The organism is Parasegetibacter sp. NRK P23, from assembly GCF_023721715.1.
GTDB lineage: Bacteria > Bacteroidota > Bacteroidia > Chitinophagales > Chitinophagaceae > Parasegetibacter.
The window spans coordinates 1585455-1643125 of sequence record NZ_JAMDLG010000001.1 but is presented as its reverse complement, the minus strand read 5'-3'; the positions used below and the strand labels follow the sequence as shown (position 1 = coordinate 1643125).

Here is a 57671-nt window from a genome sequence, read left to right as displayed (position 1 = left end):
AACCCATGGAATATAGAACAAGTCTGCAATTGGCCCGATCGGTAAATATTTGAACATCAATATGTGACAGAGAATTTTTGATTTATATCAAACTATTTCTTAGCGGGCTTCATGGCATTGCGGATACGGCTCAGCGTTTCCAGGGTCATACCAAGGAAGGAAGCCGTGTATTTTAACGGGATGCGGTTGATGATCTCCGGCCGGGTTTCCAGCAGGTGCAGGTACTTTTTCTTCGCATTGGGAATTCGGCAGAGGTACGCCCGTTCTTCGGCAGCCACATAACTGGCTTCCAGGAACTTCCGGCCTAATATATTCGCTTCATTGAAATTTTCGTACAGGTAATCCAGGTCCTCATATTCGAAAAGCGTAAGTTCACAATCTTCCAGCGTCTGCAGGTTCTCCAGCGACGGGGCCCGGTAACACAGTCCGCGTATGGAGGTGGAAATCTCCCCTTCCAGGTCAACCCAGGTGGTGATTTCCTTCCCTCCTTCTTTCAGGAAGGAACGGATCACTCCGCTATGAATGTAATAGATATGCCTGCAATATTCGCCCGACTTCACCAGGAACTTTCCCCTTTTGACTTTCTTCTTCACGGCACGTTGTGCCACGAAAGCTTTAGCCCCCTCTGAAAGTGGGTGTATATAATCGAGAAAATCCAGCAAAGAAGGTACTGTAGCAGGTTGAGCAGACATGATCGCTGTTTGGGTGAACTTTTATTTTTTCCACTGGAAATAAAAACAACTACCGACGGCCTCTTCAGATTCCACGCGTATCTGGCCTCCCTGTTCTTCCACCAGCAACTTCAGGATGTTCAGGCCCACACCGGTACTTTCGGCATCTGTATTTTCTGCATCGAGTATTTCGAATAACCTGAAAATGCGTTCTGTATCTTTTCTTGCGATACCGGGTCCGTTGTCGCGCACCCAGAATTCGTAAAATTCCGGCTGAATGGAATACCCGACGGTAATGCGTCCTTCGGCCTTGTTCATATATTTAATGGCATTGCTGAGCAGGTTCTGGAATACCTGCAACAACTTTGGTTTACAAGTATGCAATACCGGTAGCCTGCCGTCTATCATAACTGTGATATGGGGTGGCGGGAACAGTGACCTGATCAGTTCTTCCACCATCCCGTGCGTATCCACTTCCTCTATTTGCTGGTTGGCGATGGTTTGGCGGGAATAATCCAGGATGGCGGTGATCATTCCTGAAAGCCGGGAAATCGAGTCGATGGCGATGTCCATATTATCTGCGAGATCAGGTATAGATTGCGTAGCATCTTCGTCCCGGATGAGGTGCAGGAAACTGATGGCGCCGTTGAGTGGCGATTTCAGGTCATGGGCCACCACGTGCATAAACCTTTCCAGTTGCTGGTTCACCCTTTCCCTTTCCGCGATAGCCTCTTTGAGGCCATGCTGGTAGAAATACAATTTCTCAAACACATTCACTTTCGCCCTTGTGATGTTGATATCGAGTGGCTTTTCCAGGAAATCGACCGCGCCTTCTTCAAACCCCTTCAAGACGTTCTGCTCTCCTTTATTGATGGCGGTAACGAAAATAATGGAAATATCGCGCGTCTGCGGGTTTGCCTGCAGCAGGCGGGCCACTTCGAACCCGTCCATGCCCGGCATTTGCACATCGAGCAGGATGAGACCTATCTGTTTGTTGCGTAGTACCGTACGGAGCGCATCGTTGCCCGAAGTAACTTTGGTAAAACGCCTGTTGGGCGCTTCCAGCATATCTTCCAGGGAAATGAGGTTCTCTTCGCGGTCATCCACCAACAAAATATGGAACTCAGCAGGTTTTACGGGAATATTCTTCATCGCCTTTATTTGCAATTGTCTTTGATAAAACTGATCATCTCGGTTATCGACAGCCCTTGCGCGTTGCTGTTCATGCGGAGGGCCGCTTCGGGCATGCTCTTGTATTCGGCCAGGTCGGGCCTTTGTACCAACGCCGTTCCGCCATGTTCCAGCACGGAAGCCACGCCTGCGGCACCATCCTTATTCGCGCCGCTGAGCAGAATCACGAGTGCCCTGGATTCATATACGGGGGCGGTGGATTGAAAGCTAACGTCTATGGATGGCCGGCTGTAATTCACCAATTCTGAATAGTCGAGGGCGAAACTTTTGTCCGCCTCTACCATCAGGTGATAGTTCTGTGGCGCAAGGTACATGGTTCCGGCAGCGATGAACTCTTTGTCTTCCGGTTCTTTCAGCCTTCTTTTGTCTGAAACCAATCTCGTCATTTCGCTCTGTACGTTGCGGAGACGGTGCATCACCACGACTACGGGCGTCTGGAAAGATTCGGGCAACGCGTCGATCAGTTCCGAAATTACATGTAAACTTCCCGCTGATCCCCCTATCATGATGATATCGTATTTATCTGCCGCCATCAGTTCTTTTTCCTATAAATTTTCAGGTAAGGATTAACGGTCTCAAAATGCGGCTGCGCACCTGAAACCATCAGTGATTCTTTGATGCCCAGGGCCAGGAACCCAAGGGGCGCCAGGCTTTCATTGAAAAGTTCCAGCACCCTTTTTTGCAGGTCCCGGTTAAAATAAATGAGCACGTTCCGGCATACCACCAGGTGGAACTCATGAAAAGCCTGGTCGGATACCAGACTATGCTGAAAAAAAGAAATATTCTTCCGGAGCTCTTTATTGATCAGGATATTCTCGTAATGGGCAGTGTAATAATTGGAAAACTCAGCGGTTCCCCCGGATTGAATATAGTTCTGGGTGTATTCCTTCATGTATTTGAGCGGCACGATACCGGACTCAGCCTTTTCCAGGTTGGATGGATTGAGGTCGGTGGCATAAATCACCGATCTTTCCAGCAAGCCCGCTTCGTGCAACAGGATACACATGGAAAACACCTCTTCTCCGGTGGAGCAACCCGCGTGCCATATCTTGATGATGGGATAAGAAGCCAGCACGGGGATGATCTGCTCCCGCATGAACTTATAGAATTGCGGGTCCCTGAACATTTCGGTCACGTTCACCGTGATGTATTGTAACATCTGGTGAAAAAAATCCGCTTCGTTGATTAGTTTATACTTGAGATCATAAAAAGAATTGATGTGCCTGCTCTCCATGAATCGAAGAATTCTTCTTTTCAGGGAAGCAGGGGCATACCGGGAAAAATCGTACCCATGCCGCTGTTCGATGATATCGGTGATTTCTATATAATCCTGTGCGCTGATCTCTTCATTCATAAGTCTTACGATAACCAAACCCGCAATAAAGACAGTAGTTTGTTGTTTTCAACGGGTTTTGAGATATAATCGGAAGCACCTGCTTCAATACATTTTTCCCTATCGCCTGCCATTGCCTTGGCCGTGAGTGCGATTACGGGAAGGTTGGTATGGCGCGGATTGAGCCGGATGCGGCGCATGGCTTCATAGCCGTCCATTCCAGGCATCATAATGTCCATCAGCACCAGGTGTACGTCGGGGTTCTGCTGCAGCATTTCCAGGGCCTCGTTCCCATCTCCCGCGGAAACCACTTCTATGCCCTGCTCATCCAGCAATGCGCTAAGGGAGAATACGTTACGCATATCGTCATCGGCGAGCAATATTTTTTTACCCTTCAACACGGAGTTGTTGATGGCTGCATGTCCAACCGGGCGTGTACTTGTTTGTATTTCTTTCACCTTGAACAGGAACAGTTCCAGTTCATCCATGAGGCGGTCGCGCGATTGCGCGGATTGCCTGATGATGGCATCCGCGTATTTGCGGAGCTGCACTTCAATTGCCTGGGTAATGTCAGTGGCAAGCAGTACAATGATCGGGGCGGCCGTTGTGCCCATTTTTTCGCGTATCCTTTTCAGTTCATTCGCGGCCATTGCCATATCCCCTTCGCAGTGCACCAGCACACAATCGAATTTTTCATGCTCCAATTGGGCCAAAGCTTCGTTGGTATCCTTAACCCTGGTGAAGCTGGTCGATAATTTCCGCTCTTTGCTTAAATTTTCCAGTACGCCGTGCTTATTCCTTTCATCGGACGAAATCACCAGCACTTTTTTAAACCCTTCTTCCAACATGGAGGTAATGCCGGAGAATACCGATTCAAGGTCATGCATTTCAAGTGGTTTCTGCGAGTAACCCTGTACATTGTTCATCACCATGCCCGACACTTCGTTCGCGGAGATCACGTGGACGAGAATATCTTTCAGTTCTTCGTTGTTTTTGAGAATCTTAAGGAGGCTGTTCCCGTCGATAACGGGAAGCCCCATATCTAAAATGATGGCGGAAGGACGGTATTTCCTCGCGCAATACAAACCTTCATCCCCCGTAAGCGCCACGATGGTTTTGTATCCCTTACCCCTTGCGAAATCGCGCACGATTCCGGCGAAGGCGGCATCATCTTCCACGATCAGCACGGGACGCTCGTTTTTTTCAAGTTTATCCCGGTCGTCTTCCACGATGGATTGCTGCGGAAGATCATTTTCATCGCCGAACACAGGCATGGACAGCGGAGGAAGAAATGCATCCTCTTCCAATGCTTCTTTTTCGGCTTTTATTTCTTCCGCGCTGATATCGGGCGTAACAGGAATGGAAAAACTGAAGATACTCCCCTTTCCTTCTTCGCTGCGCAGGCTGATTTCACCGGACAACCTGGAAACCAGTTCGCGGCTGATGGAAAGTCCGAGCCCGGTTCCGCCATATTTTCTGCTGGTGGAGCCATCCACCTGGCGGAATGCTTCGAAGATCAGCTGTTGCTTATCGGCAGGAATCCCTACCCCGTTGTCGATCACCGAGAAATGCACGAACCCTTCTCTTTTTTGTTCGGCCACCAGTTTAATGGTACCGCCAGCGGGGGTGAACTTGAACGCGTTGGAGAGCAGGTTGCGGATCACCTGTTCCACCCGTTGCCTGTCGGTAACAATATGCGCGGGCGTTCCTGGTTTCAGTTCCTGCTCGAAACTGATCTTCTTTTCATCCGCCACCACCTGGAACAGTTGTTCCTGGCTGGCGAACATATCGGCGAGTGAAGTTTTTTCGAAATTGAAATCCACTTTTCCCGCTTCGATCTTGGAGAGGTCCAGGATGTCGTTGATCAGCGTGAGCAGGTCGGTACCGGATTTGTGGATGATGCCCGCGTACTCCATTTGTTTCGGCGTCAGGTTCTCCTGTTTGTTCTCCTGCAATATTTTCGCGAGGATCAGCACACTGTTCAGCGGTGTCCTCAATTCGTGGCTCATGTTGGCGAGGAACTCCGATTTGTAGCGGCTGTTCAGTTCCAGTTCCCTGGCTTTCTTAGAAAGTTCTTCCCTGGCGAATTCCAGGGCCTTATTGTTTTCCATCATCTCCGCGTTCACCTGGCGCAGTTCCTCTTCCTGCACGCGGAGTTCTTCTTCGGAAGCCTGCAATATTTCGGACTGGCGGGTAAGTTCTTCGTTCGACTGGCGCAGTTCTTCCTGCTGGGTTTCCAGCACTTCTTTCTGCAACTGCACTTCGTTGAGGAGCGTCATCACCCTGGAGCGGGCCGATGCCACGTTCATGGCGATCGCTATCGTAGAAGACACCACCTCGATCAATTGCATCTGCTGGGGGAGCATTTCACTGAAAGTAGCCAGTTCTATCACACCTTTCAGTTCATTGTCCATCCACAAGGGGACGCATACGAGTGAGTCGGGACGGGCAGCACCGAGTGAAGAAGACAATTTCCAATACCCTTCGGGAATACCTTTCAGAACAGTGGGTGTTCGTTTGGTAACGGCTGTACCAATCACACCTTCGCCTAATCTCACGGTTTGCGGGGCATTGGCAGGCAGGGCCACGCCCGCGTAACAGGACAATTCTTCCTTCTCCCCATCATAATAATATAGTGCGCCGCCAGGTACTTCCAGGTATTTCACCAGAGCGAACAGCGCCTTATCGGCCACGTCTTTCATATTGGTGATGCCCTGTAAACTCCCGTTCATTTCCGACATACCGGATAGCAGCCAGTTCTTTTCCGTGGCCATTTTATTCAGGGCCACCACTTCATTCAGTTTGCCCCGGAGCTCTTCCTGGGCGCCGAGCCTGCTGGAAAGTTCCTTAAAAGTGACGGCCATCAGCGTCAGGGCGATGGCGATAATAATGGCCGTATTCAGCAGAATAATGTTCAGCGACCTGTTGCTGGAGAATTTATTTTCTTTGTTGCGGTCGGCCAGCAGGGTTCTTTCGTCATTCATGATTTTCGCGATATCATCCCTGATCAACGACATCTTTCCCACTTCTTCTTCAGTAATCTTAGTAATACGATCCCTGGGAAGTGGTTCCTCGCCAATGCCGCGCCAGAACACCAGCAAATCATTAACATGACGTTCCAGCCGTACAGTAGTGTTGAACTGAAGGGGATTATCTTCCGTGAGTATTTTCAACTGCGCCAGCGCAGCGGGCACCTGGGGGAGCGAAAGGTAATAGGGGCCAAGAAATTTTTTATCGCCGGTGGCGCGGAATCCACGCCTTGAAGCTTCCATTTCAAAAACCAGCCGTTGAATCTGTTCGGTCTGGTTCATTACTTTATAAGTGTGTTCCACCCAGCCAGCCTGGCTCACCTGGCTGTTGATGGTAAAGTAGGAAAGGATACCTCCGGCAATCACCAATAGCAGCGCTAAAGCAAAACCGCCGTACAACCTGGATTTAATCGTCTTGAATTTTTTCATAAAAATCGGAATGGGCGCAAAAGAGAAAATAAGTGTTTCCCCCTAATTTCCCTTACACACCAACAAATATATAATTTAAGAACGCAGGCTCCGTTTATTTAGCGTACACTTTTCTATAACCTTCCCTGAAACCTTACTGGTGTTGAAAAAAATAATTCGTTAACGCGTAATTTACTGAATCACTAATAATTAACTTTGATTTGAAAGTTGATCCCTGAATCCAAATCCTGCACCGGAACGTTAATCAGAAGGTGCTGCATAAATGAATAACATGGCGAAAATTCTATTAGCGGAAGACGATGAACTGATGCAGAAAATCGTCCAGAAAGTACTCACCCGCGAAAACTACGAAGTTGATATTGTCACCAACGGCAAAGAGGCCTTTGAGAAGCTCGAAGAAAGCAATTACGGGTATGATCTCGTGATCACCGACCTGATGATGCCTTATGCCAACGGCTTTGAAATTATCAGTAAACTCAAGAACAACCCCAGCCAAAAGCCGGTTTCCGTGATCATCGTTTCCAACGCGAGCAACGAAGACATGATTATGGAAAGTTTTAAACTGGGTGCCGACGATTTCCTGAAGAAACCCATCATTCCCGCGGAACTCCTGATCCGCGTGAAAAGATTGTTGATGAAATAGACAAAGGCCACGGCCTTTTCCATTGATCCTATGTATATTATTGACCGATTTTTAGACGAATTCAGCTATGCGCCCCCTATCATCAAGATAGCGCTCGTAAGCATTATACTGGCCGTGCTCTTTACGATCACCGCCTATCTCTCCATTCTGTACGGACGGTACAAGGGTTTCGTGCGAGATAAAAAATTGTCGCGTGCCATCCCCGTTATCGACCAGCTCATCCTCGAAAACGTACTCATGAACGAGGAACTGGCTTCCGACATGCCCGTGGAGCAGATAAATATCAATACAGAAGGGTTTGCGCCCATACTCAACAGCCGCTGGGGCCGACAGGCCACCATCGACAGGATCATCAATTTCAGGAAAAACCTCCGGGGCAAAACCGGTGACCTGCTCCGGCAATTGTACCTCCAGCTTGAGCTTGAAAAAGAATCGTTCCGCAAAATGAAATCCCGGAAATGGTACCGCAAAGTGCAGGCCCTTTCCGAATTCGCCAACCTCGATATTCCCATTGCCGACGTAAGCATCCTGCCCCTTACCAACTCGCGCAACCGCGAACTAAGGGCCGCCGCGCGTCACGCTTATATCAAACTGAGTAAAAACGAACCTTTCAAATTCTTTGATGTGGTCACGGAACCCCTGTTGCAGTGGGACCAGATCGAACTTTTCCGCATCATTACCACTACGGAAAATATTTCCATCCCCAACTTCGCGAAATGGATCACCTATTCACCCAATAAAAGCATTGTATCCTTCTGTCTAAAACTGGTGGTGCATTTCAACCAGCTGGCAGCCGTTCCGGCCGTAGTCAAACTTTTAGAAACGAAGGACCATTACCTCCGCGCCAACGCCATCAATTGCCTGGGTAAACTCCGGGTGGAAGAAGTAGAAGAAAAATTGGTGAAGATATACAGCAGTCAGCCGCTGGATTGTCAGATCGAAATACTGAAGGCCCTGGGAAGGATCAATACGGGGAACTATACGGATTTCCTGAAGAACGAATTCCTCCACTCCACCGATTTCGACATCCGCAAACACGCGGCCAGATCCCTGGTGAAAAACCAGCAAAGGTCGAAAGCGCTGATTGAGGAACTGATCAACACCTCAACCCCGGAAAATAAACTGATATTGAAACACAGCCTGAACCCGCTAATCAAATACTAGATGTACGGAATCTGGGAAATACTGATGCAGGCCTATGAGCAAAGCGTATTCGTTTACGGCATGACCTTGCTGTTCACTTATGCCGTGCTGGCCATCCTCTCCATGCTGGCCGTGCGCGCCTACGCGCGCCGCAACCGTTATTACCAGGAAGATATCCTGATGGGCTCTCCCCTTGCGCCGGGCATTACCGTGCTGGCGCCCGCTTTCAACGAGGGACTCACCATTATTTATAACGTTCGCTCCCTGCTCACCCTCAACTATTCGAGGTACGAGATCATCATCATCAACGATGGGAGCACCGATGATACCCTCGCACAACTGATCTCCGAATTCGAACTGGAACCTATAGAATTCGCTTATAACGCGCGTATTCAAACCAAACCGGTCCGCAAGTTTTACAAGTCTTCCAACCCCGCTTACGCTAAGTTGATGGTAATCGACAAAGTGAACGGGAAAAGTAAGGCCGATGCCGTGAACGCCGGTATCAACGCGGCGGCTTTCGATTATTTCCTCTGCTCCGATGTGGATTGCATCCTCCACAAGGATACCATGCAGGAACTCATCAAACCCGTGATCCAGGAGAAAAAGAAACGGGTGATCGCCGTGGGCGCCACGCTCCGCCTCGCCAACTCCTGCGAATTTGATGAAGGCGTAATGGTCAGGATGCGTCCGCCAAAGAACCTGCTCGCGCGTTTCCAGGAAGTGGAGTACATCCGCTCTTTCGTACTGGGAAAAATGGGCTGGAGCGTACTGAACGCCGTGCCGAACGTGTCGGGCGGTTTGGGTATGTTCGACAAAGAAGTGGCCATCAAATGCGGGGGTTACGACCATGCTTCTTTCGGAGAAGATATGGAACTGATCACCAGGATGTGCCGGTACGCCCTCGATAACCAGATCGACTACGCCATTAAATACATTCCCAAAACCTTGTGCTGGACCGAAGGGCCCGCTTCCGTGAAGATATTCATGCGCCAGCGGACCCGCTGGGCCAGGGGACTTGCGCAACTGATGTTCGCGCACTTCAAGATGTTCCTGAATCCGCGTTACAAAAGAATGGGACTCATCGTGGTGCCTTACAACTTCTTCTTTGAACTCATCGCGCCCATCATTGAAGTAACGGGTATTATTTATTATATCGTGATGGCCGTACTGGGTTATATCAATTGGCCGTTCGCGTTGTTGCTGCTGGCTTTCGTGTATACTTATTCGGTCATGATCACCACCGTGGCCATCGTTTGGGACCAGCTCACTTTCCGTTATTACAAAACATGGAAAGAAGTAGGATTGCTTTGTCTTACGCCTTTCCTCGAATTCTTGTTATACCATCCGCTCGTTGTATTCTTTTCCCTCCGTGGCTACTACTACTTCCTGACCGGGAAGAAAAGTACCTGGGGCAACATGCAGCGGCAGGGCTTTAAACAGAAAGCAAAAACAGTAACCGCGCAGTCGGCCGCATAAAAAAAAGCAAGGTGATAGAACTGATCAGAAATTTTTATGAAGGATTTGTATTCACGTACGGCATCACGATGTTGCTGCTGTACGGGTTGCTGGCGTACATTTCCTTCCGTGGCATCCGTAAGTTCCAGCGCCGGAACCGGAACGTGGATTACGATCAGATCATACAGTCGCCGTTAACGCCGGGTATCTCCATTATCGCACCCGCCTTTAACGAGGCGGTGACCATAATTTACAACGTGCGTTCCCTCCTCACCCTCAACTATCCCAAATTTGAAGTAATCATCATCAACGACGGCAGTACCGATGATACCTTGCAGAAACTGATTGATGAATACGAACTGGTGGAAGTGGATTTCGCTTACAACGAGCGCATCGTTTCCAAACCCGTTAAACGCATCTTCAAATCGACCAATACTGCCTACGATAAACTGATGGTGATTGATAAGGTGAACGGAAAAAGTAAGGCCGATGCCTCCAATGCGGGCATTAACGCCGCTTCGTATGATTATTTCCTTTGTACCGACGTGGACTGTATCATTGAAAAAGATACGCTGACGCGAATGATCAAGCCGTTCATGGACGAGGAAGCCAAGAAGATCAAGGAAGTGGGAGAACCCTGTCCCGAATGCGGTTACGTGCATGTGGAAGAAGACAGTACCCGCGTGATCGCCACCGGAGCAACCCTCCGCCTTACCAACTCCTGCGAGATTGATGAAGGGGTGATGCTGCGTGTGCGCCCGCCGAAAAGCCTGATCCCCCGCTTCCAGGAAATGGAATACATCCGCGCCTACGTGCTTGGAAAAATGGGTTGGAGTGAAATCAACTGTGTCCCCAACGTTTCCGGCGGACTTGGGCTTTTCGACAAAGAGATCGCCATTAAAGCAGGTGGTTACGACGGTAAATCCTTCGCCGAAGACATGGACATCGTCACCCGCATGTGCGCCTACATGCTGGACAATAACATGAAATACGCCGTGCGGTACATCCCCACCACCCAGTGCTGGACCGAAGGACCGCCCAACCTCAAGATATTCAGCCGGCAGCGGACCCGCTGGGGCCGCGGACTCGCAGAGATCGTGACCATGCACAAAAAGATCATCTTCAATCCCCGTTACAAACAATTGGGCATGGTGGTATTGCCGTACAGCCTGCTGTTCGAGTTCCTCGCCCCCATCATTGAATTCACCGGGATACTGTTTTACCTCTACCTCATCATCACCAACCAGATCCATTGGGCGAACGCTTTGGTATTGCTGAGTTTCGTTTATTTCTATTCCGTGATGATCACCACGTTCGCCATATTGTGGGACCACATCACCTACCGCTACTATAAAACCTGGAAAGAAGTGATCGGACTGGCTTTGATGGCCTTCCTCGAACCCATCATCTACCACCCGCTCATCGTGTTCTATGCACTCAGGGGATATTATTATTTCATGATCGGAAAGAAACATTCCTGGGGAAACATGCAGCGGCAGGGTTTCGGACAAAAGAAGAAAACAGTCGCCACCACCTGATCCACAATTCAATTCTAAAAAATATTCATGCTACGCGGTCTCAGAAATATATGTCTTTTGCTCCTGCTGCTCGGCGGCGGTAATACCTATGCGCAGATCTTCAAACCCAAAGACAAGGCTGAAGACCTGTACAACGAGGCTTTGCGCGAACAACAGAAAAAGAACTATGCCCGTGCGGCTGAACTGGGCAAACAGGCCTTCTCCCACCGTTCCAACGATGCGGATATCGCTTTTCTTACGGCCCGCATGTACCTGCTTTCCGGCAATGGCCTTGAGGGCAGGAAATACATCAAAGCAACACTGGAAGCGGCTCCTAAATACCGTGAAGCCTATTTTACCGCCATCAACCTGGAAATGCAGGCCAAACAATATTATGAGGCGCTTTGCTTCGCGGAAGACGGGCTCAACCAGTTCCCCACCGACCGCGAACTGATCGTTAAAAAACTGACCATCCTCCAATTGATGGACCGCATGAGCGCCGCGGGAAACTACATCGGGGAAATGGTGGAAAAACTCCCGTACGATACCGCGTTAAAACGGTACTACATCGACCACTACCTCTACGCCGGTAATTATTACAAGAAAAAAGACATCCCTTCTCTCGCGGCTGAAAGTTACCGGAAAGTACTGACCACTTACCCCGGGAACGAAGAAGCGCGCGAAGCTTTGCTGGCGCTCAACATCAGTACCGGCGGTTATTATTATGCCCTTGATCAACTCAATGCTGAGCTGCAAAAGAACCAACGTTCTTATGATCTGCTGATGAAGAAGCTGGGTATCCTCCAGGAAATGCATAACTACGCCGAAGCCATTCATACCGTAAACACCATCCTCAAATACTATCCGAACGATGCGAAGGCACGCAAACTGAACACGGAACTGCGTATGGAAGCGGGTGGCTATTATGCCAACACCGATCCTTATATGCTGTATGAATCGGTAATAGAAAAGAACCCGGGTAACCGTGAGGCGCTGAACAAACTCATCGGACTAAGTATGAGCCGCGGTGCCTATCGTGAGGCGCTGAACTGGATCAACAGAGGATTGCGCTCAAGCCCTAACGACAGGAAACTGCTCTCCCAAAAACTGGACGTGCTCGAATTCGACCGGAAATTCACCGAAGCGGCACTGCTGGCCGAAAAAATATACAGGCAGCAACCCACCACTTCCAACAGGGACCGCATGACCGACCTGAAAATCGCCAGCGGCAGGGAATTCCTCGTGCAGGAACAATATGACCTGGCCATGAACGAATTTGAAGCCGTACTGAAAGTAGATCCGGGAAACATTCAGGCGCTGAACAACATCATCAACCGCTACACCCTTCAACGAAAGTACCCCGCAGCTATCGCCACAATCGACAAAGCGATGGCGCGCTACCCGGATAACGAAGATTTCATTCTGAAAAAAGCAGGCATTCTCGCCGAAGCGGGCAGGTATGAAGAAGCGGCCATCATCACGATGTACCTGCATGAAAAACATCCCGGCAATGCCGTTTATACCGCCAACCTCGCGGAGTTCCGGCTGGCCGCGGGCAGGGCGTTACAACAGAATGAAGAATACGACCTGGCACGGATCCAGTTCATGGAAGCGCTTGCCGCCGACTCCGCCAACCTGGAAGCCCTCAACTACCTGATTAACCTGGAAGCCGCAGCCGGTCAATACGACAACGCACTCAAATATGTGGCACAGGCATTCCGGAACGATAAAAAAGGAGGCGCCAGCAGGGATATGATGATGAAACAGGCTTCCATCCTTCAGCAAAAAGGCGATTACGCCGAAGCCGCCCGCATCACCCGGCTCCTGATGAACGGCTATCCCTACACGAAAAAATTCAAGGACGCACATATTGAAAGCCTGATGGCCGCCGGTGTGGATTTCTCCAGGAAAAATCAACCCGACAGCGCCATTCAACGATTCGACGCCATACTAAAACTCGATCCCAAAGATTCCCTGGCGCTGCATTACGCCACCAACATCATGGCGGGTAAAAAAGCCTACGACAGCGCATTAGTGTACATCGACCAGTCTCTGAAATACTATCCCGACAACGAACAAATGCTGCGGAAAAAAGTAGAGATGCTGGAAAGCAAATCGATGTACGCCGAAGCCGCGCTTTACGCGGATACACTGCTCCGTAAATATCCCGGCTCCGCCAACCGTGATTACGCCCATTTCCTGAAGAGCAAAACACTCAGGAACCAGTTCGGCCTGTTCTACCTGAACTCTACCTACGATTATACCGACAGTAAATACAATATCGCCACCGTGGAATACCGCCGTTTCTTCAACCGGGGCTCCTTCGCGGGACGCATCAACTACGCCGGAAGGCAGCAGGGAACGGGCGTACAGGGAGAAGCTGAAATGTATTATACCCACTCAAAGCGTTTTTACTCCTACGCGTTTGCCGCCGTGGCCAACAAGATCGCCTTCCCCAAATTGCGGGCCGGCTACTCTCTTTTCGCCACGCTGCCCAAAGAAACCGAAGCCGAACTGGGCATACGCTACCTTAATGCCGACAGCTCCACCAGCATTTCAGGCGTAACCTCGCTTGCCAAACAATTCGGCGATTTCTGGGTAAACGGCAGAGCCTACTTCATCAGCGAGGAATCAGATTTCTACACGTCTCTGAACCTGACTACCCGATATTATATGAACAACAGGCAGGACTACCTGGCCCTGATCGCCGGACTAGGCACCTCTCCCGACGACCGCAGCCGTCTCATCAATTTCCCCAAACTATCGGGGCTGCTTACCCGAAGCGTAGGCGCAGGTTACCAGCGTACTTTCCAATACCGCAACACCCTGGGCATATACGGCACCTGGATCAACCAGAAAATCACCGATACGGACTTCCAGAACCAGTATGATATTTACATCACCTTCCAGCGTAAATTCTAAGACAAGATGCCGGTAAAGTTTGTTGCGCTTTTTAACCTGTTCACATTCCTGCTCCTTGCAGGAAATGTGCATTGCCAGGCCACCAAAGGCAATATTACACTGGTTGAAAACAGGATATCTGTTTTCAACATCATTCTCCCCGATGAACCTTCGAGGGCGGAGCAAAAAGCAGCGGGCATTTTCCAGGATTATGTGCGCAGGATATCCGGCGCCATTCTCCCCATTATAGCGGAATCATCTTTCCGGGAAAACGGCGCTGCCGTTTTTATCGGCAAAACCGCACATACCTTGCAATGGAACCGTCAGCCTGTTAAGGGAGAAGGTTTTGATATCCGGACCGCCGGGAACCACCTGTACATTACCGGTGGAACAGGGCAAGGCGTAGTGTACGGTGTTTACACTTTCCTCGACCGCTACCTCGGTTGCCGCAAATACGCCGCGGGGCAAGCATACACGCCGCAAAAGTCAAGCATTTCCTTCCCTTCTATTTCGATCAGGGAATCACCGTCTTTCGTTTTCCGTCAGGTATTTTATCCCGAGTCGAACGATCCGGAATACCTTAGCTGGCATAAACTCCATCAATTTGAGGACCTATGGGGGCTCTGGGGTCATTCGTTTTTCAAGATCATTCCGCCGGGCACCTACTTTAAAACACATCCTGAATACTTTGCGGAAGTCAACGGCAAAAGACAGCCCAGCCAACTCTGCCTCAGCAACACCGACGTGCTGGAGCTCACCACATCGTACATGCGTAAAGCCATCGCCGCCAATCCGGATGCGATGTACTGGTCCATCGGACAGGAAGATGGCGGCGTTTTCTGCACCTGCTCCTCCTGCCGGAAAACATTTGAGGCCGAAGGCAGCCATGCAGGAAGCCTGGTGCGGTTCATGAATAAAATCGCGGCCCGTTTCCCGGAACAATCTTTCACCACACTGGCTTATGGCCCCACTTCCAAAGCGCCTTTAAAGACCGCTCCGGCCAGTAATGTATTGACCATTCTGAGCAATATCGATGCTTACCGGGAAGAGCCGCTCGAAAAAGCGCCTTCCGCAGCAGCCTTCAGAAAGGACCTCGACAGCTGGAAAAAACTTTCCGCCAACCTGTTCATCTGGGATTACACCACCCAGTTTACAAACTACCCCGCCCCCTTCCCTGCATATACACACGGGCAGGAGAATGCCGTGTATTACCATGACAACAAAGTCAGGGGCGCCTTTATCCAGGGCTCCGGCGATGGGTTTGGCGACATGAGCGAATGGAACAGCTACCTGTATGCTTCATTGCTCTGGAATCCCCGCCTTAACAAAGATTCCCTTTTCAAAGATTTCACCGCAGGTTATTACGGCAAAGCCGCTGAACAAGTGCAGGCGTATATTGCGGCACTCGCCCGGCAGGTCGCGGAAACCAAAGCACGGCTAGACATCTATGGCAGCCCCATCGCTTCTTCCAAAGATTATCTCTCTCCTGAAAGCGTGCAGCGGCTATCCGACTTACTTTCCCAGGCCGAAAAGCAAGCCGGGGGCGATACCGCGGTTCAACGCAGGTTAATCAAACTCCGGTTGCCACTGGCATACACCATACTGGAACAAGCTAAATTCTACGGTGTGGAGCCCTTCGGTTTCCTGGAAACAGCGAATGGCCAAACCACTATCCGTAAAGACTGGCCCTCAAAGGTGAACACCTTCGTTCAGCAAGCTAAACAGGCAGGTGTTACCGAAATGGCCGAAGGCGGCAAAAACCCGGAAGAGTACCTCAAAGCCTGGGAGCAGCTTTTCGACAGAACCACCCGTTTGCTCTCCCACAACAAAGCCTTCGGTAAGCCTGTTGTGCTCACCCATCCTTTTACACCAGAATATACCCTCAAAAAAGAACGCACGTTAACCGATGCGCTTCCCGGTATGGAAGACTTCAGTTACAACTGGCTCTTTACTTATGGCAATGATATGATCGCCACGATAGACCTGGAAAAAGAGACGGTCATATCTTCGATACAAATGAATTTTCTTTCAGATGCGAGGCATTACATCTTCCTTCCCAATGCTATTGTGGTGGAAACATCTTCCAATGGCAAAGACTTTACCCAGATCGGAAAGGAAACTATTCCTGCTCCCGAAGAAAATTACGAAATCGCCATCACGCCCTTCTTTTTTCAAAGTAATACCAATGCACGATATGTCAGGGTGAAAGCCACTGCTCCTGCAGCCATCCCAGCCTGGCGCATGGCTGCATCCACACGTAAGCCGGCCTTGTGCATTGACGAGGTTTATGTGAAGTAAATAAACACTAAAACTATTCTGCTTTCACCGGTGCGAATACAAGACAAGTTGGCGCGCCCACCTCAATTTTTTTACCTGTATCCGTAAGCTTACCTGTTTTAATGTCTCTTTTGAAAACAGTAACCTGATCGCTATCCTGGTTGGCGCTTAACAGGAACTTCCCGGTTGGATCAATTTCAAAGAAGCGGGGCGTTTTCCCACCCGAGTTCACCCTTTCCACGAAATCGAGTGCACCATTCTTTTCGCTGATCCGGAATACCACGATCTCATTCAGCTCAATCCGGTTAGACGCGTAAAGGAAACGTCCATCCGGTGAAATTTTCACTTCAGCCGCACCGAATTTCCCTGAAAACCCATCCGGCAGAATCGACACTTCAAACAGCGGCGTCAACTTCTTATTCTCATAGCTGAAGGCGTTGATCTTTCCGTTCAATTCATTCAATACATACATCCATTGTTGGTTGGGATGAAACACCAGGTGCCGCGGGCCCGCGCCGGGCGTTATTTTTGTGATTACCTTATTCGTTTCATCCAATGGCTTTTTGCCGGAAGCGTGGTATGGATAAGCCACCACCTGGTCGATGCCCAGATCACAAACCAATAACATTTTTGCGTCAGGCGCAAAATCGGTGGCGTGAACATGGGGCGCTTCCTGCCTGCTTGCGTCAGGACCTTTCCCTGTATGCTGAATCACCTGCTGCGAATCTGAAAGCGAGCCATTTGCTTCAATGGCATGAACTGATAGATTTCCTCCGCTGTAATTTCCGGACACCATGAATTTTCCATCGGGCGACACGCTCACATAGCAGGAGTTCGCCCCTTTCGTGGCAACGGTATTCAAGAAGCGCAATTGGCCGGTACCTGGCTCAATCTCATAACCGGACGCGGCGCCACCTTCCGTTTCATGAATCGCGTACAAATATTTTTTATCAGGGGACAAGGCGAGGAAAGAAGGATTCTTTATGCCGCCAGTTACGGCCTTTTCAGAAAAATCACCTGTCGTTGAATTAAATGCATATGTATAGATGCCTTCGCTCTTACCTTTCGTGTAAGTGCCGATAAACAGGTTCCATTGCTCCCCATTCTTTGCTTGTGCCTGAACACTGTTTGCTGTGCCTGCCATAATGATCGTTATTAGTAAAAAAATGAACTGCTTCATGCAACGCCGGATTTTAGTCCTTAAAGTTGCGCAATTTTCCAGTTAAAAAATCATTCCGGGAAAGACTAGCTTTCGAGTACAATTTCAAAGGCGGCGTTCAGGATCAGCTTTCCATCAGTATCCTGGGCATTTTCAGCTGTTTTCAACCCCTTAATCCGGGTGGTTTTCCCCTTTGTTACCAGGTCAGAAACCTGCTTATCGGTCAGTGTTTTCCCCATAATGGAGAACGGTATTTTAAACCCGCATACACTAAAATTGGAACAGCCAAAGGCGGTGTTGCCCTTTTTCAATGGGTGAGCTTTGCATTTGGGGCAGGTTAATGGCTCGGGCGCTACTTCCTTTTTCGGTTCGCGGGGCTTCTTTTCTTTGGTGGTTTTGGGCGCAGGTTCTGCATTGCCTTCTGCAATAGCAATCACTTTGCCCGCGCTCATTTTTACTTCCCGGGTGAGGTCCACCACCATTTGTATGAGTTCCTGCTTAAAGGTATCCATGGCGTATTCCCCTTTCTCGATCAACCGGAGTTTACGTTCCCAGGTACCCGTTAGTTCCGCGCTTTTCAGCAGTTCCGACTGAATGGTATCGATCAGGTCCATACCTGTTTGTGTGGCGAAAATGTTTTTCTTTTTCTTCTCAATATACCGGCGTTTGAACAGGGTTTCAATGATATTGGCACGTGTGGAAGGCCTTCCGATTCCATTATCTTTCAGGAGTTCCCGCATCTCTTCGTCATCCACCTGTTTACCGGCTGTTTCCATGGCCCGCAGTAAAGTGGCTTCCGTGTATGGTTTCGGCGGCGTGGTTTTACCCTGGTGGATCCGCGGCTCGTGCGGTCCCTTTTCTCCTGCTACGAATACGGGCAATATCTTTTCTTCGGCTTCCCCTTCTTTTTTTTCCTGCTTATCGTTTGCGTAGAGTTCCTTCCATCCCGGCTCCAGTATTTGTTTGCCCGTGGCTTTGAACGCGACCTGTCCCACTTTTCCCATCACCGTGGTATTAGAGATCTTACATTCCGGATAGAAAGCGGCGATGAACCTGCGGGCAATTAGATCGTACACCCTTTTTTCTTCCTGGGAAAGGTTTTCAGGATATTTCCCGGTGGGGATAATGGCGTGGTGATCGGTCACTTTTTTATCGTCGAACACCGTTTTCAGCTTCGGAATCGGGTTTGCCAGCAAAGGTGCCGTGAGCGCAGCATAAGGCGTCATATCCTGCAAGATGCCTGGTATTTTAGGATGAAGGTCTTCTGAAAGATATGTGGTATCCACACGCGGATAGGTGACGATCTTCTTTTCGTACAGGTTCTGCACGTGTTTCAGCGTATCATCGGCTGTATAGGCATATTTCTTATTCGCCTCCACCTGAAGGGAGGTAAGGTCGAACAAACGCGGATTACCTTCCTTTCCTTCTTTCCGTTCGAATGAAGTGATCTCGAAAGGATGCTCTTTCAGGTAAGCGAGTCCTTTGTTCGCCTTTTCCTTATCCCGGAGCCGGTCGATGGTGGCGGTAAATTCAGTTTCACGGTAGATGGTTTTCAGTTCCCAGTATTCTTCTGAAATGAAAGCGTTGATCTCTTTCTGTCGCTGCACGATCATGGCGAGGGTTGGCGTTTGTACCCTACCGATAGACAACACCACTTTGGGCTGCGCAAATTTTTTGGTAAACAGGCGGGTGGCATTCATGCCCAACAACCAGTCTCCGATAGCACGCGCGCTGCCTGCCGCGTACAGGTTGTTGTACTGATCACTCTCTTTCAGTTTCTGAAAACCTTCCCGGATGGCATCTTCGGTAAGCGACGATATCCAGAGCCGTTTTACGGGAGCGGTGCACTTCGCTTTCAGCAATACCCAACGTTGAATGAGTTCTCCTTCCTGGCCCGCATCCCCGCAGTTAATCACTTCCTCACAGTTCTGAACGAGCGATTCTATGATCCCGAATTGTTTTTGCACACCGGGATTATCGATCAGTTTGATCCCGAATTGCTGCGGGATCATGGGCAGGTCGTCGAGGCGCCAGAATTTCCATTGTTCGAAATAATCATGCGGTTCCTTGAGGGTACAGAAATGCCCGAAGGTCCAGGTAACCTGGAAACCATTTCCTTCGTAGTATCCGTCTTTACGCTGACCGGCGCCTATAACTTCCGCTATATCCCTGGCCACGCTTGGCTTTTCCGCGATGCACACCTTCATGATCCTGGTAGAAATTGTTGCAAAGGTCGTGCAAATCCGGGGGAATAAAAAAGCCCCACTGAAAACAGCGGGGCGTAGCCGATTCATGAAAAAAGAACGGGCACTCATACTAAACCTTACCCTTAGCAGCATTTTACCATCTTACAATATGGTATTGAAAATAGCGCGATACCACTACAATGAAGTGTGGGAAACGATGAAAATCGGGAATGTATCGGCAAAGCGTAAAAGAATCAACTCACATTCTTTTAACATGTTTATGCGGTTGCCAGCCCTATTGCTCTCCGCTACTTTTGTACCAGCCAGAAAAAACAATGAAAACAATACTTTTCGCATTCGCTTTATTATGGATGAAGCAATGGAGCAACCATACAGTGCTGTTACCCCAGCTTTACGCCATGCGGGCAGCACATGTTCGCGGCAGCGCCGTGATGGGACATACGAAGGAAGGACGTCCATTGCAACTCCACTATTTCCCGGGGAAATCGGATAAAAACATATTGCTCGTGGGTGGTGTGCATGGATCAGAATTATCTTCCATAGCATTGGCAGAACTGCTGCGCGAACAAATCTCTACAGAATTTTCTTCCGAATATAATATCTGGATCATCCCCTGCCTGTTCCCCGACAATGCAGTGAAGGCGATCGCTTCGGGCTGCAAGATCGGCAACCACGAGAACATTGGCCGCTATAGCGGTAAAACATGCGCCGATCCAAACCGGCAGATGCCGCCGCCGGGAAAAGCATTTGAAACGGAAACGCCGCACGATCATGCTGGTCGCCTGATTGAACCCGAAAACCAACTTCTTTTAAAAGTGATCCAGGAACTAGCCCCGGAAAGGATCATTTCCCTTCATGCCATCCGGGATACGAAGCACGCAGGTATATTCGCCGACCCGCGCACCACCTGTACAGGCATGGCTTACGGTTATGTCCCCGACAGCACACTTGCCATTGAAACTGCCCGGCATATTCTCCGGATGGATGGCGATGCCTGGGGCAATCATCCGCTGCAACGTCCCACCACATTGTATGTAAACGATCCGCCCATCGCCGCACCCGGTTGCTTTCAGCCCCGAAAGTTCCATGGGAGTAAATTGCCCGGCAATATCGGTTATGGTGTTTCCCTAGGCACCTGGGCCACTACGGATGTTTGTGGTGAAAAGGAAGAAAAATCGAGAAAAGCGGCCATGCTGTTTACGATCGAGTTTCCGGGCAGCAAAAGGCCGGAAGATTATCATACAGGGGAAGAAAAGTCGTGGTGCAGGAAAAATTTGTACGCTTATGCGTCGGCCATCAGGCATGTTTTGTTGCAATAACAGGCGTTCTTTTCTGAAAAATCGGTTCTTGAATGATACAATTGTCCGTTTTCTTCAAAAAAACTTCAGTCACCACACAATAAATTCTAAGTAGGCGCAGGCTTGCATCTTAACTTTTTAAGTGCAATCTTCATGGATCATTTAATTCATATCCTAAAAAAACGAAGATGACCAAAGCCTACCTTACCGCAGCAGTATTCGCACTGCTATCCCTTTCTTCCTGTAAAAAAGACGGAGACGATGATAAACCCGCCAGCGAACAGATCGTTGGCAGATGGATACTGACCTCCCAGGTGTACACCCCCGCCATTTATGATTTCGATGATGATGGCGACCTGGATACGGAAGCCATCAGTAACATGGACCCCTGCGATGCCGACGACCTCTTTGTGTTCAAAGCCGGAGGAACAGGAGAACTGGATGAAGGCGCCAGCAAATGTGATCCGGGTGACGACCAGGTTTATGGCACGTTCAATTGGGAAATAAGTTCCGACAATACGATCACGATCGACTACAACGGCGATGTGGAATCCGGCAGGATAGAATCCATCAGTTCTTCAAGAATGGTGATTACCCATGAATATACTTTCAATGGTGTAAGTTTAAAAATCGTAGATACTTATCAGAAGAAATAACTCTTTTTTTTAGTGCAAACATTAAAACAATAAGGCTTTCCATCCGGAGGGCCTTATTGCATTAACCTGATTATCGGGATAATACAAAAGTTCCTTTCTTCGTCACCACGTTCCCGTTGTAATCTACCGCCTGCAACATATAAACAAATACTGCCGCTGATTGTGGTGTGCCGTTCAGTCTTCCATCCCACCCTGTTCCCACCTGGTTGGTCTGGAATACAAGTTGGCCCCAACGGTTATAAATCCTGAAATAATTCAATTGTTTTATTCCCGCCGGAATGGGCATGATCACATCGTTATGGCCATCGCCATTCGGGGTGAACGCGTTGGGCATGAAGATATCGGCGGGTGTTTTAAATACGCGTACATAAATGGAATCAGTGCCCACACAACCTTCGGGAGTGGAAGCGGACACCACATAATATATACCGGGTGCATTGCTTGCGGTTAATACAGCTATAGGATCTGCAATACCAGGATCAGTTAATCCCGTGATGGGAGTCCACCTGAAATTAGTGGCTTCAGCCACATCCGATACGGCATTCAGTTGAAGCGGCTGCCCTACAACGACAGCCGTATCGTTGCCCGCGAATACTTTAACGGGCGGTATCACCGCGATGTGAAAGGTATCTGAATAAGCATTGGGGCACCCTTCATTGTAAACAGACAACACGATTGCTGAGGAAACCAGTGGTGTGGCGCGAGTAGTTAAGCTATAGGGCAATGAAGTTATACTACCGTTGCCGGGGGAAGCCAAAACAGAAGGATTGTTCCAGGTATAACTGGTGCCGTTTGTGATGGTGGCCGAAAGTTGCACCGATGTACCATAACAGATGGAAGAAAATTCAGGGGTAATAGATGCCGCGGGATAAGTAGGCGCGAAATACTTTAGTTCAGCGACGGAGCTGATATCCTCCGGACAAACACCATTCTGCACCACGGCCCTGTAATAGATAGTTTGATGGATGGTTCCGGGTAAAAAGTTGGGTTGCTGGTAAACCGGGGTCATCCCGTTCCAGTTCAATCCATCGGAAGAGGTTTGCCAGTTCAGCACTGCACCTGAATTGCCACTTAGCACAAGTTCTATGTGTGGGCTTTCCCCTTCGCAGATATTGGTGGAGCCTGGAGAAAGCGTTCCGCCTTCACTCAATGCATCTACGGTAATTACAGCTTTAATACTGGAATCTATGCTGCACGCTGTGCCGTTTTGCACCAGCGCTTTAAAATGGGTGGTGGAAGTAAGGTTGTTCGCCTGGTAGTTCAATGTAGTTATTCCGGTCGACGACCAGTTCAATCCATCGGTAGACACCAGCCAGTCGAGCACATCACCTCTTTCTCCGGAAAGTAATAGTTCGGTACTGTTCGATCCTGTGCAAACCCGGTTGTCATCGTTCACCGCTCCTGCGATGGTAGGCAAAGTAGTGGTTACCGCCAGTGTATCTTTCAGATCGGTACAACTGTTTACCTGCCGCACAATAATTTCGCCGCCGTTGGTGCCTGGCGTAACCTGGATAATATTTGAATTGGCCCCTGAATTGATCGTCCACCCGGATGGTACGGTCCAGGTGTAGGTTGCGCCGGCCAATGCCGGGATAGAATAAGTATTGTGGCTATTGGTACACGCTTCGCTGTTGCCGCTGATTTCCAATCCCGCGCAGGTATTGCGAATGGCCACGTACGCATAGGCGAAATGCGCGCCGGGATCGCAGTTCCTGGTTTCAAAAGTAATTTTCACCTGTTGGCCGCGGTAAGGCGAAAGATCGAAGGTGACCTCTGTCCAGCTTTTTGTCCACACATCCTGTAACCAGGTTCCGTTGCCGTTGTTTTGCCCGGCGTACGAAAGGAATAATTCCGGGCTGTTGGTGAACCCATCCAGCAATGCCGCGGCGCTGTCCAATGTAGCGCCTGTGGAAGCACCTCCGCCCTGCCCGCCGCCACCGGCATTGTTGAAAGTGGGCAGGTAATATTCAGGCGAGGCGCAGGACACCAAACCGGAAGCCGTTTCCAGCATGGCGCGAAAAAGCGGTTGTTCGTTGGAGTTATGCGTGCCATTCTCCAGCACCAGGGCGTAAGCGTATGTCATGGTATAAGGAATGGAAACCGGACCGGCAGGCACATTGATGGTATAGGTAATAGAGCGCGTGAATCCACCTGGATTTCTTGAGGCGGAATTCAGGTCGTGTGAAGTGGCCGTAGAACCCAGTTTGATGGCATATCCATACGCGTATCCGTTTATAGTAGGGATGGTGGGAAAACTACCGAACCTGTCCGTTGAAGCGGTCGTGATCACTTCAATACCTGGAATAGAAATATTGTATTCGGGTATGGAAGTAAGTCCGGCATTTGTTCCGGTGTAAGAAACGGTGGCCCCGTCCACCAACCCGGTTATGGCCGACCAGTTGGAAAGATCCCGCGCGGAGAAATTGATGTTCACCGGGCAGGTTTGTAACTGTCCGTGCGCGTGGAAAACCAGGGCGCATATAAAAAACAGCGCCCCGGGCAATTTCCTTACCAGGTTAATTGGTCGCTGTATATCCTTCCGGATTGTCAGTGAACATTTTTTTGCACTCGCTTGCGCAGAAGCCATAAACTTTTCCTTTATAATGAGCCGTATCAGTGATGCCCGCGGTGACTGGCATTCCACATACAGGATCCTTTTTTTCAGAGGCAAGGGTATGCGGCAATGTTGCTGTTGCTTCAGCGCCATCATGCACGTGCGGCATACTGTCGGTACCGGTGGCATTGGCATTACCGTTGTCGTTACAGGAGGCCAGCGCAACAGCTACAGCCAGGACCAAAATAGAAAATACTTTTTTCATATTTACATATTTAGAAGTATTGGCCGCCGACAACATGCGCAACGGCCCGAATTTAGGATACAACCATGAGGAGACATAAAATTTGTGGTCACCTCTTATTTTTTTGAAATTATTCGCGCAGCAGCTCCAGGTCTGCCATCATTTTACGGGTGCTGGCGCTGTCCGTGGCATCATAAAAACCACGGATCCTTCTGTGTGGATCCAGCAAAGCCACGTATTGCGTATGGATAAAATCTTCCGCGGAGCCAGGCGCAGCAGGCACATCCTCTACCGACAACAAGTAATCATTCCTTGCCGCCCGGTATAAATCGACTTTGTTGCCCGTTAGAAATTGCCAGTTTCCGTTGTGCACGCCCATTTTAGCGGCGTAAGCCTTCAGTACCTGAACGGAGTCATCTTCAGGATCAACGGTGTGCGACAGGATCACGACGTCCTTCTCCCCTCCGATCTGCCGGTATACCCGCGACAGGTTCGCGTTCATCGCTTTACAGATGCCGGGGCAGGTAGTAAAGAAGTATTCCACTATAGTGATTTTTCCTCCCACATCTTTTTCCGTGAATGTCTTTCCATCCTGGTTCACGAATGAAAACGGACCCGCAACATGGCCGGGTTCTCCCAATACCGGGAGTTTCCTGCTGTCCTTCCACAATGATGCGCCGAGGAAGACCGCGCCCGCCACGCTCAATGTGATAAAAGAAATGATGATGATTTTTGAAATTGAAGTCATGAGCTTAATTTAAAATAAGATAGCGCAATGCAGCATGGCGCGGCTGCCCGCTTTTACAAAACCGCCCGCCATTTCCTGGTGCAAGGGCTCCTGGAAGTTGCCGCCGATGGTGAACCCATTGAATACCGCTTCAAACCCTATGGTTCCCGCAAGTAGATTTCCACCGGAAACCGGCACTTTAAATCCGTTATCATTATCCTGACGGGAAGTTTCATACAGAGCGCCCATATTCGGAGACAAAGTCCATTTACGGGCAATCCTGAATTTATGGTAAGCCTGGATATTGGCGGTTAGCCTGTTGCCGTAGCGGTATTGATCGCTGTTCACGGTATTCAGTTTATAACTCAGTTGTGCGTTCAGCCCCATATCCTGAATCCTGATATCGTACATGGCATTTGCGGTAAAGTCTGTACTTCCGGTGCCCAGTTGAAAAATATTTGCATCCTGCTGACCAGTGGTTTTTACGGGCTTTTCATATTTGCCCGTGGGCAGTTTCACACCCGCGCCCATCCACAAGGTATGTACGAGCAGTTTTGTGCCCATGGCTTTTTTCTGATCCAGCAGTTTATATAAAACCTGTGCGCCCGCGTCGCCCAAACCAGTTTTGGAAGCCCCCCCGCTCTGGTTGCGTTTTTCATTGAAACTCACCGGAAGATATCCCATCAGCCTGATCTTGGCCCCAAGGTTCCAGCCACCCCAGAGTTCCGCGGTCCGGTAATGCTCGCGGGTGGTGAGGTACGAAGTTTGTCCGCCCGCGCCCAGGTGGGTTCGTAACGCGTTGTACCTGAAACGAAGGCCCATTATTTTTTTATTGAACTCGGGCAGCATGCCGATATAATAACTGCCAGCGCCACAGCCGCAGATATCGCAGGCTGCAGCGTGCGCGGTGATTATAAAGGTAAGTGCCAGCATTATGGCCCATTGCTTTTTCATTGTTCCGCGAATCTTTTATCGGTTATAAATTGTTCATCGTTGAGGGTGGAAAGAAAAGCCACTATTTTCTGCTGCTCGGCTTTCGTGAGCTTTAACCCGGGCACGCCGTTTTTTATAAGCAACGGATCCAGGTTGGGCGTTTCCTTCACATGCTCAGCATAATGCTCTACCACGGCTTCTACCGTAAGGAAACGTCCGTCGTGCATATAAGGAGCCGTGTATTTCAGGTTGCGCAAACCGGGCACTTTGAATTTGTAGCGATCGGTTTCGTTGAGCGTAACCGCATAGCGTCCTTCATCATTCAACGGACTGGCCCCAATACCGTTGTTGCGGAAAGACTCATCGGTAAAAAGCGGCTCCTGGTGGCAGGTGCCGCAATGTTGCGCAAACAGCGCATATCCCTGCGTTTCCGCTTCCGTAAAAACAGCGCCTTCTTTCCGCATCACTTTATCGTATTTTGAATTGGCGCTCACCAGCATGGTCATGAACTGCGAGAGCGCTTTCATGGTCCTTTCAGTGTTGATTTCCGGGGAGCCGAAAGCGGCCTGAAACAGCGATGGATATTGCGGGTGCGCCCTCAATTTTGACAATACGCCCGGCATTGTTTCATCCATTTCAACCGGGTTCGTGATGGGAACGATGGGCTGCAGGTCAAGATCGAAGACACCGCCATCCCAGAAAAAACTTTTTCCCCAGGCCAGGTTCGTGATGGCGGGGGAATTCCTTGTGCCGAGTTTATCGTCGATGCCATGACTCACATCGTGCCCGTGGTGGGTGAACGCCGCAGATTGAATGTGACAGCTTCCGCAACTGATGGTATTGTCGCGGGAGAGCATCGGCTCATAAAATAACTTTCTACCCAATAAAAAACCGGCTTTTGAAACTGGATTTGTATTGAAGTGGTACACAGGATCAGGAAAATTTGCCGGCTTCGTAAAACCGGCAAATTGTTCCAGACCCGTTTTGGTACAGGCGCACAGCATCAGCAGCGCCAGTATTGTTGTCCAGGTCTTTCTCTTCATATCCCTCAGTTTTCGGTATGGTCATGGCGGAACATCCCGCTGAAATTCGCGGCTACGCCGGTACTGAAGGCATTGAACATAACCGTGGGGTTAGCCGCCAGACTGATGTTGCTTACCCCCGAGAATAGCTTTGTCACATCTACCATAAGATGGATGTTTGCGTTCCTTCCCGTTCTAACCATGGGCACACCGCCTGCTTCCAGGTTGATGCTGATGGTTTTGATGTTGTTGATGGTGGTGGAAGAATACCCGCCAAATCCGCCGATATGGTACCGGAATTTTTGCTGTGGATCGGAGGTGATGGCCGGAGAAGTTCCTTCCATTTTAAAGAAGATGTAACCACTGTTCCAGCCCCAGTACATGCCACTCCCGGCCCCGGGATCCAGTACGCCGGTTCTTTTCGAAATATCCATGGTACTGCGCAAACTGTCTACACCCAGCACAAATTGCAGGGACCGGTAATTGCCTTCGGGTACACGGATGTTCGCGGAACGCGTGGTGGCATCGGCCTCGTTAATGAGGAAATAGCTGCTATCCTGGGGAACAGTGTAGAAACTGCCATCCGTATTTTCCAACCGGATATTGCTGATAAAGTACTGAAGTGTGCTTACAGAGAATTTTTCTCCTGAAGCTGTGGTGTACTCCCCGGAATTGAGTTGAAGATTCATGGAACCGGCGATGTTGTCAAACTCTATGCTTAGGGGAGCAAGCGTATTTTTATCGAATTCCTGGTCATCTTTTTTACAACTGGCGAGCAGTAAAAGCAAACTGAAACTTAAAAGGAGTGGCGAAAAGTTCTTGTTCATGATAATGTATTGCCTGTATGGCTTTAAATGAAAACGTATTACAACGGCACACTACCGGAAGGAATAGGGTACACGCGCAGATCCCGGAAGCGATATGCTTTACAGGTGCATACCTGCGCATGACGCGCTACTTCCAGACATGTGGGTTCCCTTCCTTTGAAGGTATTGCCGTGGTTCCGTAAAATAATGTTGATCAACTTCCCTGATTGCGGGAAGCATTCAGTGGTTTACCAATGTGAATTTACCCTGTGCCGCCGTAAATAACATCGGAGCACCAGACACATTAAAAGGTAATATCAGGAAAGTATGGATGGGGGATGAAAAACAGCGCCGGTGAAGCCTTGAAGAAAACGCTTGTCCTGAAACAGCGTTCGTATTACAACTACCGGTTCAGCCATATATTGCAGTGATACCAAAGGTTGTTCCTGAAAGAAATCCGGACCGATGGATATTGTATTGGACTTGTGCTGTTCCTGTCCGGGCAGGTCAGCCGTTTTTTGCATTTGTTTTGTAAGATGGCATTTCCCGTGGCAATGCATGGCGGGCTTGTCTTTGTTTTCGCAAAGATTAGCGGCAATGTATTCCTGGTTGATACGAAATTCCAGGCAAACAACGGGCAGGGCCATCAGCTTCAGCAGGAGCAGCAGCAAGAGGTAAGCCGACGCGATATGTTTGATGGAAGATTGCATTGCGCGGCAAAGGTAGGGAAGAAATCATGAAGATCACAACACCGATTTCGGGCATCCCAATATCCCCCTCTTTCTACCGAAGGACGACATGCTTCCATTATCAGAGAACAACCTGATGTGCAGTGTGATGGAGGAATTGTAATACCAGTCTTTGTAACGGCTGCTTCCCCTCATAGTTCCTCCGGCAGGATACACAGCATTGGCGGCATCTTTCAGTTCGCCGCCTCTGAAAGCCAGTTCAACGGATTTGGGTCCGGCTTCGTTGAGCAATGTGGTGACGTCAAAATAATCTGTACTTACATCATCAAGGTAATCCGTGAACGTTTTGCGGAGCCCGAGTTCCCAGCCCAGTGAAATGCGGTCGCTCAATGCCCAGCGGATACCCGCGCCAAACGGGATATTAAATTGTGTGCGGTTGTAAGGCTGGTTGCCTTCATTGCCGGTAAGCCCCTGTCCTTCGGTACGCAGCGGCTGTAGTTCATGCTTCGCGCCAAGGGAATCGTAGGTGTATGGATTAAAATGAAACACGCCTATTCCACCAAAAACATAAGGGGCCAGGCGGTGTGCTGTTCTATCAAGTATAAATAATTCCATACCGAGGTGCCCTTCCGTGATATTGGAGGAGAAATCCAGGTTCCTGGCCCGTAGGTCGGGCTTGCGGTTGTAGCGGTCGGCGGCCCCCACTTTCAGGTAAGCGATGCCTCCCCTTACGGCGAGGTGTGGGGTGAGATCGTACAGGGCGCCCGCTCCGAGGGCGATACCGGCCTGATCGGTGGTGAACCGGTTTCCCTGGAGGTCGCCAGTGTAATTGGCGAATCCGCCGGAGAGGTTCACGGACCAGCGCTGCGCGCTTGCCAATGCAGGGGATAAAATTATTATTGCCATCAGTAACCAGTTCCGCATAGCATTGATTTTGCGTTTTTGAAACAAGAATTGAGCCAAAACGTTCTTTTCATACAGTGTTGTGGTTTCACGCACTGCTTGGTTTCACGCAAAGGGCGCTAAGGAGCAAAGACGCAAAGCGTTGATGAATTGCAACCTTTTGTTTTAGCGGAAACGGTTTTACATGCGCGGGCATTTAATCACCGTTAAGAAGAGGGCGCATTTTTCATACGCCCTCCCTGGAACAACAAGTACAAAAGAACAGCTATGACGTTGTAAAATTGAACCATCCCTTTCAAGGAAACAACGGTGAAAACACGGAAGAACGCGGGGAAAATAACGGTATAAAAAACAAAGTCGCACCCTTCCGGATGCGACCTCATATATACACAAACAAAGCCTTTTGTATTACTTTTTCAACTCATTCTCCAACAGCAGTTTTAGTTCTTTGCTTGATGGACGGGGAGCATCGATGGTGACGATATTCCCTTTTTTATCGAACACCATAAACCTCGGAATACCTTTGATGTTGTAATTCTTCGCGATATCGCTCCATCCGGCGGCGAACATTTGCACTCCTTTCAGTTCTTCTTTGGCCACAAAATCTTTCCATTTCTCGAAATCTTTCTGTTCATCCACGGAAACACTCATGAATACCACATCCTGGTGGCGCATTTCTTCTTCCATCTTTTTCAGGTGTGGGATTTCCATTTTGCAGGGGCCGCACCAGGTTGCCCACACATCCACCAGCACCACTTTCCCTTTAAAATCGGTGAGGGAAGTCATCTTTCCGTTAATGTCGGGGTACGAGAAGTTAATGGCGGGCTGACCGGGTTTGCTGTCGGCCTGCGCGAGTTTGGTTGAAATCTCGGATAGGCGGGTTTTCTGGTCTTCTGTAAGAATGTATTTTTCATACTTCTTCGCCAGATCCATGTAACCCAGGTAAGTTTTCAGGTAACGTGCGCTTTCTATGAACACTTCTCCTTTCAGTGTATCGTTCCGCATCATGGCGATGCGCTTATCGGGATCGTTCCCTTCCATGGGCAGTCCGTTTGCCATAACGGGAATACGCTGGATGGAAGCAAGCAATCTCATCCCGAACGGATAGCGCAGCAACCGGCCATCAGCCGTGTACTTTGTCACATCAAGGTTCTTGTAATATGTGATGTAATCATCCTTCGTGGGATGCACCGTATTGGGCATGAATACAAAGCTCGATGCATAAAAAAGCACATCAAGTTCCTGCCGGATGGCAAAAGCCGCATCAAACTGCTTATTGCCCGTCTTCACCGCTTTTGATTGCGCGAATTCCTTTTGAAACGCTTCAAATTTTGGAAAGAATTGTTTGTAGGTATCGCGCTTTCTGTTCAGGTAAAGCGATGGGCCTTCCACCACGTAAGCTTTGTCGTGCCAACTGGCGATGGCTTTGTTTTCAGCGGTATTTTTCCCAACCAGTGTATAGCTGGTATCGTTGATCTCAAAATTGAGCTGATCGCCCGGCTTAAAATAGAAGCTGAACTTATCGGATGGCGCCTGTTGATTGCCCAATCCGATTACATAGAACGCCTCGTTTTCCGGGTAAAAAAGGAAGCCGAACTTCCCCTGATCGTCCACTTTGGAAGAAGCGATTTCCTCGATACGCCCGTGGGTGATGGTGAAGAGTTTTACGGGCTCTTTTGATTTCCTGGAAATGGCACCGTTAACAGTGGCTGGTTTTTGCTGGGCAAAGGTTGGCAAAAGCATTCCTGTTGCCAGGAATGCCATAAATACTTTTTTCATTTTAGCTATTTAATGTAAGGTGTAAAACAATTTAGCGGGTTCTGTAGGAAAAGCTGATGATCTTGCCAAGCCCGGAAAAACGATTCAGCAATTGAAGATCGCCCTGCACCGGCATAACAGTATATTCTTCCAATACGCCGTTCTCCCCTTCAGGCTTCTGTGCATCCAGACTGGCAGCCACAAGGGTATTCCCCCTGAATTTAAGTGCGGTGAATGTGTTTGCGCCCTTATCCAGCATAAGTTTGCTCGCTTTCAGCGACATGTCATAAGAATAAAGTTTTCCGCCAACGGTATAGAAGATGTAGCCGAGGTTTGGACTTACCGCGAAGTTCTTCGCCATCGCCATGTCGGTTGCGGTCATTTCTTCATAATATACCTGCTGAATCGATGCACCAAACGTGAAACGGGCAAGCATGTATTTACCCGTAGCCTCACTGTGCAGAATCGCGAATACATTCCCATTACTGAAAGAGGAATAGGTCATGTAAACCAGGTCCATTCCGGTGTTAAAATCAAACAATGTTCCATCTGGCATTACAGAGCAGGTGGATTCCGTACCGATGTGTCTGACAAACCTTTTATTGGTGTTGTCATAGAAAACGGCATTGGAATTAACTGCAACATAAGGTGCTATTTCAAAAGTAGCAGGCTCATCCTTTATGATATTGATGGGCAGGCCAAACCTGATGTTCATTACATAATAATAGAAGTACGCATTGGTGCCGGCGATCATATAAGACCTGTAACCTCCCGCATCGGCCACTTCCGTAGCGGCAAAATCATCGGGCACGTTGGCGATCATTTCATATTTGATGTTATAGGTATTCTTGTACTGGAAAGTTTCCGGTTCAACTCTGTCTGTTGTTTCATTGGTGGAAAGGAATATGCCATATCCATCCGCAAGGGGATTCATCCTGAAACTGTTCACGGCAACCGGCTTACCTTTCAGGGTCAAAGATGAACCAACATAATTCAGTACATCATTGATAACAATGAATTCGTTGTTTACTTTCGATACCATATCCAGCCTTGCTTTCCCGTTCACTTCTGTCATGGCCAGCCAGCCTTCGTAAATAGAACTCACCACATCGATATCGAACACTTTCTGGAACTGCAAACCGGTTAGGGTATCTTTCACACGGTAATACACATTATAGGAACCGGAAGGAATAGCCACATTGATGCGCAGGCTTTTTCCTGTACCGAGGTCTTTTCTTTTATCGGCTACCAACGCGCCATTTTTCATGGCGATCCATTCATAGGTGTAGCGGGCCGAATCGGATGCGTTCGCTTCAGTAAAGGTGAGTTCGGGAATTACTTCAAAGTAACTTCCCTGCATTACGGTATATTTTTCGTTGATCCCGCCGATGGAAACTTTATTCGGCTCGGTGTAATCATAATTACCGAGGTCCTTGTAACAAGCGCTGAACGAGAATGTGATCAGCGCAAGAAACATATATTTTACAAATGTGATTTTCATTGCTTTCAATTTTGGCTTTGTTAGAAAAAAAGAACTGCACTACTGGGAACCAGGCCCCATGGTCATTGCCGTGGTTCCATCCGCTTCGTAAATCGTTTCCCCTGCCGCCTTTTTCTCATTCAGGTACCTTTGCATGAACTTGCCGTAGTAAACCAGTTCTGCGATCGTAATGGTGTTTTCCATTTTATCCAGCGGTATCACCAGCATCTCAGACATGAGGTACAGTTTCTCCTTCGAGAAAGTACCCAGGTAATGATCCAGCCAGTACCGCGGTTTTTTAAGAATATCATTTACCTGCACCTGGTATTGGACAGCGTTAAATTTAGCGGTGCCATTCACTTTAAACTGAAGATTGGTACCAAAGTTTTCATTCGGCTCGAGCGCCATGTAAATGGAAAAAGTACTGTCGGCCATATCTGCGGTACGGTTGAGTTTCAGGTAGGCGGTATCCCACAGTTTCCCTGCCTGGATGGTGAAATCCGTTTGAACAAACTGGTAATGTGTAGACAGTTCAGCTGTTGTAAGAGAGTCCACAAGAACCAGGGAATATTTCCTGTCCACGTTAGCCGGCGCGCCTGATACCCTTACCAGGATGGGCACCACGCTATCCGTAAGCGTAATGCTGCCAAAAGCAAAACTGATGAGTGCAGACTGAGAAAGGCCCGATCCCGCGGGACCGCCGCCGTTAACAGGGTAGTTAAAATAGACCACCGGAGCACCTTCAAATGTTTTCAGTTCCTTTGTGCACCCGGCAAAAAGGAGCGTAAGTAATAGTATGGAGAATGAAATACGTTTCATGTAAAATAGGTTGAAGTTATCTGTACTGGGTTTCAGAAAGCGGCAGCGGGAACACATACTTTGCAGCGTTCATGGTAACGTTCCCTGATGTGGAAGCGCTGTTGGGCACACTGGTCACCTTCCTCCTCTTGTAGAAGTAGAACAACTGCCCCTCGCCCCAGAACTCTTTCTGGTATTCTTTCTGCAATTCGGTGATGATGTTCGCGCTTGCTGAAACATCCACCAATCCACGGTTATACCGAACGGTATTCAGGTACTGTTTCGCGGCTACCGGATCCGTTTCACATTCCGCGGCGATGTAATACAGCTCACTTTTTCTGATCAGTGGCATCTTGAACCTGAAGCTGCTATCCGTTGCCTGTACATCTGTGTATTTGTAAAAGGTCTTATAACTTTTTGCGCCGGTAGAAGGCAGCGCCCACATGGGGTTATAACGGTAATCATTTTCATTGTTTTCGAAAACCGCTTTCAGCCTGGTATCGTTTGGCGCAAGGATACTTGCATCCATTACTTCCGGAGCAAGCAGGTTTCTGTTGGTATTATAGAGATTGATGTTAAAAAGGCAGAGGATCAATTCAGAAGAAAATACACGGTCAGGATTCGTTTTATCGTTGATGATCCTGGAAGGGTTTATCCATGGGAACCGGTTTGCGCTCTGTTCGATCACGAATTTCGCGGCTTTCAACGCTTCAGGCTTGTTTTCCCTGTAGAGATGCACCCTGGCCTGTAACGCTTTGATGGCGTAGTAGTTCATGCGTTGGTTCCTGTTTCTGAAAAAGTCTCTTCCGTCTCCCACCACGGTTTTCACCACACCTTCCCGGATGATGGGATCGTTTTGAAGCAGGGTTTCCGCGACAGAAAGATCATAGAGAATACTGTCCATCACCTGGCTGGCGGGTAATAATTCAGCAGCTGTAGTGGCAGCCGTTCTGTAATAGGGAATAGATTTGGCCACGGAATCAGCCGTATTGTACATGGGCCCGAACATGCGGAGCAGGTCGAAATGAAGCATCGCCCGGAGGCCGATGGCTTCCCCCCTCATGATGGAATCATCCGCCGCGGTAATTTTCGGACTTTTATACAGCTCCATGCTTTTTACAAACTGGTTCGCGTTCACGATCGCCACATAAGCATTTTCCCAGATGGATGCCAGGTTCGCCATAACATCCTGCTCACCATACGAGTAACTCTGGAACCTTACCCTGTTGTGCTGGGTGCCGATATTATACCGTTGGGCAAACACTTCCAATGTTCCCATGGTAAGGTTGTTTCCGTACAACGGATTGCCTGCCATAAGAAGGTAAATTCCGTTCAATGCATTGCCGGCTCCGCCCAGGTCTTCATACACCTGCAATTCAGTGAATTTATCCTGAGGCTGCACATCGAGCCATTTTTTGCAGGAAGGCAGCAGGATGATGGCTGCGATCCCTATCATGAATATGTTGAAAATATGTTTCATAATCTTTTGAATCGGTGGTTAAAAAGATGTACTGATGCTGAAGGATACGGAACGGGCGAAAGGATAATCCGTGCCGCGCTCTCTTCTCACAGTAGATACCCGGAAAATATCATTCATATAGCCTGTAAGGCGCAGGCTCTTCATACCAATCTTTTTCAGGAAAGGTTTGTTGTAGAAATCGTACCCGAAACTGATGGATTCTCCGATCAGCGTATTTTCCTCCTGTACAAAACGTGACGACATAGGCGTGGTAGTCGTAATCGAGATGGCTTTGAACCTGGAGATATCGCCGGGTTGCTTCCACCTGTCGTAAAGCGCACGCTTATCCTGGTTGTTCATCACATTGGCATCGCTGATGTTTTCCACTTTGTTGTACAGCGCTGAATTAAATACATCTCCGCCATATCTGTACCGCATGAATACACCCAGGTTAAATCCTTTGAAGGAGAAATTCGTATTGAATACGCCTTCCAGGGTTGGTCTTGAATTACCCACAACACGGATATCCTGTGCATTGTAGTCGAAAGTCATCAGGTCTTCACTGGTCAGGAACATTTCTCTTCCCGTTGCCGGATCAATGCCCAGGGAGTAAACGGCCCAAAGGTCCTCAGGACTGTACCCGTCTTTGTACCTGATCAGCGAACGGCTTTCCTGCTGGTCCTTGTTCAGGCTTTCGAGTTCATTGTTCAGACCGCCATATACCGCTTTCTGTACAATACCTGTAAGGCCGAAAGTGAGTACTACCCTGTCTTTAGGACGATAGATCGGAGAATATTTCAGGTTCGCCTCTATGCCCCTGTTGTTCAGGTGGCCCACATTTTTCGGATACTGGTACAATCCTGTGGAGGAAGGGAGGTCTACCGCTACTATAAGCGGCTTGGTATATTTCTCATAGATGTTTACAAAACCGCTGAACTTGCTGTTGAACATGGTGAAGTCGATCCCGATATTGGTCTGAAGGGTATTTTGCCACTCCAGGTTGGGGTTCCCGAGTGTTGTAAGCGTTAATCCTTGTCCGTAGCTGTTCAGGTTGGATTCGAATGTATAAACGGAAACAGAAGTGATCTGGGAGAAGTTCTGGTTACCTGTAGAACCGATGTTCGCTTTCAGGCGGAACGTATTGATCCAATCCTTATCGCGAAGCACTGCCTGCTGGTGCAGGTTCCAGGCTGCTCCCACCGACCAGAAAGAGGAATACTTTTTATTGGAGCCGAAAGCGGTGGATCCATCCAAACGGTAAGAGAAGTCCGTAACGAATCTTTTATCAAAAGTGTAACTTCCGGAAACGAGGAAGTTGTTTCTTCTGAACTGGCTGATGGCGGTTGCGGGTCTTCCTTCCGGATCATAACCATACGCGAAGGCGGGGTTGCCATTGGTTCCCGGAGGAAATCCTACCGCGAGGGAAGAATAGGCATCGTTGTTGTTCTCCTGTATTTCAAACCTGGCGTTACCGGTAACCTGGTGTTTGCCGCCAAAAAGCCGTCCGTAAGTAAGCATGGCGTTGGCCTGGTACGAAAACTTGCCTGTTCTTTTGTTGTTGTGGCTTCCTTTTTCAAACAGGCCGGCATTGTCGAACCTGCTGTGTTCGGGCGGGAAATACAACACCTGATCACTGGACGCCTTGTTCAGTTGCGCGGAGGTTTGGAACTGAAGGTCGTTGTTGAAATAGTAAACGAGTTGAAGGTTGTTCTGGAACTCGAAACTTTTGGTGGTATTGATGTTGTTCAACAAGGCATTGTACAACGGATTCACGATCCTTTCGGTGGATAATGCCCTTCCTCTTGACACCTCAAGGTATTTATCCACTCCACCATCGGCATTGTACTTTTCGTAGTACGGGTTCGCGTTTACAAAAGAGGAGAACGATCCATAGGGAGACTCATTTGCAGTGCTGCCGTTCACCATCATGCGGTTGGAAATATTGATCTTATTTTTCCTGTAGATAAGATCCAGGTTGCCCTGCCAGGTATCCCTTGCGGAACCTTTCATCACGCCATCTGTTTTACGGTACTGGAGACCGGCGGCGTAACGCACAATCTGATCACCACCTTCCATCCGGACGGAGTGTCCGTGTGAGAAACCCAGTTGAACGGGTTCATTCATCCAGTAGGTATTCACGCCCCTGCGCACCCTAGTGAGCCTTGAATGGTACAGTTCATCCAAAGCCAGTTGCTCTTCAATGTAGGCAGGATGATAAATAGTATATCTCCCGGAAAGCCTTTCAAATTCGAGTTTTTCCTCCCCGTTCATCATGTTATAACCAGACAGGTCGGGGATTTCCATCCTGTAGTCTCCGGTATAAAACAGTTGCAACGCGCCTGGTTTTGGCTTTTTCGTTTCTATCACCACCACGCCATTGGCGGCACGTGCGCCGTAAATGGCTGTGGATGCGGCATCTTTCAATAAGGTAACAGATTCCACCCTGTTCATATCCAGGTCAACGATGGTACGCAGATTGGTTTCAAAACCATCCAGGATAAACAAGGGCAGGTTAGGATCGGAAGCGAACTCGTCGCGCAAAGTTGTAGAGGCAACGGAAGTTTTTCCCCTGATCTCAATGTCAGGCAACACATTCGGGTTAGAACCAAGGGTGTTGTTTTCCGTAATAATAAAGGAAGGATCAAGAGATTTAAGACTTTGAATCACGTTCTGGTTCCCGATCGCTTTCAGTTGTTCGCTGTCGAAAGAAACAGCGGCGCCGGTGAAGCTTTCCTTTCTTCTTTTCAATATCCCGGTTACCACCATATCTTTCATGGATTCTTCAGAAGGGCGCAGGGAAACATTCAGGAACTGCCCCCCTTTCACTTTTACATCCTTAGCAATAAAGCCAACGAAACTTATGGTAAGCGTAGCGTTTTCCTGACCTGCGTCAATCGAGAAGCTACCATCGGCGCCCGTCATCACCCCAACCCGGGTTCCTTTCACCACAACGCTGGCGCCAACAATAGGGTTGCCGTCGGCATCTACCACCTTGCCTTTGATTACAGGCGGCAGATCGGCCACTACAGGACTTGTGATCACCTCCGGGGCCGGCTCTTTTTTGCGCAGCACGATGGTGTTCCGGATGATCTCGTAGGAAAAAGGTTGTTCCCGGAAACAAACATCCAGTGCGGTTTTGAGTGAAACGTTCTTCACGTCCACATCAACGGGTCTGGCTTGTTGTATCCAGTCGTTCCTGAACACAAAAGTATACCCCGTTTGTGCTTTGATCTTTTTGAAGACCTGTTGCAGCGGAGCATTTTTCTCGGACAATGTTACTTGCTGAGACATCGTGTTGGCACTCACATGCAAACAGATTCCCAGTAGCAGAAGCGCAGTCATTCTCATTATCAACCAGATTTTGGATGATGGTCGCAAAGCAGGTGTACAATCACGTACGGGCGCAACTTTGCGAAACGCAATTAATTGCATAGTTTTGGTAACGTTTTGGGTGATAAAATAACAGTTGGCGAAAATTGTTGCAGTAATTGCCCATCCAACCGGCAGTGTTCCCGCACTTCCGGTTTTTTTATGGCCCTTACTGAATTATTTACTCGATATAATTAGTTTTTTGTTTTCAATTTTATACACGACTCCACTCAACTCCAGTATCTGTAACACTTCCGATAACATCATACTCCGTGGAAACTCCCCCGTTAACGTACCCTTCGGCACACCGTTCTCGTACTGCACTTCCACATCGTACCATCTTTCCAACTGGCGCATTACCTGCGGTAACGCGGCTCCGTTGAAAAGGAACATGCCGTTCTTCCAGGCCACTTCCGCTTCCACATCCACATTTTTCTTCAGCGTCATTTTACCCTCCTGCTCCACCAGTTGCTGGCCCGGAGCCAGCAGCACCGCTTCGGAACCATGGCTCATTTTAACGGCACCTTCCAGTAAGGTCGTTTTCAGCACAGACTCATTGGCATAAGCCATGATGTTGAAGGAAGTACCCAGCACTTCCACTTCCGAGCCGCTCACCATTACGCGGAACGGACGTTGTTTGTCTTTTGCCACTTCAAAATAAGCTTCGCCCGTTACCTCTACCCTTCTTTCGTTTGCCGCGAAAGAAGCGGGAAAACGAAGGGAGGAGGATGCGTTGAGCCAAACCCGGCTGCCATCGGGCAGCATGATGCGGAATTGTCCGCCGCGGGGTGTGGCCAGTTTATGGTAAGCCATTTCGTTGCCCGCACCTGCGCCGGCATCATTCACTTCATACGTGAGTTCACCACCCTTTTTCACCACTTTGATATTGCCATTGGTGGCCAGGTTTCCAGCGGAGGCCACATCCAGTTCAATCACTTTTCCATCTTCAAGGGTGAGTGTGGCTTTATCCGATCCTGGTTGCGCATCGTTCACTGTTTTTTGAGCTACCTGAACAGCTTCCCTCTTTTCAAAGAATCCTCCTATCCATGCCGCACCGGCCAAAACCAACACTACGGCGGCCGCAATGGCAGGAACACGTAACCTGCGCCACATGGATAAGACCGGTGTTGCGTTCATGTCCCGCATGTCCACGATATTGTTCCAGACCCGCGCTTTGGTCTCCGGATTTTCCTGGAAACCATCCTTTGCAATCATTTCCGCCACCTGCAACGCTTCGCGGAAACTTTCGGGATGCAGGGTTTCTTCCCGCAAAAACCGGTTCCAATCTTCGCTGGTTTGATGATCCCTGTTCCTGAACCAGGCCTGGAAATCTTCATCCAGCAGAAAATCATCCAATTTATATTTGGCAAACTCTTTTTTCATCTTATTTCAATAAGGTTTAACAAGGGGAACTGGTATATGACGCAGCTGTTTTTTATTTTACCCCACGCCGCTGAAAAATTATTTTAAAAATAACAGCAGCAACGGGAACGCGTCTTTCAGTCCCTGGATGGCGCGGGCCATCAGTTTGTAGGTCGCTTTCTCGGTCAGACCAAGAATTTCGGCCGTTTCTTCATAAGAAAAGTTGTAATGGTAGCGCAGGTAAATGATTTCGCGCTGCCGTGGCGTAAGGTCTTCCAGGGCTTTTTTCAGTTTTTCCCGCAGCAGCATCAGTTCTTCTTTTTCTTCCAGGGCGGTTTCCAATGAGAAGGCGCCGGGAAATTCACTGCCATCGAGCTGATCGGTACGTGTGGATTGAATTTTCCGTTGTTTGTCGATCAGTATGTTGCGGTACGCCCTGATCAGGTAAGCGGAAACATGGTCGGGCACAGCGAGGGCGGCACGGTTGTTCATGAGTTTCAGGAACAAATCCTGGATCCCGTCTTCCGCAAGCGATGTATTGCCGGTAAATTTTCTGCCGAAACTGAAAAGCGTTTCAAAGTACGCGTCGTACAAGGTTTTCAGCGCCCCATCATCTCCATGGGCAAATGCTTCCCATATCCGGCGTTCCTCCATGTTATTGCTGTTGATACTAGTCATTCATCGGTGGGGCTGATTGATCAAAACCTGTAACCGGTTGTAAAATTAGGAATTAATCCGGCTTTAATTTTCATTGGAAAAGTCGCGCAACCGTTTGCGTAACGAAAGAATTTTAAAAAATGAGGCGGTGCGTTTCCTTAATCTTTCCCATCACAAATACGCTCTGGAGCTGACCGATGTTCTCTACCTGACTGAGTTTGTTGACGTGGAAATCATAATAATCGTTCATATTTTCCGCCACTACCTTCAGCATAAAATCAAATTCGCCGCTGATGCTGTAACATTCCACCACTTCGTTCATCTCCTGGATCAGTTTAACAAACTTGCTTCCCGTGCGCTTACCATGCTCTTTCAGGGAAACATAACATATTACCATCAGTCCCTTCTTTACTTTGGCAGGATCCACCAGGGCCGCGTAACAACTGATTACTCCGGCCTCCTCCATTCTTTTGATGCGTTCATGCACGGGCGTTGTGCTCAGGTGCACGGCGGCGGCTATCTCTCTTACCGTTGCCAGGGCGTCGTCCTGTAGTATTTTCAGGATGGCGATATCTTTCTCGTCCAGAGAGATGGATGAACCAGTATCTGAATTTTCTTTTTGAAGGGTCATAAGGATTGAATTTTATGCTTTTGTTCCGAAAAGATAGCCAAATCAAAGTCATTTGTTCTAAAAAACATGGCAGTTATTTTATTTTTATTCCAAAGAACTATCTTTACGCCCATTATTAATTAACCGCAAAAAGTTTTCAAAATGTCGTCAGCAGCACAACAAATTGATCTCAGCCTTCCTTATAAAGTGAAGGACATGAGCCTGGCAGAATGGGGCCGCAAGGAAATTAAACTTGCAGAAGCCGAAATGCCCGGTCTGATGTCTATCCGTGAAGAATATGGTCCTTCACAGCCCTTGAAAGGTGCACGCATCGCAGGATGTTTGCACATGACCATCCAAACCGCCGTACTCATCGAAACCCTGGCCGCCCTGGGTGCCGAAGTACGCTGGAGCTCCTGCAACATCTTCTCCACACAGGACCATGCCGCCGCAGCCATCGCCGCTACCGGTATCGGAGTTTTCGCCTGGAAAGGACAAACGCAGGAAGAAGCCGACTGGTGCATTGAACAAACCCTGTTCTTCGGCAGCCACGACCGCCCCCTGAACATGATCCTCGACGACGGTGGTGATCTTACCAACATGGTATTCGACAAATACCCTGAAATGATCGCCAATATTAAAGGGCTGAGTGAAGAAACCACTACCGGTGTTCACCGCCTTTACGAAAGAATGGCGAAAGGCACCCTGCCCATCCCCGCCATCAACGTGAACGATTCTGTTACCAAATCCAAATTCGACAACAAATACGGTTGTAAAGAATCACTGGTGGACGCGATCCGTCGTGCCACAGACGTGATGATGGCCGGTAAAGTTGCCGTTGTGGCAGGTTATGGCGACGTAGGTAAAGGTTCCGCTGAATCACTCCGTGGTGCAGGCGCACGCGTGATCGTAACTGAAATCGACCCCATCTGCGCCCTCCAGGCCGCTATGGACGGATTTGAAGTGAAGAAAATGACCAACGCCGTGGCTGAAGCCGATATCGTTGTGACCACCACCGGTTGCCGCGACATCATCACCGGCGAGCATTTCAGGAAGATGAAAGACAAAACCATCGTTTGTAACATCGGACACTTCGATATCGAAATCGACGTTGCCTGGCTGAATACCAACTATGGTCATACAAAAGATACCGTGAAGCCCCAGGTAGATATATACAATGTAGATGGGAAAGACATCATCCTGCTGGCCGAAGGTCGCCTCGTGAACCTGGGTTGCGCCACCGGTCACCCCAGCTTCGTGATGAGTAACTCCTTCTCCAACCAAACGCTCGCCCAGATAGAACTGTGGCTGAACCACGAGAAATACGAGAACAAAGTATACGTACTGCCGAAGCACCTTGACGAAAAAGTGGCACGCCTGCACCTGAAAAAGATCAGCGTGGAATTGGATGAACTGACGGATGCGCAGGCTGAATACCTGGGTATTTCTAAAGAAGGTCCGTTTAAACCGGAGTTGTACAGGTACTAGTTTTAATGTTGGATTTTGAATGATGGATTGTGGGGTTAGGTTTGAGGAGTAATTTCTGATTTGAAATCCGGAATATTATAGAAAGGCTGTCAGATGGGGATAATTCCTTATTTGGCAGCTTTTTTGGCCTCACCCCGCCCCCTCTCCCGGGGGAGAGAGGCATAGTTTATGGTAGTTGATGAGTTATTGGGTAGCGAGAAGCCATTCCTGTTATGATGAATAGCTTATTGGTAAGTGAAACGCCAATCAGGGTATGCCATTTTTTCAAAAAAGACGTTACTTATCCTATTCCAAATCCGACATTTATTTTTTAGCCTTGAAGCCGTTACACTTTAACCTCGAATATATTGGGGTTATTTATAAGGCAGCCACCACACGGCAAATAATCTGAATGATGAATTGAAGCCACCCCATTCAAAATTCATCATTCAAAATTTAAAATTCCCCGATTCGAATTTCTTGCACAGTTATTGTGGTAGTTCATCCGAATCATTTAATCATGCAGTTGGAGTTTATAAAGAATATTCAGTTTACTGAACTACTGAAATGCGAAGGAAGGTTGAGAGAGTTCAACTTCAGAAAAGTACATTCATTCCCCGAAGGATTGTTCACCGTTGATGTTTGCGACGACCGTGGCAACAGGCTTATGTTTAAACTCATCCGGGAGAACGGGCACTGGAAAATGCATACGGAAATGCCGCTTCCCGCCTGGATACTGGAAAAAGAACAGGCGCTCGCCGGAATTGCCGAGGAGAATAAATAACTAACTTCGCGGCATGAAGGAACATGCCAAACTTTCGGTCAATATCAACAAGATCGCCACGCTCCGCAACAGCCGCGGAGGAAATACACCCGATGTTGTAAAAGCAGCCATTGACGTGCAGCTTTTTGGCGCGGATGGCGTTACTGTGCACCCACGTCCCGACGAGCGCCATATCCGCTACCAGGATGTGCGCGACATCAAACCTATTATTACCACGGAGTTTAATATAGAAGGCAATCCCAGGGAAGAAAAGTTCATTCAACTGGTATTGGAAGTGCGCCCACACCAGGTCACACTAGTTCCTGATGCCGACGGGCAACTCACCAGCGACCACGGATGGAACACCATTGAACACAAGAACTACCTCGTAGAAACGATCAATATTTTCCGGAACGCGGGTATCCGCACCTCCATATTCGTGGATCCTGTGGTGGAAATGGTGGAAGGCGCGCTGGCCACGGGTACCGATCGCATTGAATTGTATACTGAAGCTTACGCGCGGCTGTTTCCCGCCAATAAAGAAACGGCTGTGGCGCCTTACCGATCAGCGGCGGCAAAGGCGGTGGAACTGGGCCTGGGCATTAATGCGGGCCACGACCTGGACCTGAAGAACCTGGCGTTTTTCGCGCAGGAAGTGCCTGGGTTGCTGGAAGTATCTATAGGGCACGCATTGATTGCGGATGCGTTGTACCTGGGGTTGGAGAATACGGTGCAGTTATATAAACGGTGCTTGGGGTAGGTGTGCCTGTTTTTTGTGTATCTCTTTCACGCAACTGCTTTGTGCTTCGCACAGCGCAGACGCAAGGGAGCCAAGACGCAAGGCGTTGTTTGTGGTGAAATAGCTTGTATTTTGAAATATTATTGTTGGTTAAATCCTAATGATACGTCAGTTCTTGTTTAGGATATGAACAGGTCAAATAAATGGCACTAAACAGAAACTTTTTCAGGGATAAATGCTGATGAAAATATGCAAGAATAACCCAAGGTTCTCCAAAACCGAACAGCCCCTTGCGTCCTGGCTCCCTTGCGTCTTTGCGTGAAAAAAAAACGCATAGCCTACCGCTCATACGCATACGTAATTCTTCCCATCATCTCCTTCTGCTTATCCAAAGCCGTTTCGCTCAGTTTCAGGCCCGCGGCATCATATTGGTACACCCACGTGAGGTAGTTGCTACTGTTGTTCGGAATATGCACCGTTTTCACCACCCTTCCGGCGCTATCATATTCAAACATATAATCCGGTAAGAGACGGCGCGCTTTGGTATTGTACCGTACGATATCGGAAAGACGGCCCTCCTGGTTGTAATAGTAATAAATGGTTTCGGAGCGGCGAGGAGAGAAAATCGTTTTTTCTTCCAGCACTTTACCGGCTTCATCGGTGATGAACGTCACCAGCGTGGTATCCTTTCCATTGAGGATGCGCACCATCTGTTCCGGCGCCCCTTTGGGAGTGTACTGCCACTGGTGCTCTTCTTTTTGTTCGAAAGCATCTTTCAGGGAACGGATGGTGGTGGTGAGCGACTGCAGTTTTCCCTGCGGGGAATAAGTATAGCTCGTGGTGGTGACATTGCCATCGGTACTGTCTTTTACCTGGAGGAGGCGGCCATTGGGGTCGAAGAAGGTCTTCATGTTCGAATTTCCGCTGAAATCGGTGCGGGTAATGGTGGTGAGCTGGGTAAAATCCGGACTCACCAGTTGGTAGCACATAAAATTCCGGGTAACGGTACGGTCGGCGTCCAGGCTCTTCAGGGTCACCTTTTTTACCTTTTCGGCGGCGTACAGCTTTTGCGTGGACACGGTTTGTTCCACGGCCACAATATCTTTATAATAATGCTGGGCATTTGCGGAAACGGCGCTCAGTAATAATAAGGCAAGGACACTTCTCTTGATCAGGTGCATCTGCAACAGGTATTTAGGCTATAGAAACGTTCAAATTTACTGATATCTTTTGCACGGCCTGAAATTTATCCTACTTTTAAAACCGAACCATCCATTACACTGTGTCACACGGGAAAGAACGCCACGATAAACATTGTCTGAACTGCGGAACCCTGGTTGCAGGGAGATTCTGCCAGGAATGCGGCCAGGAAAATATAGAACCGCAGGAAACCTTCTGGGGGCTTGTTACCCACTTCTTTAACGACATTACGCATTTCGACGGAAAATTCTTCCGTACCGTGCGGCTGCTGTTCCAGAAGCCAGGATTTCTTTCCAAAGAATATCTTGAGGGGCGCAGACAACAATACCTGAATCCCATCAGGATGTACATCTTCACCTCCGCGCTTTTCTTCCTGATTTTCTTTTCCATCACCAAAATCAACCTGGGAAACCCGGAAAGTTCCACCAGAACCCGCAATTTAGAAAGATTGCGCGCACAAGCCGGTAATCTCATGGCAACGAAAGATTCGGTGCAACTGGTGAAAACGCTGGACAGTATTTTCGTGCTGCAATCCGATTCCGCGAAAACCCCGGGCGGCTTCAGCGTGGGCGTTGCCGACCAGAAGTACAGAACAAAAGACGAGTACCTGACTGCGCAGGAAAAATTACCGGCATCCCAAAGAGATGGCTGGTTCAGCAAAAAGTTTAAACTCCGGACGCTGAATATGAACGAAGATTACAGCGCTAACCCCAAAGCTTTTCTTGAAAAACTGGCGGATGGATTCCTGCACCAGTTCCCCAAGATACTTTTCCTTTCCCTACCCATCTTCGCGCTTACGTTTCAATTGTTGTACAGGCGAAAGCGGAACATCTGGTACACCGGACACGGCATATTCAGCATTCACCTGTACATTTATTCCTTCCTGCTGCTGCTCGCGTTCTTCCTTTTCCGCTGGATGAAAAACTTCGGCATGAGCGGCTTCTGGGGCTTCCTGCAATTTGTATTGTTCCTATATTTCTATTATTACATGTATAAGGCGATGCGGTATTTTTATGGCGACGGCAGGGGAAAAACACTGGCGAAACTGGTGTTGCATAACTTTATTTCCCTGTTCACTTTCACCTTCCTTACCGTGTTCTTTTTCCTTTTCATCACTTTCTTCGCCTAAACTGAACCGATATGCAGCAACCGCTTTCAGACGCTTTCCTCCGATTAGTGCGCATCATGGATGAACTCCGGGAGAAATGTCCCTGGGATAAAAAACAAACTATCCATACCCTTCGGCAGCAAACCATTGAAGAAACCTACGAACTCACCGATGCCATTACGGGTGAAGACTGGAAGGGCATCAAAGAAGAACTTGGAGATTTGCTGCTGCACATGGTATTCTATGCTAAAATCGGCACCGAACAGGGAAAGTTTACCTTAACAGATGTCCTGGAAGGTATTTCTGATAAACTGGTTTCCCGGCACCCCCATATTTACGGTGATGTGCAGGTGAACAATGAGGAGGACGTAAAACGCAACTGGGAACAACTGAAACTGAAAGAAGGGAAAACCTCCGTGCTGCAAGGTGTCCCTAAATCGCTTCCCGCGCTGGTGAAAGCGATGCGGCTCCAGGAAAAAGCCAAACAGGTAGGCTTTGAATGGGAGAACGCACAACAGGTTTGGGAGAAAGTAGAAGAAGAAATGCAGGAACTGAAAGAAGCCGTTGACCACGGCGATGCACTACATACGGAGGAAGAACTGGGCGACCTTTTCTTCTCCCTCATCAATTACGCACGGTTTTTGCAACTCGACCCGGAAAACGCTTTGGAACGCACCAACCGCAAGTTCATTTCCCGCTTTCAGCAAATGGAAAAAATAGCCGCCGAACAGGGAAAAGGCCTTCAGGAGATGACGCTCCCCGAGATGGACGACATCTGGAACAGCGTGAAAAAAGATGAACCCCGGTGATTGCACAACTTAAAAGGATTTTCTACCTCAACGGCTACCTGCTCATCGCAGCGGCTTGGCTGTTCACGCTGTCTTTCATTTTCAGCAATTACCTTTCTTATACCTCCTCTATCAAAGGTGTTAAAAACTCGCTCCAGGAACGGGTATATACTTATGAAAAGGATTTCCGCGAATTTGTGACGGATACCGCGCTCATGCGTCGCCTGGCCGAAGACAAATACACGGAACGCGGGCTGGAAAAGGCCGTGGACAAAGCCTACGGATTTTACCTGTACGATGTGAACACCTGGCAGGAATACAAGCTGGTGTTCTGGAACAACCAACGCACCGAACCGGAACACAACCGGCTGTTCTGGGGCGATACCACCAGGTTCCGTAACCTGGCGAACGGGCAATATGTGATGTGGCAGAAAGCCATTCCCCTGAACGGGAAAAGAATCCTAGCTGTAGGATTGCTCCAGGTGCGGGAAGAATATTTTATCCGGAATACTTATCTCCAAAAGCGGTTCATCGGTCTTTCAGGTGCCGAAGATCTTTATAAAATAACCGATGCACCCAACGAATACCGCATCACCGACCTGAACGGGAACAGTCTTTTTTACCTGGATTACAAAAGCAATGTGCGTGTAGTGGAAAAACCCGACTGGGTGTCCATTGTACTACGTTTGGCCGGTGTACTAATGGTACTGTTCTTCATTCAGACGCTGGCCGAACAAATCGCGGCCAGAAAGGGCGCATGGGCAGGTGTAGGTGTTCTGGCGGGCACTGTGGCATTTATCAGACTGCTTTCATATCACATCCCCATCCCCTTCAGGTTCAGGGATTTTGAATTGTTCGATCCCACCATCTTCGCTTCAGATTTCGTACACCCTTCCCTTGGCGATCTGCTCATCAACGCGCTGCTCTTTTTCTGGATCATCCTGTTCACGCGCAACAAACTCGCGTTTGCCAAAGTATCCTTTTCCACCTGGGCTAAATGGAAAAGATGGGTCATGATGATCGTGCTGAACGTATTCCTGCTCACCGCCACTTATTATGTGTGTGACGTGATCAAAAGCCTGGTAAAAGACTCGACGGTCGTTTCGCTGAATGTGACGGACTTTTTCAGTCTGAACGAATACTCCGTGGTCGGATTCGTGATCCTCTCCTGTATCAGTCTGGGTTATTTTTACCTGCTCCAGCTCCTGCTGAAAGTAGTAGACGCCCTTTTCCCGAACGAACTCTACATCAAATACCTGGTCCCGGCTATCATGGGACTCGTCTATCTTACCATCCTCAGTTTCGGTAAAATCACGGGGCTGCAGGTATTCACCCTGTTCTGGCTTATCCTCATCATCTGGCTCAATTCCAGGCAGGTATTCTTCGCGGGCAAGATCAGGCTTAATTTTGCCGGCACCCTGTTCTGGCTCTTTATTTTCTCCGCATCCATCACTGCCGTACTCATCGAAGAGAACCGGACCAAAGAACTGGAACAAAGAAAGAACCTGGCGGAGAAACTCTCGCTCCAGGCCGATCGCTCCAGCGAAAGACTATTGAGCATAGCGCTTACTTATATCGACAACTATTTCCTGAGCGCCAATTTCCACCAGTTCCACGATCCCGAAAGCAACCGTGCGCTCAAGGAAAGGCTGATCAACATGAATTTCAGTGGTTACCTCAATAAATACGACACCAAACTTTATACCTACGACGCAGCCGAACTGCCACTCTACAACGAAGATTCCACTTCTTACAACACACTGAACACCATTTTAACCGTACAGGGTAAACGAACCAATATCCCGGGACTCTTCTACGTTGAAACAGCATTCGACAAGTTCAGCTACATCAGTAAAAGAGAAGTAACCGATACCGCCAACCAGACATTGGGCTACCTCTATTTTATTTCCAAACCGAAAAAGTACAAAGGCGAAGCGCTTTCCCCCGAACTGTTCAAACAACCCGGCGATTACGATCCCGAATATTCCCCCTTCTATTCCTACGCCGTTTACAACAAATACGAACTGGTCAACAATTACAAGGAATACCCCTTCCCCACCCGACTTGATAAAAAGAACCTGCCGGTGGAAGATATCAAGATCATCAACCGGGGAGATTACGATGAACTCTGGTACAAAGTTGCTTCCGACAAATATGTGGTGATCGCGCGGAAAGTGAACTCCCTCATGGAAGCCATCACTTTATTCGCGTATATATTCTGTTCATTCCTTGCATTGGTGGCGCTTTTCAGGGTGGTATCGCTCGTCATGCGCTCCAGGTTCAGGTGGCGCTACCTCCGGGAAATGTGGCAGTTCAACATCCGCACGCAGGTTCACAGCACCATCATCTTCATCTCCCTTTTCTCCTTCGTGGTGATTGGGGTGGCCACGATCTCCTTCTTCATCAACCGGTACAACAACAACAACCGCGACAGGCTGAGCCGCGCCATGCAGATCATGGTGAATGAAGTAAAGAACAAAATGAAGGACCACGCGATCTTCGATGATGTGCTGAAACTCTATGAAACCGGCGCCGATGGGCAACTGGTGGCGCTGATTGAAGAGATATCCGAGATACACAACGCCGACGTGAACCTCTACGACCTGGATGGAAGACTGCGCGCCTCCTCCCGGCAGATCGTTTATGACAAAGGCATCCTGAGCGAAAACATCCAACCCGAGGCGTATTACAAACTGCACGTGCAGAACCAGGTGCAGGTGGTGCAGCAGGAGAACATCGGCAAACTGGAATTCCTCAGTATTTACGCCCCGGTGCGGGATGAACAGGGTGAACCATACGCATACCTCAATATTCCTTATTTCGCTTCTGAAAAAGAGCTGAACCAGGAAATCTCCAACTTCCTCGTTACCATCATCAACCTGAACGCATTCATCTTCCTGGTGGCCGGGGTCATCGCGCTGTTCATCGCCAATCGCATTACCCAGTCGTTTTCGCTGATCGCAGATAAAATGCGGGACGTGAACCTGGGAAAAATGAACGAAGAAATCTCCTGGAACCGCGATGATGAGATCGGCGACCTGGTGAAAGAATACAATAAAATGGTGCACAAACTGGAAGAAAGCGCCGTGGCCCTCGCCAAAAGTGAACGGGAAGGCGCCTGGCGGGAAATGGCGCGGCAGGTGGCGCACGAGATCAAGAATCCGCTCACGCCCATGAAGCTGAGTATCCAGTACCTGCAAAAAGCCATCGACAACAACTCCGGCAACGTAAAGGAAATGACCCGTAACGTGGCCTCCACCCTCATTGAACAGATCGAACACCTCGCGAAGATCGCCTCCGATTTCTCACAGTTCGCCAATATCGGGAACCCGCGCAAGGAAAGGTTCGACTTCCATGAAATGATGGACAAACTCATCAGTCTGTACCAAACCAATGAAAACCTCGACGTACGTTGGGAGCCTTTACCAGAAAGGATTTGGGTTTTCCAGGACAAAACCCAGATGAACCGGCTGTTCACCAACCTCCTGCAGAACGCCTGGGAAGCCTGCCAGCACGATGCCAGTTGCCTGGTGGTGATAAGGGAAGAAAAAAACCGCGGCAATGAATACCTCCGCGTAAGCATCGCCGACAACGGAGAAGGTATCCCCATCGAAATGCAGTCTAAAATATTCACGCCCAACTTCACCACCAAAACCTCGGGTACCGGGCTTGGACTGGCCATGTGTAAAAGCATCGCCGAGCAGGCCAAAGGAAAGATATGGTTTGAAACCAGTCAGGGAGAGGGTACCGTTTTCCATGTGGAAATTCCCCTGGCCGATACCGATACCGAGCTCCCGTAATCGAAATATTTACCGAAATTGTACGCTCAAAAATAACAGGGCTTTGATGAACCAGATAAACGCCGCCATCATCACCATCGGAGATGAACTATTGATAGGCCAGACGATAGATACCAACAGCGCATGGATCGCGCAGGCACTGAACCAGACCGGCATTTCCGTTAAAAGACGCGTGGCGGTTGGCGATCAGAAAGCCGCCATCATCCAGGCGCTTGACGAAGAGCGGCGGAACGCTGACGTGATCCTGCTCACAGGCGGCTTGGGTCCAACCGCGGATGACATTACCAAACCCTTGCTGTGTGAATATTTCGGCGGAAAAATGGTGGTGAATGAAGCAAAACGCGCGCACATCATCCATCTTTTCAGTGAAGTACTGAAACGCCCCATTATAGAGAGGAACCTGAAACAGGCGGAAGTGCCGGATGTATGCACCGTGCTGCTCAACGAGCGGGGTACCGCGCCCGGCATGTGGTTCGAGCAGGATGGAAAGATATTCGTTTCCATGCCCGGGGTTCCGTTTGAGATGATGGGCATCATGAATGAAGATGTGCTGCCCCGGCTCCGCGAAAAATTCGCGCTTCCCCCGGTATTGCACCGTTCCATAGTAACCGCTGGTATCGGAGAATCGTTCCTGGCGGAGAAGATAGCCGGTTTCGAAGCCGAGCTTCCGCCACACATCAAACTGGCGTACCTCCCCAATTTCGGCATGGTGAAACTGCGTTTATCCACCACCGGGAGTGCGGACACTAATGCGGAGCAGGAACTGGAAGCGCTGCACGGCCAGCTGCAGGAAGCGGTAAACGACGTGATGGTAGTAGCCGAAGACCTTACTATTCAGCAATACATCACCCGCCTGCTCAACGAAAAAGGTGCCACCATGAGTACCGCTGAAAGTTGCACCGGCGGTTACATCGCACACATCATCACTTCCCTTCCCGGATCATCGCAGGTATACAAAGGTTCCGTGGTTACTTACGCGAATGAGGCCAAAATGAATGTACTGGGCGTAAAACAGGAAACGCTAAAAGCCTTTGGTGCGGTGAGCGAACCCACGGTGCAGGAAATGGCCAAAGGCGCGCTGCACCTTCTCCAAACGACTTACACCGTTGCGGTATCCGGTATTATGGGGCCCGACGGCGGTTCTCCTGAAAAACCGGTGGGCACCGTAAGCATCGCGACCGGCAGCGCGGAACGGATTTATACCCAGACCTACCACCTCCGTTACGCCAGGGAAAGAAACATAGAACAGACGGCCGTACTGGCACTCAACCAGTTGAGACGCTTCATTTTAGGACTGGTATAGGCGGTTTCCCCGAATTGGTTACCTTTGCCCCGATTGCTTGCCATAAAAGTGCGACCGGCTTCCCGGCTGCATGTGCTTTTATTGCATCAGATCGTACGCTAAACTAAAACAAACACAAAATCTGACAGTAACATGGCTATGGTTGATCTTGTAATGCCGAAGATGGGTGAAAGTATCATGGAAGCGACTATTCTGAAATGGCACAAAAACCCCGGAGATTATGTAAAGATGGACGAAACCCTGCTGGAAATCGCCACGGATAAAGTGGACAGCGAGGTGCCCTCCACCGCTGAAGGTACGCTGGAAGAAGTACTTTTCCAGGTGAATGATGTGGTATCCGTTGGTACCGTGATCGCAAGGATCCGTACCGGTCAGGAAGCAACATCCGCTTCTGCCGCTCCTGCTCCCACCCCAACGCCCGAATCCAATGAGGTTCCTGCCACAGAAAACACTGCCGTAGTTCAGGAAGAAAGGCCTGTTACCAATGGCGGTGCGCGTTTTTACTCCCCACTGGTGCTGAACATCGCCGGCAGCGAAGGTGTTTCCCTCTCCGAACTGGAAAATATTCCCGGGTCCGGCAACGATGGCCGCGTCACCAAAAAAGACATTCTGCAATATGTGGCCGATAAAAAAGCCGGTAATGTATCCGCACCGAAGTCCATGGAGATCATGGTGAAACAGGAAGAACCCCGTCGCACGCCTGAAACATCCGCCCCCGTATCTTACTCCGGCAATGTAGAGATCATTGAAATGGACCGGATGCGCAAGATGATCTCCAAACACATGATCGAAAGCACGCAAACCAGCGCCCATGTTACCAGCTTCTCCGAAGCGGATGTAACGAATATGGTGCTCTGGCGCGAAAGAGTGAAGAAAGATTTTGAAAAGAGAGAAGGCGAAAAGATCACGTTCACCCCATTGTTCGTGGAAGCCGTGGTGCGCTGCATCAAAAAGTTCCCCTGGCTCAACAGCTCCGTAGAAGGCGATAAAATCATCGTAAAAAAAGACATCAACATAGGCATGGCCGCCGCCCTGCCCAACGGCAACCTCATCGTGCCAGTGATTAAAGGCGCGGACCAGCTCAACCTGGTGGGTCTCACCAAACAGGTGAACCAACTCGCCAATGCCGCCCGCAACAACAAACTGAAACCCGACGATACCGCAGGTGGCACTTTCACCCTCACCAACGTAGGCACTTTCGGCAGTATTATGGGTACCCCCATCATCAACCAGCCGCAGGTCGCCATCCTGGCCGTGGGCGCCATCAAAAAACGTCCCGTAGTAATTGAAACGGAACAGGGCGACTCCATCGCCATCCGCCACATGATGTACCTCTCCCTTTCTTATGACCACCGCATTATAGATGGAGGATTGGGTTCAACGTTCCTGAACGCGGTGACGAAGGAGTTGGAGAATTTTAATCCGGAGAAGGAGTGGTAAAGCCTCACCCCGCCCCCTCTCCTGCAGAGAGGGGCAATGTTTGTCGTATTCGAATAGTTATTGGGGCGTAGGGGGATTTGTGTTGAATGATTGTATTGGTAAATACTGAAAGGTATCTTTGAGCCGTTGTTTTAAATAGGAGGAAGAACAATCTTGTTAAATAAAATAATAAGGCGTGCCCAAATTCCGGCACGCCTTATTATTTTATTTAGTGCATAAATGCAGCTTTCCGCGTATATACAAGAACGTAATACTATCCTCTTTAAAAAAATCATGCTTCCAACTAATCAAGGCTCCGCGCCGTTGCGCCGTTGCGAGAAATAAAATCTCTCCGAAATAAACCACTCCAAACACAAACAACGTTGCGAGGCACGAAGCAATGCATCCTTGCTCCTGCGAGACTGCGAGGCATGAAGCAGGAAGCAGTGCGCTGCGCAGTGCAAAGCACAAAGCAGTTGCGTGAAAACAATCGCGTTAAAACCCTACTTCCTCGAAGAAACAATCTCCATATCCGCCCACTGCCATGCCTTCCTGAAACGCTTATCCACAGCCTCTGCCGCCTCATTCTTCCCCTGCCCCTTCAGGCTATTGTACAACCCTTTCAACGCCCAGCCATTCTCCGGAAACGTAGCCAGATCTTCAAGATATACTTTCTCTGCCACCTCAAAGCGTCCTGCCTTCACCAGCCAGTGTCCCAATGAATGGCGCACGGAGAAGAACCAATCGGGCGGCTCGGTATAATTCAGGTTATCTTCTATTACAACGGCTTTTTTCAGCAACTCAAACGCGGGATCAAACTGATTTTCTCGCGCGAGCAATTCAGCTTCCAGTGTATATTCCGCGATCTGCGCCAGGTGTTGTGCGCTGTTCATGTCCCAGATGGAAAGTTTTTCCATGGCGGGATCTTTTACAAGTGCTTTCAGCGCGTTCAACTCAGTCCCGGCTTTACCTGTTTCTCCTTTAGCGGCATAGGCCATACCCCGTGCATAATGCCAGATAGCGCGGGGGTAAAGCAGACTTTTACCCGGCTGATCTAGTATCAGGATATCCTCCCATTTGCCCAGGTGCACGAGCACATAATAAGGAATGATGTAAAAATGTTGCACGCCTGTAAACTCCGCGAGGAATTTTTTGTCTGCTTTGCGGGAGATCATCCATGCCGCGTCAAGGGCCTTTTTGCTGCTGCCTTCAAAAAAAGCGCAGGCGGCCAGGAAATGAATATTGTGCGGGTAATACACCAGCGGTACCATGCCCTGCACTTTACACTGCGCGATATAGGAACTGTCGGCCAATACAGCGCGTTCATTCACCATTACCCCTTTGTGGTATTCGCCCATTCTGATATAGGTGTGGGAGGGCATGTGGACGAGGTGCGCCGCCGAGGGCATGGTATTTTCCAGTTTATCGGCGTAAGGGGTGGCCTTTCCAGCTTCTTTGGAGGCTTCGGTGGCGTGGATATAATAATGAATGGCACCCGGATGTTCCGGGTTGTTCCGGAGCATTTTCTCCAGCAGGGTTACTATTTCAGGCGTCCAGGGCTGGGGGGTACCATCTTTCAGCCACAGGTTCCAGGGATGCAGGTTCATGAGCGCGTCGGCCAGTAAGGTGCCGATGGTGATATCGTTGGGAAAACGCTGATGCGCCTCCCGCATTTTTTGCGCATATGCTTCATAGTATGGCGCCATATCTTTCTCTTCTTTCAAAGGAAACCTGGCGCGCATGGCATTGATGAGTGCCTGCTCCTGCCCGCTTGTGTTTTCCACATATTTCAACGCATTGGCAATGGCGGCATTGATCTCGTCCAGACTGCTTGGGTTTAAAGGCGCATTGTAATTCGGGCCCAACACCAGCGCCAGCCCCCAATAAGCCATAGCACAGGTGGAATCATATGAAAGTGCGGTTTGAAACGAACGGGCCGCTTCACCGTGGTTGAACCCGTAAGTGAGCGCCAATCCCTGGTTGAAGTACTTCTGCGCCATTTTGTTTTTAGTGGAAATCCTGTATTTGAGGTCCCCCAATCCCTTCAGCAAGGGCGCTTTTCCTTTGAGTAATGCCGCCGGATCAAAAGATGGTGCACAATAAATGTACGTGCGGTTTCGGTTGTATTCCGCTTCGGGAATACCATCGTGTTCTTTCACCCTGGCAAAGATGAAAGCCGCGACGGCCGTTAATAAGACAATAAATGTTTTCATGACTGCTGGTTGTTTGTTTTATAAAATCGTTTCGTCGTAAAGCCCATTAAAATCGGGCACAGGAAATTGGCTTCGGAATACCTCCAGTATCCATTTGTTTGAACTGCCCCCGAACAGGAGCAGCATAAAGTTGTTTTGCATGGCTAAATAATTTGATTAGAGGCCACAAATTTCAACCATAACGGAAGGGCACACAATCACCAAACGGTGTATATCTATTGCCCGGATACGGAGTTTGGTTTGCATCAGGATATGGATGAGGAAATGCCGATTTAGCTGCTCATCAGGATTCATGTCTCACACCTCTTAGAAGCGATAGGGCGAATCCTCCACTTTAAGTTCAGGCATGGCGGAAAGCAAGATGGTGCTGCTTCGCTGTTGTGGCCGCAAATGGTGACCATGATTGGCAAATTGCAAAGTTTGTAAAATATACGATAAGCTACAATCACCAAATCAGGTGACTGCAAAACAAAGACTTACCGTCCTTTATCTGATGTAGTTTTGATAGCCGATTCTCCATTTATACCAGCCGCCCTCTCCTAATACTCAGTAGCCCGATACCGGGATGTGGGGCAGAAGTGGTTGCATTTTCCCATTTATTAGAGGTTCAACCGGGTGAACCAGGAACTTTTCTCCAGTGAAAAGGCTATATTTCTGGTCTATAACTAAAGGTGCGCAAAGATTACATCCTTTGCCAGCGGGTAAACCACCGTCATTGGAACCACCATTGTTCCAGAACAGTTGGATTGCTTTAATTGGTAACATGGCACATGCAGGTATCAGGTTCCTTTGGCGTTATTTTCTGAAAAAGGAGATAAGGCAACTGTGCCCAACCTATCTCCAAAAGCGGGTATCCGTTTAGAACCGGATCTTCCGCACCACACCATCAAAGAAACGTAATTCAGCGGCTGCGCCATGCTCTCTTGCCGTTACTTCTACCGGGAGCAGTTCGTTCTTCCGCCATTTTTCTCCTGATTTTTTCCAGAGCATTAATGTCACGTACAACTGGTTGAGGGAAGCATTGTCCGTAGTTGTATGTGCGTTGATCACCTTACTTTCCTTGCTTACCGGGTGTACGCCAGTGGTGGCGATGGTTTGCATTTGCTGCCAGCCTGAAAGCGTTATCATAGCCAGCTGGTACACGCCATTGTCGATAATGTGCACGGTATAACCATTTACGTTTTTCTTTTTTTCTTTGATCTCTCCTTTAAGTTTGGGCAGCGCATAGTGCCCCAGCCTCATTTCAGCAGGGACCGAACTCGCATACCTGTCCACGCGTAATATACCATTGGGCAACGGCATTTCAGCCAGGTTCAGTTGAACCTCGCGGTTCGTTTCCAATACTACATCTCGGTAATAAACGCCGTCTTCAAATTTTTTAAAAGTGAACAGCCGTAAAGGTTCCCATTCCGCTTTGGCGTTCCTGAAAATATAGTTCATGGCCACCACACCGCTTACGCTATCGGCCTGCCAGGGGAACGCGCTGTTGTAAGAAAGCCGGTTGTAATTCTCGCTGGCGCGGAACTTCTCCCAGGACTTCTCATATTCCACATGACACCAGGCCCTGATTTCCGAGGCCCCAATGTTG

Annotated in this window: 43 protein-coding genes (1 of these 43 only partly in view); 17 read left to right on the top strand and 26 right to left on the bottom strand. The window is 49.0% G+C overall.

Translation table 11 applies throughout. From position 1 onward, the window contains the following. Positions 1 to 92: 92 nt before the first annotated feature. From M4J38_RS06600 to M4J38_RS06580, 5 genes are read right to left on the bottom strand one after another with little or no spacing between them, the layout of a single operon-like run. Positions 93 to 692 carry a Crp/Fnr family transcriptional regulator gene (locus tag M4J38_RS06600; protein WP_251758750.1) on the bottom strand — a complete coding sequence of 200 codons (600 nt, stop codon included), beginning with the start codon at positions 690 to 692 and terminating at the stop codon, positions 93 to 95. A gap of 21 nt (positions 693 to 713) precedes the next feature. Next, positions 714 to 1823: a response regulator gene (locus M4J38_RS06595; protein ID WP_251758749.1), complete on the bottom strand. Its 1110-nt coding sequence runs from the start codon at positions 1821 to 1823 to the stop codon at positions 714 to 716. A 5-nt stretch (positions 1824 to 1828) separates the two neighbouring features. Then, a complete protein-coding gene (locus M4J38_RS06590; RefSeq protein ID WP_251758748.1) occupies positions 1829 to 2395 on the bottom strand; it encodes a chemotaxis protein CheB in 567 nt (188 codons plus the stop codon). Then, a complete protein-coding gene (locus M4J38_RS06585) occupies positions 2395 to 3216 on the bottom strand; it encodes a protein-glutamate O-methyltransferase CheR (protein ID WP_251758747.1) in 822 nt (273 codons plus the stop codon). Before M4J38_RS06585 ends, M4J38_RS06590 begins: the two co-directional genes overlap by 1 nt. 5 nt (positions 3217 to 3221) lie before the next feature. Then, positions 3222 to 6653 carry a response regulator gene (locus M4J38_RS06580; RefSeq protein ID WP_251758746.1) on the bottom strand — a complete coding sequence of 1144 codons (3432 nt, stop codon included), beginning with the start codon at positions 6651 to 6653 and terminating at the stop codon, positions 3222 to 3224. A gap of 271 nt (positions 6654 to 6924) precedes the next feature. Here M4J38_RS06580 and M4J38_RS06575 point away from each other — a divergent pair, with 271 nt between their 5' ends. Genes M4J38_RS06575 through M4J38_RS06550 form a run of 6 tightly spaced genes read left to right on the top strand, consistent with a single transcriptional unit; the run spans position 6925 to position 16613 of the window. After that, positions 6925 to 7296: a PleD family two-component system response regulator gene (locus M4J38_RS06575; protein WP_251758745.1), complete on the top strand. Its 372-nt coding sequence runs from the start codon at positions 6925 to 6927 to the stop codon at positions 7294 to 7296. A gap of 30 nt (positions 7297 to 7326) precedes the next feature. Next, a complete protein-coding gene (locus tag M4J38_RS06570; RefSeq protein WP_251758744.1) occupies positions 7327 to 8460 on the top strand; it encodes a HEAT repeat domain-containing protein in 1134 nt (377 codons plus the stop codon). After that, positions 8461 to 9918 (top strand): glycosyltransferase, encoded by a 1458-nt coding sequence (locus M4J38_RS06565; protein WP_251758743.1) that lies wholly within the window; start codon positions 8461 to 8463, stop codon positions 9916 to 9918. Between the two features lie 11 nt (positions 9919 to 9929). Further along, a complete protein-coding gene (locus M4J38_RS06560; RefSeq protein ID WP_251758742.1) occupies positions 9930 to 11435 on the top strand; it encodes a glycosyltransferase in 1506 nt (501 codons plus the stop codon). Between the two features lie 27 nt (positions 11436 to 11462). Next, positions 11463 to 14336 carry a YaiO family outer membrane beta-barrel protein gene (locus tag M4J38_RS06555; protein WP_251758741.1) on the top strand — a complete coding sequence of 958 codons (2874 nt, stop codon included), beginning with the start codon at positions 11463 to 11465 and terminating at the stop codon, positions 14334 to 14336. Positions 14337 to 14342: 6 nt separating this feature from the next. Then, positions 14343 to 16613, top strand: a complete 2271-nt coding sequence (locus M4J38_RS06550) for a DUF4838 domain-containing protein (protein ID WP_251758740.1) — start codon at positions 14343 to 14345, stop codon at positions 16611 to 16613. 13 nt (positions 16614 to 16626) lie between these two features. Here the strand turns inward: M4J38_RS06550 and M4J38_RS06545 are convergent, their stop codons facing one another. Further along, positions 16627 to 17736 carry a lactonase family protein gene (locus M4J38_RS06545; RefSeq protein WP_251758739.1) on the bottom strand — a complete coding sequence of 370 codons (1110 nt, stop codon included), beginning with the start codon at positions 17734 to 17736 and terminating at the stop codon, positions 16627 to 16629. 101 nt (positions 17737 to 17837) lie between these two features. Further along, positions 17838 to 19958 (bottom strand): type IA DNA topoisomerase, encoded by a 2121-nt coding sequence (locus M4J38_RS06540; RefSeq protein ID WP_251758738.1) that lies wholly within the window; start codon positions 19956 to 19958, stop codon positions 17838 to 17840. 314 nt (positions 19959 to 20272) lie between these two features. Between M4J38_RS06540 and M4J38_RS06535 the strand changes: the two genes are divergently transcribed. Together M4J38_RS06535 and M4J38_RS06530 are read left to right on the top strand one after the other, a co-directional pair. Then, positions 20273 to 21277: a hypothetical protein gene (locus M4J38_RS06535; protein WP_251758737.1), complete on the top strand. Its 1005-nt coding sequence runs from the start codon at positions 20273 to 20275 to the stop codon at positions 21275 to 21277. 167 nt (positions 21278 to 21444) lie between these two features. Beyond that, positions 21445 to 21912 carry a lipocalin family protein gene (locus M4J38_RS06530; protein ID WP_251758736.1) on the top strand — a complete coding sequence of 156 codons (468 nt, stop codon included), beginning with the start codon at positions 21445 to 21447 and terminating at the stop codon, positions 21910 to 21912. A gap of 70 nt (positions 21913 to 21982) precedes the next feature. Here M4J38_RS06530 and M4J38_RS06525 read toward each other — a convergent pair whose 3' ends face one another. The 6 genes from M4J38_RS06525 to M4J38_RS06500 form a co-directional block, all read right to left on the bottom strand. Next, on the bottom strand, positions 21983 to 24346 hold the full coding sequence (locus M4J38_RS06525) for a gliding motility-associated C-terminal domain-containing protein (RefSeq protein ID WP_251758735.1): 2364 nt from the start codon (positions 24344 to 24346) through the stop codon (positions 21983 to 21985). Between the two features lie 82 nt (positions 24347 to 24428). Further along, the gene (locus tag M4J38_RS06520) at positions 24429 to 24731 is read right to left on the bottom strand and encodes a YHS domain-containing protein (RefSeq protein WP_251758734.1); all 303 of its coding nucleotides are present in this window, start codon (positions 24729 to 24731) and stop codon (positions 24429 to 24431) included. A 109-nt stretch (positions 24732 to 24840) separates the two neighbouring features. After that, entirely contained in the window at positions 24841 to 25458 is a 618-nt protein-coding gene (locus tag M4J38_RS06515; RefSeq protein WP_251758733.1) for an SCO family protein, read from the bottom strand. A 9-nt stretch (positions 25459 to 25467) separates the two neighbouring features. Continuing rightward, on the bottom strand, positions 25468 to 26391 hold the full coding sequence (locus M4J38_RS06510) for a transporter (RefSeq protein WP_251758732.1): 924 nt from the start codon (positions 26389 to 26391) through the stop codon (positions 25468 to 25470). Further along, complete coding sequence (locus M4J38_RS06505) at positions 26388 to 27413, bottom strand: cytochrome-c peroxidase (RefSeq protein WP_251758731.1); 1026 nt, start codon at positions 27411 to 27413, stop codon at positions 26388 to 26390. Before M4J38_RS06505 ends, M4J38_RS06510 begins: the two co-directional genes overlap by 4 nt. A 5-nt stretch (positions 27414 to 27418) precedes the next feature. Next, positions 27419 to 28219 carry an MbnP family protein gene (locus M4J38_RS06500; protein ID WP_251758730.1) on the bottom strand — a complete coding sequence of 267 codons (801 nt, stop codon included), beginning with the start codon at positions 28217 to 28219 and terminating at the stop codon, positions 27419 to 27421. 17 nt (positions 28220 to 28236) lie between these two features. On the opposite strand from M4J38_RS06500, the gene M4J38_RS06495 reads away from it, so the two are divergent. Continuing rightward, on the top strand, positions 28237 to 28401 hold the full coding sequence (locus M4J38_RS06495; RefSeq protein WP_251758729.1) for a hypothetical protein: 165 nt from the start codon (positions 28237 to 28239) through the stop codon (positions 28399 to 28401). A gap of 114 nt (positions 28402 to 28515) precedes the next feature. On the opposite strand, the gene M4J38_RS06490 is transcribed toward M4J38_RS06495, so the two are convergent. The 10 genes from M4J38_RS06490 to M4J38_RS06445 all read right to left on the bottom strand — a co-directional run bounded on the left by M4J38_RS06490 (position 28516) and on the right by M4J38_RS06445 (position 41304). Continuing rightward, entirely contained in the window at positions 28516 to 28908 is a 393-nt protein-coding gene (locus tag M4J38_RS06490; protein ID WP_251758728.1) for a hypothetical protein, read from the bottom strand. 33 nt (positions 28909 to 28941) lie between these two features. After that, entirely contained in the window at positions 28942 to 29793 is an 852-nt protein-coding gene (locus tag M4J38_RS06485; protein WP_251758727.1) for a DUF6089 family protein, read from the bottom strand. Positions 29794 to 30198: 405 nt separating this feature from the next. Then, positions 30199 to 31569 (bottom strand): TlpA disulfide reductase family protein, encoded by a 1371-nt coding sequence (locus tag M4J38_RS06480; protein WP_251758726.1) that lies wholly within the window; start codon positions 31567 to 31569, stop codon positions 30199 to 30201. 31 nt (positions 31570 to 31600) lie between these two features. Continuing rightward, entirely contained in the window at positions 31601 to 33049 is a 1449-nt protein-coding gene (locus M4J38_RS06475; protein WP_251758725.1) for a PKD-like family lipoprotein, read from the bottom strand. Positions 33050 to 33088: 39 nt separating this feature from the next. Then, the gene (locus M4J38_RS06470) at positions 33089 to 33847 is read right to left on the bottom strand and encodes a DUF4843 domain-containing protein (protein WP_251758724.1); all 759 of its coding nucleotides are present in this window, start codon (positions 33845 to 33847) and stop codon (positions 33089 to 33091) included. Between the two features lie 16 nt (positions 33848 to 33863). Next, positions 33864 to 35306 (bottom strand): RagB/SusD family nutrient uptake outer membrane protein, encoded by a 1443-nt coding sequence (locus M4J38_RS06465; protein ID WP_251758723.1) that lies wholly within the window; start codon positions 35304 to 35306, stop codon positions 33864 to 33866. A gap of 18 nt (positions 35307 to 35324) precedes the next feature. Continuing rightward, positions 35325 to 38576: a SusC/RagA family TonB-linked outer membrane protein gene (locus M4J38_RS06460; RefSeq protein ID WP_251758722.1), complete on the bottom strand. Its 3252-nt coding sequence runs from the start codon at positions 38574 to 38576 to the stop codon at positions 35325 to 35327. A 255-nt stretch (positions 38577 to 38831) separates the two neighbouring features. Further along, positions 38832 to 40037 (bottom strand): FecR family protein, encoded by a 1206-nt coding sequence (locus M4J38_RS06455; RefSeq protein ID WP_251758721.1) that lies wholly within the window; start codon positions 40035 to 40037, stop codon positions 38832 to 38834. 78 nt (positions 40038 to 40115) lie between these two features. Then, positions 40116 to 40694: an RNA polymerase sigma factor gene (locus M4J38_RS06450; RefSeq protein ID WP_251758720.1), complete on the bottom strand. Its 579-nt coding sequence runs from the start codon at positions 40692 to 40694 to the stop codon at positions 40116 to 40118. A gap of 112 nt (positions 40695 to 40806) precedes the next feature. After that, complete coding sequence (locus tag M4J38_RS06445) at positions 40807 to 41304, bottom strand: Lrp/AsnC family transcriptional regulator (protein WP_251758719.1); 498 nt, start codon at positions 41302 to 41304, stop codon at positions 40807 to 40809. 141 nt (positions 41305 to 41445) lie between these two features. On the opposite strand from M4J38_RS06445, the gene ahcY reads away from it, so the two are divergent. The 3 genes from ahcY to M4J38_RS06430 all read left to right on the top strand — a co-directional run bounded on the left by ahcY (position 41446) and on the right by M4J38_RS06430 (position 44273). Continuing rightward, on the top strand, positions 41446 to 42771 hold the full coding sequence (ahcY, locus tag M4J38_RS06440) for an adenosylhomocysteinase (protein ID WP_251758718.1): 1326 nt from the start codon (positions 41446 to 41448) through the stop codon (positions 42769 to 42771). A gap of 499 nt (positions 42772 to 43270) precedes the next feature. After that, positions 43271 to 43534, top strand: a complete 264-nt coding sequence (locus M4J38_RS06435; protein ID WP_251758717.1) for a hypothetical protein — start codon at positions 43271 to 43273, stop codon at positions 43532 to 43534. A gap of 13 nt (positions 43535 to 43547) precedes the next feature. Continuing rightward, positions 43548 to 44273, top strand: a complete 726-nt coding sequence (locus M4J38_RS06430) for a pyridoxine 5'-phosphate synthase (RefSeq protein ID WP_251758716.1) — start codon at positions 43548 to 43550, stop codon at positions 44271 to 44273. A gap of 317 nt (positions 44274 to 44590) precedes the next feature. Here the strand turns inward: M4J38_RS06430 and M4J38_RS06425 are convergent, their stop codons facing one another. Then, a complete protein-coding gene (locus M4J38_RS06425) occupies positions 44591 to 45433 on the bottom strand; it encodes a hypothetical protein (RefSeq protein WP_251758715.1) in 843 nt (280 codons plus the stop codon). 101 nt (positions 45434 to 45534) lie between these two features. On the opposite strand from M4J38_RS06425, the gene M4J38_RS06420 reads away from it, so the two are divergent. The 5 genes from M4J38_RS06420 to M4J38_RS06400 all read left to right on the top strand — a co-directional run bounded on the left by M4J38_RS06420 (position 45535) and on the right by M4J38_RS06400 (position 53891). Continuing rightward, complete coding sequence (locus M4J38_RS06420; protein WP_251758714.1) at positions 45535 to 46581, top strand: DUF3667 domain-containing protein; 1047 nt, start codon at positions 45535 to 45537, stop codon at positions 46579 to 46581. Between the two features lie 11 nt (positions 46582 to 46592). Next, positions 46593 to 47369 (top strand): nucleoside triphosphate pyrophosphohydrolase, encoded by a 777-nt coding sequence (mazG, locus tag M4J38_RS06415; protein ID WP_251758713.1) that lies wholly within the window; start codon positions 46593 to 46595, stop codon positions 47367 to 47369. Further along, complete coding sequence (locus M4J38_RS19805) at positions 47366 to 51148, top strand: HAMP domain-containing sensor histidine kinase (protein ID WP_251758712.1); 3783 nt, start codon at positions 47366 to 47368, stop codon at positions 51146 to 51148. The genes mazG and M4J38_RS19805 overlap by 4 nt, the downstream gene beginning before the upstream one ends. Before the next feature lie 46 nt (positions 51149 to 51194). Next, positions 51195 to 52451 carry a CinA family nicotinamide mononucleotide deamidase-related protein gene (locus tag M4J38_RS06405; RefSeq protein WP_251758711.1) on the top strand — a complete coding sequence of 419 codons (1257 nt, stop codon included), beginning with the start codon at positions 51195 to 51197 and terminating at the stop codon, positions 52449 to 52451. Positions 52452 to 52583: 132 nt separating this feature from the next. After that, on the top strand, positions 52584 to 53891 hold the full coding sequence (locus tag M4J38_RS06400) for a dihydrolipoamide acetyltransferase family protein (RefSeq protein ID WP_251758710.1): 1308 nt from the start codon (positions 52584 to 52586) through the stop codon (positions 53889 to 53891). Between the two features lie 482 nt (positions 53892 to 54373). Here the strand turns inward: M4J38_RS06400 and M4J38_RS06395 are convergent, their stop codons facing one another. Further along, positions 54374 to 56083, bottom strand: a complete 1710-nt coding sequence (locus tag M4J38_RS06395; protein ID WP_251758709.1) for a hypothetical protein — start codon at positions 56081 to 56083, stop codon at positions 54374 to 54376. Positions 56084 to 56941: 858 nt separating this feature from the next. Continuing rightward, positions 56942 to 57671, bottom strand: partial view of a DUF2264 domain-containing protein gene (locus M4J38_RS06390; RefSeq protein WP_251758708.1) — the 3' portion only. Its footprint extends 1268 nt past the window's final position; only the last 730 of its 1998 coding nucleotides appear in the window; its start codon lies off the right edge, out of view — the gene reads right to left on this strand; its stop codon occupies positions 56942 to 56944.

Excerpts from the sequence above, each read along its gene's own strand:
- M4J38_RS06600 (WP_251758750.1), bottom strand. The coding sequence starts at position 692 with ATGTCTGCTCAACCTGCTACAGTACCTTCTTTGCTGGATTTTCTCGAT.
- M4J38_RS06595 (WP_251758749.1), bottom strand. The coding sequence starts at position 1,823 with ATGAAGAATATTCCCGTAAAACCTGCTGAGTTCCATATTTTGTTGGTG.
- M4J38_RS06590 (WP_251758748.1), bottom strand. The coding sequence starts at position 2,395 with ATGGCGGCAGATAAATACGATATCATCATGATAGGGGGATCAGCGGGA.
- M4J38_RS06585 (WP_251758747.1), bottom strand. The coding sequence starts at position 3,216 with ATGAATGAAGAGATCAGCGCACAGGATTATATAGAAATCACCGATATC.
- M4J38_RS06580 (WP_251758746.1), bottom strand. The coding sequence starts at position 6,653 with ATGAAAAAATTCAAGACGATTAAATCCAGGTTGTACGGCGGTTTTGCT.
- M4J38_RS06575 (WP_251758745.1), top strand. The coding sequence starts at position 6,925 with ATGGCGAAAATTCTATTAGCGGAAGACGATGAACTGATGCAGAAAATC.
- M4J38_RS06570 (WP_251758744.1), top strand. The coding sequence starts at position 7,327 with ATGTATATTATTGACCGATTTTTAGACGAATTCAGCTATGCGCCCCCT.
- M4J38_RS06565 (WP_251758743.1), top strand. The coding sequence starts at position 8,461 with ATGTACGGAATCTGGGAAATACTGATGCAGGCCTATGAGCAAAGCGTA.
- M4J38_RS06555 (WP_251758741.1), top strand. The coding sequence starts at position 11,463 with ATGCTACGCGGTCTCAGAAATATATGTCTTTTGCTCCTGCTGCTCGGC.
- M4J38_RS06550 (WP_251758740.1), top strand. The coding sequence starts at position 14,343 with ATGCCGGTAAAGTTTGTTGCGCTTTTTAACCTGTTCACATTCCTGCTC.
- M4J38_RS06545 (WP_251758739.1), bottom strand. The coding sequence starts at position 17,736 with ATGGCAGGCACAGCAAACAGTGTTCAGGCACAAGCAAAGAATGGGGAG.
- M4J38_RS06540 (WP_251758738.1), bottom strand. The coding sequence starts at position 19,958 with ATGAAGGTGTGCATCGCGGAAAAGCCAAGCGTGGCCAGGGATATAGCG.
- M4J38_RS06535 (WP_251758737.1), top strand. The coding sequence starts at position 20,273 with ATGAAAACAATACTTTTCGCATTCGCTTTATTATGGATGAAGCAATGG.
- M4J38_RS06530 (WP_251758736.1), top strand. The coding sequence starts at position 21,445 with ATGACCAAAGCCTACCTTACCGCAGCAGTATTCGCACTGCTATCCCTT.
- M4J38_RS06520 (WP_251758734.1), bottom strand. The coding sequence starts at position 24,731 with ATGAAAAAAGTATTTTCTATTTTGGTCCTGGCTGTAGCTGTTGCGCTG.
- M4J38_RS06515 (WP_251758733.1), bottom strand. The coding sequence starts at position 25,458 with ATGACTTCAATTTCAAAAATCATCATCATTTCTTTTATCACATTGAGC.
- M4J38_RS06510 (WP_251758732.1), bottom strand. The coding sequence starts at position 26,391 with ATGAAAAAGCAATGGGCCATAATGCTGGCACTTACCTTTATAATCACC.
- M4J38_RS06505 (WP_251758731.1), bottom strand. The coding sequence starts at position 27,413 with ATGAAGAGAAAGACCTGGACAACAATACTGGCGCTGCTGATGCTGTGC.
- M4J38_RS06500 (WP_251758730.1), bottom strand. The coding sequence starts at position 28,219 with ATGAACAAGAACTTTTCGCCACTCCTTTTAAGTTTCAGTTTGCTTTTA.
- M4J38_RS06495 (WP_251758729.1), top strand. The coding sequence starts at position 28,237 with ATGGCTTTAAATGAAAACGTATTACAACGGCACACTACCGGAAGGAAT.
- M4J38_RS06490 (WP_251758728.1), bottom strand. The coding sequence starts at position 28,908 with ATGCAATCTTCCATCAAACATATCGCGTCGGCTTACCTCTTGCTGCTG.
- M4J38_RS06485 (WP_251758727.1), bottom strand. The coding sequence starts at position 29,793 with ATGGCAATAATAATTTTATCCCCTGCATTGGCAAGCGCGCAGCGCTGG.
- M4J38_RS06480 (WP_251758726.1), bottom strand. The coding sequence starts at position 31,569 with ATGAAAAAAGTATTTATGGCATTCCTGGCAACAGGAATGCTTTTGCCA.
- M4J38_RS06475 (WP_251758725.1), bottom strand. The coding sequence starts at position 33,049 with ATGAAAATCACATTTGTAAAATATATGTTTCTTGCGCTGATCACATTC.
- M4J38_RS06470 (WP_251758724.1), bottom strand. The coding sequence starts at position 33,847 with ATGAAACGTATTTCATTCTCCATACTATTACTTACGCTCCTTTTTGCC.
- M4J38_RS06465 (WP_251758723.1), bottom strand. The coding sequence starts at position 35,306 with ATGAAACATATTTTCAACATATTCATGATAGGGATCGCAGCCATCATC.
- M4J38_RS06460 (WP_251758722.1), bottom strand. The coding sequence starts at position 38,576 with ATGTCTCAGCAAGTAACATTGTCCGAGAAAAATGCTCCGCTGCAACAG.
- M4J38_RS06455 (WP_251758721.1), bottom strand. The coding sequence starts at position 40,037 with ATGAAAAAAGAGTTTGCCAAATATAAATTGGATGATTTTCTGCTGGAT.
- M4J38_RS06450 (WP_251758720.1), bottom strand. The coding sequence starts at position 40,694 with ATGACTAGTATCAACAGCAATAACATGGAGGAACGCCGGATATGGGAA.
- M4J38_RS06445 (WP_251758719.1), bottom strand. The coding sequence starts at position 41,304 with ATGACCCTTCAAAAAGAAAATTCAGATACTGGTTCATCCATCTCTCTG.
- ahcY (WP_251758718.1), top strand. The coding sequence starts at position 41,446 with ATGTCGTCAGCAGCACAACAAATTGATCTCAGCCTTCCTTATAAAGTG.
- M4J38_RS06435 (WP_251758717.1), top strand. The coding sequence starts at position 43,271 with ATGCAGTTGGAGTTTATAAAGAATATTCAGTTTACTGAACTACTGAAA.
- M4J38_RS06430 (WP_251758716.1), top strand. The coding sequence starts at position 43,548 with ATGAAGGAACATGCCAAACTTTCGGTCAATATCAACAAGATCGCCACG.
- M4J38_RS06425 (WP_251758715.1), bottom strand. The coding sequence starts at position 45,433 with ATGCACCTGATCAAGAGAAGTGTCCTTGCCTTATTATTACTGAGCGCC.
- mazG (WP_251758713.1), top strand. The coding sequence starts at position 46,593 with ATGCAGCAACCGCTTTCAGACGCTTTCCTCCGATTAGTGCGCATCATG.
- M4J38_RS06405 (WP_251758711.1), top strand. The coding sequence starts at position 51,195 with ATGAACCAGATAAACGCCGCCATCATCACCATCGGAGATGAACTATTG.
- M4J38_RS06400 (WP_251758710.1), top strand. The coding sequence starts at position 52,584 with ATGGCTATGGTTGATCTTGTAATGCCGAAGATGGGTGAAAGTATCATG.
- M4J38_RS06395 (WP_251758709.1), bottom strand. The coding sequence starts at position 56,083 with ATGAAAACATTTATTGTCTTATTAACGGCCGTCGCGGCTTTCATCTTT.